The 57,671-nt window shown below is 33.9% G+C and carries 56 protein-coding genes (1 of these 56 running past the window's edge); 50 read left to right on the forward strand and 6 right to left on the reverse strand.

Annotated features, from left to right (window positions below):
• Nucleotides 1–376: 376 nt before the first annotated feature.
• Nucleotides 377–889, forward strand: a complete 513-nt coding sequence (locus ACU1LP_RS06255) for a hypothetical protein (protein ID WP_445735863.1) — start codon at nucleotides 377–379, stop codon at nucleotides 887–889.
• A gap of 284 nt (nucleotides 890–1,173) precedes the next feature.
• Nucleotides 1,174–1,572, forward strand: coding sequence for a hypothetical protein (locus tag ACU1LP_RS06260; protein ID WP_445735864.1), 399 nt, complete (start codon nucleotides 1,174–1,176; stop codon nucleotides 1,570–1,572).
• Between the two features lie 86 nt (nucleotides 1,573–1,658).
• Here ACU1LP_RS06260 and ACU1LP_RS06265 read toward each other — a convergent pair whose 3' ends face one another.
• Nucleotides 1,659–2,813 (reverse strand): DNA polymerase III subunit, encoded by a 1,155-nt coding sequence (locus ACU1LP_RS06265; RefSeq protein WP_445735865.1) that lies wholly within the window; start codon nucleotides 2,811–2,813, stop codon nucleotides 1,659–1,661.
• A 1,122-nt stretch (nucleotides 2,814–3,935) separates the two neighbouring features.
• Here ACU1LP_RS06265 and ACU1LP_RS06270 point away from each other — a divergent pair.
• The 3 genes from ACU1LP_RS06270 (at nucleotide 3,936) to ACU1LP_RS06280 (ending at nucleotide 7,920) form a co-directional block, all read left to right on the forward strand.
• Nucleotides 3,936–5,123: a phosphoglycerate kinase gene (locus tag ACU1LP_RS06270; RefSeq protein WP_445730702.1), complete on the forward strand. Its 1,188-nt coding sequence runs from the start codon at nucleotides 3,936–3,938 to the stop codon at nucleotides 5,121–5,123.
• Between the two features lie 238 nt (nucleotides 5,124–5,361).
• Nucleotides 5,362–6,888 carry a LysM peptidoglycan-binding domain-containing protein gene (locus ACU1LP_RS06275; protein ID WP_445733555.1) on the forward strand — a complete coding sequence of 509 codons (1,527 nt, stop codon included), beginning with the start codon at nucleotides 5,362–5,364 and terminating at the stop codon, nucleotides 6,886–6,888.
• Between the two features lie 102 nt (nucleotides 6,889–6,990).
• Complete coding sequence (locus tag ACU1LP_RS06280; protein WP_445733556.1) at nucleotides 6,991–7,920, forward strand: DUF4837 family protein; 930 nt, start codon at nucleotides 6,991–6,993, stop codon at nucleotides 7,918–7,920.
• A gap of 68 nt (nucleotides 7,921–7,988) precedes the next feature.
• On the opposite strand, the gene tatA is transcribed toward ACU1LP_RS06280, so the two are convergent.
• Entirely contained in the window at nucleotides 7,989–8,168 is a 180-nt protein-coding gene (gene tatA / locus ACU1LP_RS06285) for a twin-arginine translocase TatA/TatE family subunit (RefSeq protein WP_445730705.1), read from the reverse strand.
• Between the two features lie 117 nt (nucleotides 8,169–8,285).
• Here tatA and ACU1LP_RS06290 point away from each other — a divergent pair, with 117 nt between their 5' ends.
• From ACU1LP_RS06290 to ACU1LP_RS06425, 28 genes are all read left to right on the forward strand, one after another.
• The gene (locus ACU1LP_RS06290; protein ID WP_445730706.1) at nucleotides 8,286–9,155 is read left to right on the forward strand and encodes a M23 family metallopeptidase; all 870 of its coding nucleotides are present in this window, start codon (nucleotides 8,286–8,288) and stop codon (nucleotides 9,153–9,155) included.
• A 73-nt stretch (nucleotides 9,156–9,228) separates the two neighbouring features.
• Nucleotides 9,229–10,722, forward strand: coding sequence for a GH3 auxin-responsive promoter family protein (locus tag ACU1LP_RS06295; protein WP_445733557.1), 1,494 nt, complete (start codon nucleotides 9,229–9,231; stop codon nucleotides 10,720–10,722).
• 36 nt (nucleotides 10,723–10,758) lie between these two features.
• Complete coding sequence (locus ACU1LP_RS06300) at nucleotides 10,759–12,450, forward strand: DUF6909 family protein (RefSeq protein WP_445733558.1); 1,692 nt, start codon at nucleotides 10,759–10,761, stop codon at nucleotides 12,448–12,450.
• A 10-nt stretch (nucleotides 12,451–12,460) separates the two neighbouring features.
• Nucleotides 12,461–13,528, forward strand: coding sequence for a hypothetical protein (locus ACU1LP_RS06305; protein WP_445730709.1), 1,068 nt, complete (start codon nucleotides 12,461–12,463; stop codon nucleotides 13,526–13,528).
• Nucleotides 13,529–13,535: 7 nt separating this feature from the next.
• Nucleotides 13,536–14,579 (forward strand): dTDP-glucose 4,6-dehydratase, encoded by a 1,044-nt coding sequence (gene rfbB, locus ACU1LP_RS06310; RefSeq protein WP_445733559.1) that lies wholly within the window; start codon nucleotides 13,536–13,538, stop codon nucleotides 14,577–14,579.
• A gap of 93 nt (nucleotides 14,580–14,672) precedes the next feature.
• Nucleotides 14,673–15,527 (forward strand): glucose-1-phosphate thymidylyltransferase RfbA, encoded by an 855-nt coding sequence (gene rfbA, locus ACU1LP_RS06315; RefSeq protein ID WP_445730711.1) that lies wholly within the window; start codon nucleotides 14,673–14,675, stop codon nucleotides 15,525–15,527.
• Nucleotides 15,528–15,531: 4 nt separating this feature from the next.
• The gene (gene rfbC, locus ACU1LP_RS06320) at nucleotides 15,532–16,077 is read left to right on the forward strand and encodes a dTDP-4-dehydrorhamnose 3,5-epimerase (RefSeq protein WP_445733562.1); all 546 of its coding nucleotides are present in this window, start codon (nucleotides 15,532–15,534) and stop codon (nucleotides 16,075–16,077) included.
• Nucleotides 16,074–16,934 carry a dTDP-4-dehydrorhamnose reductase gene (gene rfbD, locus ACU1LP_RS06325; RefSeq protein WP_445730712.1) on the forward strand — a complete coding sequence of 287 codons (861 nt, stop codon included), beginning with the start codon at nucleotides 16,074–16,076 and terminating at the stop codon, nucleotides 16,932–16,934. The genes rfbC and rfbD overlap by 4 nt, the downstream gene beginning before the upstream one ends.
• Nucleotides 16,935–17,175: 241 nt before the next feature.
• Nucleotides 17,176–18,192, forward strand: coding sequence for a UDP-N-acetylglucosamine 4,6-dehydratase (inverting) (gene pseB, locus ACU1LP_RS06330; RefSeq protein ID WP_445730713.1), 1,017 nt, complete (start codon nucleotides 17,176–17,178; stop codon nucleotides 18,190–18,192).
• Nucleotides 18,192–19,337, forward strand: a complete 1,146-nt coding sequence (pseC, locus tag ACU1LP_RS06335) for a UDP-4-amino-4,6-dideoxy-N-acetyl-beta-L-altrosamine transaminase (protein WP_445730714.1) — start codon at nucleotides 18,192–18,194, stop codon at nucleotides 19,335–19,337. Before pseB ends, pseC begins: the two co-directional genes overlap by 1 nt.
• Nucleotides 19,338–19,386: 49 nt before the next feature.
• Nucleotides 19,387–20,262 carry an aldo/keto reductase gene (locus ACU1LP_RS06340; RefSeq protein WP_445730715.1) on the forward strand — a complete coding sequence of 292 codons (876 nt, stop codon included), beginning with the start codon at nucleotides 19,387–19,389 and terminating at the stop codon, nucleotides 20,260–20,262.
• Nucleotide 20,263: 1 nt separating this feature from the next.
• The gene (locus ACU1LP_RS06345; protein ID WP_445730716.1) at nucleotides 20,264–21,022 is read left to right on the forward strand and encodes a cytidylyltransferase domain-containing protein; all 759 of its coding nucleotides are present in this window, start codon (nucleotides 20,264–20,266) and stop codon (nucleotides 21,020–21,022) included.
• On the forward strand, nucleotides 21,019–21,696 hold the full coding sequence (locus ACU1LP_RS06350) for a methyltransferase domain-containing protein (protein ID WP_445735866.1): 678 nt from the start codon (nucleotides 21,019–21,021) through the stop codon (nucleotides 21,694–21,696). The genes ACU1LP_RS06345 and ACU1LP_RS06350 overlap by 4 nt, the downstream gene beginning before the upstream one ends.
• A 7-nt stretch (nucleotides 21,697–21,703) precedes the next feature.
• Nucleotides 21,704–23,014: an aminotransferase class III-fold pyridoxal phosphate-dependent enzyme gene (locus tag ACU1LP_RS06355; RefSeq protein WP_445735867.1), complete on the forward strand. Its 1,311-nt coding sequence runs from the start codon at nucleotides 21,704–21,706 to the stop codon at nucleotides 23,012–23,014.
• A complete protein-coding gene (gene pseG, locus ACU1LP_RS06360) occupies nucleotides 23,014–24,477 on the forward strand; it encodes a UDP-2,4-diacetamido-2,4,6-trideoxy-beta-L-altropyranose hydrolase (RefSeq protein WP_445735868.1) in 1,464 nt (487 codons plus the stop codon). Before ACU1LP_RS06355 ends, pseG begins: the two co-directional genes overlap by 1 nt.
• Complete coding sequence (pseI, locus tag ACU1LP_RS06365) at nucleotides 24,474–25,493, forward strand: pseudaminic acid synthase (protein ID WP_445735869.1); 1,020 nt, start codon at nucleotides 24,474–24,476, stop codon at nucleotides 25,491–25,493. Before pseG ends, pseI begins: the two co-directional genes overlap by 4 nt.
• On the forward strand, nucleotides 25,490–26,710 hold the full coding sequence (locus tag ACU1LP_RS06370) for a hypothetical protein (protein WP_445735870.1): 1,221 nt from the start codon (nucleotides 25,490–25,492) through the stop codon (nucleotides 26,708–26,710). Before pseI ends, ACU1LP_RS06370 begins: the two co-directional genes overlap by 4 nt.
• 3 nt (nucleotides 26,711–26,713) lie before the next feature.
• A complete protein-coding gene (locus tag ACU1LP_RS06375) occupies nucleotides 26,714–28,129 on the forward strand; it encodes a capsular polysaccharide export protein, LipB/KpsS family (protein WP_445735871.1) in 1,416 nt (471 codons plus the stop codon).
• 507 nt (nucleotides 28,130–28,636) lie between these two features.
• On the forward strand, nucleotides 28,637–29,368 hold the full coding sequence (locus tag ACU1LP_RS06380; protein WP_445735872.1) for an O-antigen ligase family protein: 732 nt from the start codon (nucleotides 28,637–28,639) through the stop codon (nucleotides 29,366–29,368).
• Nucleotides 29,369–29,622: 254 nt separating this feature from the next.
• Nucleotides 29,623–30,618 (forward strand): O-antigen ligase family protein, encoded by a 996-nt coding sequence (locus ACU1LP_RS06385; RefSeq protein WP_445735873.1) that lies wholly within the window; start codon nucleotides 29,623–29,625, stop codon nucleotides 30,616–30,618.
• A 58-nt stretch (nucleotides 30,619–30,676) separates the two neighbouring features.
• Nucleotides 30,677–31,450 (forward strand): LamG domain-containing protein, encoded by a 774-nt coding sequence (locus ACU1LP_RS06390; RefSeq protein WP_445735874.1) that lies wholly within the window; start codon nucleotides 30,677–30,679, stop codon nucleotides 31,448–31,450.
• 16 nt (nucleotides 31,451–31,466) lie between these two features.
• Nucleotides 31,467–32,726 (forward strand): O-antigen polymerase, encoded by a 1,260-nt coding sequence (locus tag ACU1LP_RS06395; RefSeq protein WP_445735875.1) that lies wholly within the window; start codon nucleotides 31,467–31,469, stop codon nucleotides 32,724–32,726.
• Nucleotides 32,727–32,811: 85 nt separating this feature from the next.
• Complete coding sequence (locus ACU1LP_RS06400; RefSeq protein ID WP_445735876.1) at nucleotides 32,812–33,810, forward strand: NAD-dependent epimerase/dehydratase family protein; 999 nt, start codon at nucleotides 32,812–32,814, stop codon at nucleotides 33,808–33,810.
• Complete coding sequence (locus tag ACU1LP_RS06405) at nucleotides 33,810–34,928, forward strand: glycosyltransferase (RefSeq protein ID WP_445734621.1); 1,119 nt, start codon at nucleotides 33,810–33,812, stop codon at nucleotides 34,926–34,928. Before ACU1LP_RS06400 ends, ACU1LP_RS06405 begins: the two co-directional genes overlap by 1 nt.
• Nucleotides 34,925–36,238: a UDP-glucose dehydrogenase family protein gene (locus tag ACU1LP_RS06410; RefSeq protein ID WP_445734622.1), complete on the forward strand. Its 1,314-nt coding sequence runs from the start codon at nucleotides 34,925–34,927 to the stop codon at nucleotides 36,236–36,238. Before ACU1LP_RS06405 ends, ACU1LP_RS06410 begins: the two co-directional genes overlap by 4 nt.
• Nucleotides 36,235–37,221, forward strand: coding sequence for a UDP-glucuronic acid decarboxylase family protein (locus ACU1LP_RS06415; protein WP_445734623.1), 987 nt, complete (start codon nucleotides 36,235–36,237; stop codon nucleotides 37,219–37,221). The genes ACU1LP_RS06410 and ACU1LP_RS06415 overlap by 4 nt, the downstream gene beginning before the upstream one ends.
• A 1-nt stretch (nucleotide 37,222) precedes the next feature.
• Nucleotides 37,223–38,575: an undecaprenyl-phosphate glucose phosphotransferase gene (locus ACU1LP_RS06420; RefSeq protein WP_445735877.1), complete on the forward strand. Its 1,353-nt coding sequence runs from the start codon at nucleotides 37,223–37,225 to the stop codon at nucleotides 38,573–38,575.
• 9 nt (nucleotides 38,576–38,584) lie between these two features.
• Nucleotides 38,585–39,370 (forward strand): glycosyltransferase family 2 protein, encoded by a 786-nt coding sequence (locus ACU1LP_RS06425; RefSeq protein WP_445732031.1) that lies wholly within the window; start codon nucleotides 38,585–38,587, stop codon nucleotides 39,368–39,370.
• Between the two features lie 90 nt (nucleotides 39,371–39,460).
• Here the strand turns inward: ACU1LP_RS06425 and ACU1LP_RS06430 are convergent, their stop codons facing one another.
• Complete coding sequence (locus ACU1LP_RS06430; RefSeq protein WP_445735878.1) at nucleotides 39,461–40,816, reverse strand: phenylacetate--CoA ligase family protein; 1,356 nt, start codon at nucleotides 40,814–40,816, stop codon at nucleotides 39,461–39,463.
• Between the two features lie 37 nt (nucleotides 40,817–40,853).
• Here ACU1LP_RS06430 and purD point away from each other — a divergent pair, with 37 nt between their 5' ends.
• Entirely contained in the window at nucleotides 40,854–42,125 is a 1,272-nt protein-coding gene (purD, locus tag ACU1LP_RS06435; RefSeq protein WP_445734324.1) for a phosphoribosylamine--glycine ligase, read from the forward strand.
• On the opposite strand, the gene ACU1LP_RS06440 is transcribed toward purD, so the two are convergent.
• Nucleotides 42,120–42,347, reverse strand: a complete 228-nt coding sequence (locus ACU1LP_RS06440) for a DUF6341 family protein (RefSeq protein WP_445732034.1) — start codon at nucleotides 42,345–42,347, stop codon at nucleotides 42,120–42,122. The genes purD and ACU1LP_RS06440 overlap by 6 nt on opposite strands.
• 129 nt (nucleotides 42,348–42,476) lie before the next feature.
• On the opposite strand from ACU1LP_RS06440, the gene ACU1LP_RS06445 reads away from it, so the two are divergent.
• Nucleotides 42,477–43,400, forward strand: coding sequence for a DUF6427 family protein (locus ACU1LP_RS06445; RefSeq protein ID WP_445732035.1), 924 nt, complete (start codon nucleotides 42,477–42,479; stop codon nucleotides 43,398–43,400).
• Here ACU1LP_RS06445 and upp read toward each other — a convergent pair.
• Nucleotides 43,389–44,048 (reverse strand): uracil phosphoribosyltransferase, encoded by a 660-nt coding sequence (upp, locus tag ACU1LP_RS06450; RefSeq protein ID WP_445732036.1) that lies wholly within the window; start codon nucleotides 44,046–44,048, stop codon nucleotides 43,389–43,391. The two genes, ACU1LP_RS06445 and upp, sit on opposite strands and share 12 nt — an antisense overlap.
• Before the next feature lie 162 nt (nucleotides 44,049–44,210).
• Between upp and ACU1LP_RS06455 the strand changes: the two genes are divergently transcribed.
• The 4 genes from ACU1LP_RS06455 to ACU1LP_RS06470 all read left to right on the forward strand — a co-directional run bounded on the left by ACU1LP_RS06455 (nucleotide 44,211) and on the right by ACU1LP_RS06470 (nucleotide 46,942).
• Nucleotides 44,211–44,816: a DUF4254 domain-containing protein gene (locus ACU1LP_RS06455; RefSeq protein ID WP_445732037.1), complete on the forward strand. Its 606-nt coding sequence runs from the start codon at nucleotides 44,211–44,213 to the stop codon at nucleotides 44,814–44,816.
• A 412-nt stretch (nucleotides 44,817–45,228) separates the two neighbouring features.
• Complete coding sequence (locus ACU1LP_RS06460; protein ID WP_445732038.1) at nucleotides 45,229–45,396, forward strand: hypothetical protein; 168 nt, start codon at nucleotides 45,229–45,231, stop codon at nucleotides 45,394–45,396.
• Nucleotides 45,383–45,757: a type II toxin-antitoxin system VapC family toxin gene (locus ACU1LP_RS06465; protein ID WP_445732039.1), complete on the forward strand. Its 375-nt coding sequence runs from the start codon at nucleotides 45,383–45,385 to the stop codon at nucleotides 45,755–45,757. Before ACU1LP_RS06460 ends, ACU1LP_RS06465 begins: the two co-directional genes overlap by 14 nt.
• A gap of 210 nt (nucleotides 45,758–45,967) precedes the next feature.
• Nucleotides 45,968–46,942, forward strand: a complete 975-nt coding sequence (locus ACU1LP_RS06470; RefSeq protein ID WP_445734327.1) for a glycosyltransferase family 9 protein — start codon at nucleotides 45,968–45,970, stop codon at nucleotides 46,940–46,942.
• A gap of 40 nt (nucleotides 46,943–46,982) precedes the next feature.
• Here the strand turns inward: ACU1LP_RS06470 and ACU1LP_RS06475 are convergent, their stop codons facing one another.
• Nucleotides 46,983–48,038, reverse strand: coding sequence for a 2Fe-2S iron-sulfur cluster-binding protein (locus ACU1LP_RS06475; RefSeq protein ID WP_445732040.1), 1,056 nt, complete (start codon nucleotides 48,036–48,038; stop codon nucleotides 46,983–46,985).
• Nucleotides 48,039–48,162: 124 nt separating this feature from the next.
• On the opposite strand from ACU1LP_RS06475, the gene ACU1LP_RS06480 reads away from it, so the two are divergent.
• From ACU1LP_RS06480 to atpH, 11 genes are all read left to right on the forward strand, one after another.
• On the forward strand, nucleotides 48,163–48,570 hold the full coding sequence (locus ACU1LP_RS06480; protein ID WP_445732041.1) for a DUF2059 domain-containing protein: 408 nt from the start codon (nucleotides 48,163–48,165) through the stop codon (nucleotides 48,568–48,570).
• A 9-nt stretch (nucleotides 48,571–48,579) separates the two neighbouring features.
• On the forward strand, nucleotides 48,580–50,058 hold the full coding sequence (locus ACU1LP_RS06485; RefSeq protein ID WP_445735879.1) for a DUF5687 family protein: 1,479 nt from the start codon (nucleotides 48,580–48,582) through the stop codon (nucleotides 50,056–50,058).
• A gap of 387 nt (nucleotides 50,059–50,445) precedes the next feature.
• Nucleotides 50,446–51,153 carry an ABC transporter ATP-binding protein gene (locus ACU1LP_RS06490; protein WP_445735880.1) on the forward strand — a complete coding sequence of 236 codons (708 nt, stop codon included), beginning with the start codon at nucleotides 50,446–50,448 and terminating at the stop codon, nucleotides 51,151–51,153.
• Between the two features lie 316 nt (nucleotides 51,154–51,469).
• A complete protein-coding gene (porW, locus tag ACU1LP_RS06495) occupies nucleotides 51,470–54,049 on the forward strand; it encodes a type IX secretion system periplasmic lipoprotein PorW/SprE (protein WP_445735904.1) in 2,580 nt (859 codons plus the stop codon).
• Between the two features lie 8 nt (nucleotides 54,050–54,057).
• Nucleotides 54,058–54,477 carry a bactofilin family protein gene (locus ACU1LP_RS06500; protein WP_445735881.1) on the forward strand — a complete coding sequence of 140 codons (420 nt, stop codon included), beginning with the start codon at nucleotides 54,058–54,060 and terminating at the stop codon, nucleotides 54,475–54,477.
• A 16-nt stretch (nucleotides 54,478–54,493) separates the two neighbouring features.
• Nucleotides 54,494–54,667 carry an AtpZ/AtpI family protein gene (locus ACU1LP_RS06505; protein ID WP_445735882.1) on the forward strand — a complete coding sequence of 58 codons (174 nt, stop codon included), beginning with the start codon at nucleotides 54,494–54,496 and terminating at the stop codon, nucleotides 54,665–54,667.
• A complete protein-coding gene (locus ACU1LP_RS06510; protein ID WP_445735883.1) occupies nucleotides 54,667–55,053 on the forward strand; it encodes a DUF6168 family protein in 387 nt (128 codons plus the stop codon). Before ACU1LP_RS06505 ends, ACU1LP_RS06510 begins: the two co-directional genes overlap by 1 nt.
• 351 nt (nucleotides 55,054–55,404) lie before the next feature.
• Nucleotides 55,405–56,550 (forward strand): F0F1 ATP synthase subunit A, encoded by a 1,146-nt coding sequence (gene atpB, locus ACU1LP_RS06515; RefSeq protein WP_445735884.1) that lies wholly within the window; start codon nucleotides 55,405–55,407, stop codon nucleotides 56,548–56,550.
• 68 nt (nucleotides 56,551–56,618) lie between these two features.
• Entirely contained in the window at nucleotides 56,619–56,810 is a 192-nt protein-coding gene (gene atpE, locus ACU1LP_RS06520; protein WP_089889166.1) for an ATP synthase F0 subunit C, read from the forward strand.
• A gap of 105 nt (nucleotides 56,811–56,915) precedes the next feature.
• Complete coding sequence (locus tag ACU1LP_RS06525; protein ID WP_445734635.1) at nucleotides 56,916–57,416, forward strand: F0F1 ATP synthase subunit B; 501 nt, start codon at nucleotides 56,916–56,918, stop codon at nucleotides 57,414–57,416.
• 59 nt (nucleotides 57,417–57,475) lie between these two features.
• Nucleotides 57,476–57,671, forward strand: the 5' portion of a protein-coding gene (atpH, locus tag ACU1LP_RS06530) for an ATP synthase F1 subunit delta (RefSeq protein ID WP_445735885.1). It continues 341 nt past the right edge of the window; 196 of the gene's 537 nt are visible here — the first part of the coding sequence; its start codon is at nucleotides 57,476–57,478; its stop codon lies beyond the right edge, outside the window.

Genomic DNA, 57,671 nt, shown 5'->3' on the forward strand with positions numbered 1-57,671 from the left:
AATTATCCGAAAAGATTACTTTTACCACATAAAATAAATGTTTAAAATAGCAAATTAATCGCTTGCGGATTTAAGGTGATGTAAGATTATTTTTGTCATGTACTAAAGTTAAATTTAGTATTTTTATTATCAAGTTAAAGGTTAAAACCCTGCTCCCGGATAGCTATCGGGAACACAAATAATTATGTGTTTTTCCCCTATACTTTTATACTTTATCGGCTATTTCACGAAGCAGACTTTAAGTCTGCCAATATAAAACTATGGATTCCCAATCCATGGTGGTCTATTATTAAAAATAATCAGGAAGTTTTTTTGTAAAGAGATTCAAATTGTATTAAATTCGTGTTTTGCGAATCGCGAAACAAAAATTAGGTTTATGAAGAAACATAATGGAATGCGCCCTCACGATATTGTTATTTTATTAAAAATAGTAGCAAAAGGTGATCAGGATTGGTTGATGAAAGATATTGCCAACGAGCTTTTTATTAGTAATAGCGAAGTGAGCGAATCTTTAAATCGCAGTGCACTAGCAGGTCTTATTGCTAATGATAAAAAGCGCATCATGAAGCAAGCTTTGGTGGAGTTTATAACTTCAGGGTTAAAATATGTATATCCACAACAACCAAGCGGATTGGTAAGGGGAATTGCAACAGCACATAGCGCATCACCACTTTCTGAAATGATACAAAGCGATGAATTATATGTATGGCCTTATGCAGAAGGAAACAAAAGAGGGTTTTCTATAGAACCTTTGCATCCAAATGTTCCTAAAGCAGCATTAAAAGATCCTGTTTTGCATGAATTATTGGCTTTAGCCGATGCTATACGTTTAGGAAATGCTAGAGAGCAAAAATTAGCGACAGTAGAACTTGAAAAACATTTCAATTGAAAAACACAATTATAAATAGAATAATCATACAGCGAGTAGCTAAAGTCTTGGGTAAGTTAAACAATGAGGTAATCTGTGTTGGAGGAGCAACGGTAAGCTTGTATATTAATGACCCCTGCTGCCCGATGGTGTAAAACCTACAAAAGAATTGATATTAGTATCAAGATCGTATCTATAACACATTTAGAAGAAATTAGGGAAAAGTTAGTCTCTAAAGGTTTTAAACTATCGGCTGATTTAGGTGTGATTTGCAGATTTAAACTAGAATATTTTTGATAGACGTTATGGGAACTACACCAGTAGGATGGGCACCTGCAAATCCTTGGTTTGAGTTAGGTTTTGAATATAGAGAACAAATTCAAATAGATGAATACACTATTAGCATCATGCCACTACCCTATTTTTTGGCAAGTAAATTTGTTGCTCATTCGGAGAGAGGTGGCAATGATCCTAGAATGAGTCATGATTTTGAGGATATTATTTATATTTTAGATAATCGTACAGATTGGCATGAATTAGTTAGCAGTGCCGATAATAAAGTTAAAAATTATTTGCTTGAGCAATTTCAAATTATTTTGGACTCAAACAGGATGCAGGAAGCTATTATAGGAAGTCTTTATTATGAAACTCAAGATATGGGATATAAAATGATAATTGAAAAAGTTCAATCACTATTTAAATAATAGGGCTGCCCATTGAAGTCTCAAGGCATTGAGGTTATAAATATGGCATAGAACGAGACTTTTTAGAACAGACCCCTTTTTAATTTTCACTCCGCTTTCCTATGCAGCAACCGCGTCAACTTAATGGACAAATCTGTAAGGATGATTTTAGAATTTCCGTTGCGTTCAATATGATATACCGCATCTTGCAGCTCGTCGCTAATTTCCATAATGTTATTATTATGTACAAAAGGCGCAAATTTTTCGAGCTTAAAGCCCTCGGTTTTTGGTTCTAAGTAAACCAAATCGGTAGCGTTATAATTTAGTAACATGGCCTGTCTAAAAAAGTCTAAACAAAACAATAAAAACTGCTTTTGGGTTTCCCTGCCCGTTTTAGCAATATCCTCGCTCCAAGAAATTAGATCGTGAATGGCCGCTTTGTTTCCTTTGGCTTTAAAAGCACTCCGAATCCAGAAAACAAACCATTCCTCAAACTGCAAATCCTCAGAATCATGGTACATCAAATCGCAGGCTTTGTTATAATTACCATTCGCCTGATGCGCTATTTTTGAAGCCACCGAAAGCTCTAAACCGTAATTTTTAATCAAAGCGTTTTTAATAACATCTTCTGCCAACGGTGGAAAATGCAACACTTGGCACCGCGACCTAATCGTATTGATTATTTGCTCCTCATCTTCAGCAATTAAAATAAAAACGGTCTTATTGGGCGGCTCTTCAATAAGCTTTAAAAGTTTGTTGGCACAGGCGGTATTCATTTTTTCCGCCATCCAAACCAGCATCACCTTATAACCGCCTTCATAAGCTTTTAATGCCAAAGCTTTTACAATATCTTGCGCTTCATCAACACCAATCTGTCCCTGCTTATTGTCCACACCCAACAGTTTGTACCAATCAAATAAATTGCCGTAGGGCTGTTCCTTTAAAAGTTTTCGCCATTCTTCAAGGTAATGACTGGAAACGGGATGGCTTTTAGCTTTATCGCTGGTAGTAACCGGAAAGGCAAAATGCAAATCGGGGTGCGAAATGTTATTAAATTTTAGGTTACAGGCCTCATTGCCCGTATTGTTTTCTCCATTAGTGTTGCTGCACAGCACATATTGCGCATAAGCAATGGCCATGGGCAACGTGCCACAACCCTCAGCACCCACAAACAATTGCGCATGCGGAACCCTACCATTTTCAACACTTTGCGTTAAATGGTTTTTAATGTGTTCTTGCCCTAAAATTTCCGAAAATAGCATCGAACAAACCTACACAATTTTTGTTAGATGTTAAAACACTAATTTGTATTTGGGCGTTACCACAAGGGTCAGGCTTTCGGCTAAAAATCTCTTTAAACGTCATGGCGAGGCAACAGATAAAAAAATTATCACGCGATATTGTTGACAATTAAATTGAATTTGAAACTGAAAATTTGAAAATATGGATTGTCCCCTTGAGGGGACTTTAGGGGTGTTTTTAAAATTTGAGTGATATTTAAATACTTTAAAATCAAATATTTAAAATACTTGTCAATGGTAGGACGAAAGACGGAGTCATCTGCCAATTTTTAGTCCAAAACAAAGTTTGGTTGCGTTTTAGTTTAAAAAGGATATCGCCTCAAATGCGAAGTATTCACGATTTCAAAATATAACAATAAAATATGTGAGTAATCCCTAACGCGAATTCCGTACACAGATCAAATTCTCGATGTATTTAGTTTTGTCATTCCTTCGCAGGCAGGAATCCACTAGCGACTCTAGAATTTTATGAATAATGCGAATCAAGTGTTGAAAAGATTAAAATCCATTACGATTTATAAGACAATATTAGGGGCGTTAGCCCTAAAATCGTAGTAGATACATACAAACGTTAATTAAATAAAAAGGGGCGTAGCCCTGTTATCTTCATAAATTAACACGATAATGAACAAAAAACAGATAATCCTGAAATTCAATAAACATGGCAAACACGTACATAATTATTTTATTAAAGATGTCAGGGCCAAAGCCCCTAATTCATCATCATGGCTCATTTTGCTACTACTAAGCCTACAAGGCTAACGCCCCTAAGATAAGTGCGCATTCCAATTTTCACTCGGCTGAATAATTATATTATTTTAACTCTTGATTCGCATGAATAATGTTTTTTTAACAATCAACAAATGTTCTATGCTGTTTATCGATTAGTTAGAATCAAGTCTATATTCTTTTCCCGATAGCTATCGGGACTATTAGCGAAGCGGTCTTTTTTCTTTAGTCGATTAATACCGAATCAAATTTATTTAACAGCTATATCGTTTTCGTTCAACAACAGGTTTTTACAACACTATTTATTTAGTTACATTTGTGAATCAAATATTTAAAAAATTATTAAACTTATATATGAAAACCATTAACGATTTTAATTTCAAAAACAAAAAAGCATTGATCCGTGTCGATTTTAATGTGCCTTTAAATGAAAACTTCGAGGTTACCGATGCTACCCGAATTGTATCAGCAAAACCAACCATTGTTAAAATATTGGAAGATGGCGGAAGCTGTATTTTAATGTCCCACTTAGGGCGCCCAAAAGGCGTTCAAGATCAATTTTCCCTAAAACATATCGTAGATAAGGTTGAAGATATTTTAGGCGTGGAAGTTACCTTTGTACCAGATTGTATTGGAGAAAAAGCCGAAACTGCCGCAGCAAATTTAAAACCAGGACAAATTTTATTGCTTGAAAACCTGCGTTTTTATAAAGAAGAGGAAGCTGGCGATAAAGACTTTGCCGAAAAACTAGCAAAATTAGGAGATATCTATGTAAATGATGCCTTTGGTACAGCGCATAGAGCACACGCTTCAACCACTATTATTGCAGAATTCTTCCCAAATAAAAAATGTTTTGGTTATTTAATGGCCCAGGAAATTGAAAGCATCGACAAAGTTTTAAAAACAGGGGAGAAACCTGTTCTAGCAGTACTTGGCGGGGCCAAAGTATCATCAAAAATAACCATTATCGAAAATATTTTGGATGCGGTAGACCATTTGATTATTGGTGGCGGTATGTCCTTCACATTCATTAAAGCACAAGGAGGAAACATAGGAAACTCCATTCGTGAAGACGATAAACAAGAATTGGCGTTGGAAATTTTAAAGAAAGCCAAAGCTAAAAATGTTCAAGTGCACATTCCTGTTGATGTCGTTGCTGCCGATGCTTTTAGCAACGATGCCAACACACAAATTGTTGACATAGACAAAATACCTGATGGATGGGAAGGCGTTGATGCAGGGCCAAAATCCATAAAAATGTTCCATGACGTGGTGATGAAATCCAAAACCATTCTTTGGAACGGCCCTTTAGGTGTTTTCGAAATGGAAAGTTTTGCAAAAGGCACCATAGAGTTAGGAAATTCCATTGCCGAAGCGACCAAAAACGGTGCGTTTTCTTTAGTTGGCGGTGGCGATTCGGTTGCTGCCGTTAAGCAATTTGGCTTTGAGGATAAAGTGAGTTATGTAAGTACTGGAGGTGGCGCCATGTTAGAAAGTTTGGAAGGCATTACATTACCGGGAATTGCTGCAATTTTAGAATAAAATAAGGTATCCATTTAAAATTCAAGGCATTACATTTGGCCACCAATGCACGAATATATTTTAAAATTCGTGCATTGGCGGCTTTTTTTTGAAATAAATAAAGAAAACCGACAAAAGAATCGTTTTTCGCAATTAATCGATAGATTAAAGGATATAAACTAAATTAAGTTTTTATTTTAACTTAAAAAATACGATTTTAGCCATAATATCGTTCAATACAACCAACCAAATTGATTTTATGGCCTTTAGATTTTATATAATATTACTCATTTTTAGCTTTGGAACGTGTTTTTCGCAATCCCAAAAATCCAATCAGGGTTTAGATGGAATTAAAACCAATCCCAACGTCATCCAAACCCAAAAGGACAGTCTTTTAATACAGAAAGTAGAAGACGATATCATTGCGGCCGATTTCGACCAAAAATGGCTAGAAGAACTTTACAGTAATACGCTATACGATACTATTTATAATTCAGTAAGCGATCTTTCTTTTGAAGAGGTGGAATATCCCGAACTATCCACAGAACTTCTTAAAACCAGACTGGCCGATTTAAGTTCTAAAACGCCTTTTAACGTTGAATATAATCCGGGTTTGGAAAGTGTTATAAAATCCTATCTAAAAAACAGGAGGGAGACTTTACAAAAACTGATTAATTTAAGTGCTTTTTATTTCCCCATGTTCGAGCGCGCATTGGATAAAAACGATTTGCCTCTAGAAATAAAATATTTGGCCATTGTGGAATCGGCATTAAAACCCAGGGCCAAATCCAGGGTTGGTGCTACCGGCTTGTGGCAATTTATGTACAGCACGGGTAAAATGTACGGTTTGGATGTAAGTAGTTACGTAGATGAACGTAGCGACCCCATAAAATCTACCGAAGCCGCCGCCCAATATCTATCCAAACTTTACGAAATTTTTGGCGATTGGGATTTGGCCTTGGCTGCCTACAATTCCGGCCCAGGGAATGTTACAAAAGCCATACGTCGCTCGGGCGGATACCAAAATTATTGGAACATCAGGCATAATTTGCCACGTGAAACCGCTGGGTATTTACCGGCATTTTTAGCCACCATGTATATTTTTGAATATGCTGAAGAACACGGGTTTACAAAACCAAGACCGGAAGTGGCATTGTTTGAAACCGATACCATTCGAGTGAAACAAATGATTACGCTCGACCAAATTTCTGAAGCAACAGGTGTTGAAATGGAAGAACTTCAGTTTTTAAACCCTTCTTATAAATTAGACATCATTCCTTTTGTAAAAGGCGAAAATTATGCGCTTCGATTGCCTAAAACCGTTATGGGCGATTTTGTAACAAACGAAGATCACATATACGACTTTGCTAAAGCGGAGTTTGCTAAACGCGAAAAACCCATGCCCCAATTTTTTGAATCGGACACAAAAACAACACATAGGGTCAGGTCTGGTGAGTTTTTAGGGATCATTGCAAGAAAGTATGGCGTTAGGGTAAGCGATATTAAAAAGTGGAACGGTTTACGGAGCAATAATTTAAAAATTGGTCAGCGCTTAACCATTTATCCCCGAAATTCAGGCGCGCCATCATCATCTTCAATTGGCAAAACCGCAGCAACAAAATCGGTTTCCGGTAGCTCAACAACGTATACGGTAAGAAGCGGTGACTCACTTTGGAGCATCTCGCAAAAATTTCCTGGAGTTTCTGTTCAAAATATTAAAGATTGGAACGGTATTAGTGGTAGTAATTTAAAACCGGGAATGAAACTTAAAGTATCCAAAAGCTAAATTCCCTTAAATCTAGTATAAATGATGCGACATTATCTTTTTTCTTTTTTAGTATTCATCTTGATAGTATCCTGTGGCGATAAAAAAAAGTCCGATCAAAAAATGCTTGCAAATTCCTCGGGCAGTATCAATAACGTATCGGTGGTTGTAGATAATGAATTATGGGATGGTAGTATTGGCGATGCCATTAGAAATGTGCTTACCGAACCTATTTACGGGTTGCCCCAAGATGAGCCCATTTTTACAATCAGTCAAATCCCGCCCTCTGTGTTCTCCGGTTTTGTTACAAAAAACAGAACCGTTTTAAAGATTGAAATAAAGAAAGATCCAGGCATAGAAATTTTAAACAATGTGTATGCACAACCCCAAAAGGTTATTGTAATATGGGGCAAAACAAGACAAGAAATTATTCAGGTTATTAATGAAAATGCTGCAAAAATAGTAGAGACCTTTAAAAACGAAGAAATTGCCGAAAGACGCCGCCAAATGGCTAAATCACCTCATAAATTTACCTCCATACAAAAAAAACTAGGATTGACCATTCAATTCCCATCTGTTTATAGAATAGCGAAAGAAAGTGATGATTTCTTTTGGATCAGAAAAGAGATTACCACAGGAACCACCAATCTGATGATTTTTGAGGTGCCCTACAATGCCATTAAGCGAAATGACAGTTTGGTAAACCAAATAGTGAAGCTAAGGGACTCCGTTGCAAAAATTTATATTAAAGGAAGACAGGATGGTGAAGTAAATGCCGATGGAGAAAAAATTGAATCTTATATGACTACCGAAGATGCCTATGCGCCTTTTATCCAGGAAACCATCGTTGACAATAAACCTACCATAGAAACAAAAGGGATTTGGGATTTGAAGGCAGATTTTATGGGAGGCCCTTTTATAAACTACGCCATTGAGGATAAAATCAATAAACGATGGGTAATTATTGAAGGTTTTGCTTTTGCGCCATCGGTTGAGAAGCGCGATTATATGTTGGAGTTGGAGGCTATTATCAAATCGGTAAAAATAGATTAGAAAGTTCATAAACAAAAAGTCCAACACCATAATGGTGTTGGACTTTTTGTTTTCGTACAAAAGAGGATTTAATTTTTATCGTCTTTTTTGTCGTCTTCTCTACTGGCATCTTTAAATTCTTTAATACCACTACCAAGACCTCTCATTAATTCAGGGATTTTTTTTCCGCCAAACAACAATAAAACAACCACCACAATCAGTACAATCTGCATGGGGCCAATAGCTAAAAATATACCTAGTGAAATCATAAGTTAACAATTTTATTATGCAAAGTTAATAATTATACTTTAATAAAACCGTTTTGAGTATAACTTTAGCATAAAGCAAACAACTCTTGCGATAATTTTATTTAATTTTGTTTCAATATGAACGATAAAAAAGGGAAGCCAAAAAAAATAAAGAGAAAGCTACTCGATAAATACCGATTGGTCATACTTAACGAAGATACGTTCGAAGAGCGCATTTCCATTAGGTTAAACAGATTAAATGTATTTGTTTTAGCATCTTTATCCGTAATTTTTTTAATTGCAGGAACTACCTTTTTAATTGCTTTTACACCATTAAGGGAATATATTCCCGGATACTCATCGGCGGCTTTAAAAAAGAAGGCCACTGAGTTAAATTATAAGACGGACTCACTGCAACAGGTCATATCCATGAACGACCGCTATTATGCTTCCATAAAAAAGGTATTGCAAGGTGATGTTAATACGATGGATTTTGTTAAAGACTCCATTATTAGAGCGGTAAAATTGGAAGCTGGTGAAGTAGATTTAAAACCCACCGCAGCAGATTCAGTGTTACGGCAAAAAGTAGATAAAGAAGATAAATACAATCTGTTTGAATCGGCAAAAACAGCTTCAAACTTTGTATTGTTTCCACCAGTAAACGGCACCATTAGTGAACCGTACAATATAAAAAAGAAACATTTCGCCGTAGATGTGGTGGTGGCAAAAGACACCCCGATTAAAGCAACTGCCGATGGCACCGTTATTTTTGCAGAATGGACTGCCAGTACGGGTTACGTTGTTATTGTAGAACATAGTTACGGTCTCATTTCGGTGTATAAGCATAACTCAGCCCTAATAAAATCGCAAGGCGATTTGGTCAAGGCGGGTGAGGTTATTGCCACTGCGGGAAATACGGGTGAACTGTCAACAGGTCCCCATTTACATTTCGAGCTTTGGAATGACGGTTACCCCACCAACCCCACCAACTTTATAGATTTTAAATAATGGAACGGATAAGCAACTGTCTTCTTTCATCAGTCTTCGGTCATCCGCCTTCCGTCCCTTCAAATACATCCGTATGCTATCAATAAAAGCCGCTTTAGCGAAACCTTTTGCAAAACGAGTACACTATAAAATAAATAAGTGGGCAAGCAAACCAGTTGAAACACAGGAAAAGGTGTTTAAAAAATTAATTGCCCACGCCGCTGACACCCAATTTGGAAAAGACCACGATTTTAAAAGTATCCAATCACATGACGATTTTATAAAGCGCGTTCCTGTAAGGGATTATGAAGATTTAAAACCTTATGTGGAGCGTGTGGTTGCAGGAGAAGAAGATGTGCTGTGGAAAGGAAAACCACTTTATTTTGCCAAAACTTCGGGTACTACATCAGGATCTAAATATATTCCCATATCCAAAGAAAGTATGCCGTATCATGTAAAATCGGCAAGAAACGCCATTTTGATGTATGTATATGAAACGGGGAACACCAGTTTTGTCGACGGAAAAATGATTTTTCTTCAAGGAAGCCCCATTCTTAAAGAACAGAACGGTGTTCAATTAGGAAGGCTTTCTGGTATTGTAGCGCATTATATTCCTAAATATCTTCAAAAAAACAGATTGCCTTCTTGGGAAACCAATTGTATTGAAGATTGGGAAACCAAAGTAGATGCCATAGTGGAGGAAACGCTACCTGAAAATATGACCATTATATCGGGAATCCCTTCGTGGGTACAGATGTATTTTGAAAAACTTCAGCAAAAAACAGGCAAAAAAGTAGGCGAAATTTTTAAAAATTTCAACCTTTTTATTTTTGGAGGTGTTAATTACGAACCTTACCGGGCAAAATTTGAAAATCTTATAGGGAGAAAAGTAGATAGCATCGAATTGTATCCGGCAAGTGAGGGTTTTTTTGCATTTCAAGACAAACAAAATGAAAAAGGGATGCTGCTTCAGCTTAAATCGGGCATTTTTTATGAGTTTATTAAAGCCGATGCCTTTTTTGATGAAAATCCAAAACGAATCACCATTAAAGATGTGGAGGTTGGGGTAAACTATGTGATGATTATTTCAACAAATGCTGGTTTATGGGCCTATAATATTGGCGATACGGTGGAGTTTACTTCCACAAAACCCTATCGCGTTATTGTTTCAGGGCGTATTAAACATTTTATTTCTGCGTTTGGTGAGCATGTTATTGGGAAGGAAGTGGAGCAAGCTTTGCAGGAAGCCACTTTAAATTCCAACATTAGGGTTACAGAATTTACCGTGGCGCCCCAAATTAATCCGAAAGAAGGCTTGCCCTACCACGAATGGTTTATAGAATTTGAAAACGAACCGGAAAATCTTTCAGCATTGGCTAAAAAAATTGACCAATCCCTTCAAAAACAAAACAGTTATTATTTCGACTTGATTTCAGGCCATGTCTTACAGCCTCTAAAAATCACGAAAGTGACAAAAGGAGGGTTTCAAGAGTATATGAAATCCATTGGAAAATTAGGCGGTCAAAACAAGCTTCCAAGATTATCCAACGACCGAAAAATTGTTGAGGGTTTTCCGCACATAAATTAAACCAAATAATGTTATATTTGCACGTCAAATTGAAGTATGGGTAATAAAAAACATCATGAACGAACACGGGCCCAAGAAAGCACGAATGCCATTGAAAGGATGTATATTACTATGCGCCATTTGTTTAACCGTGGTTTTTATAAGCCAATGGGCATTTCGGGAGAGACCCTTAGGCAATCATTACTACTATTACGCCCCGAAATTTATGGCTCTATAGGCGAAGAAAAAGCCGAATTGGAAGGTTTACTCTATGTTATAGATCGACTTCCTATAGGCATTGAAGAATGTACATTTATTAATTTAACGAGCGATGAAGGGTATTCAAACTCACATTTTAAGGCTATAATTCCTGAAAAAAGAAGACGGAATTGCTACAGAATAGATGCCGAGCAAATGAACATCGAGATTACCCGAGGGCGTTCTGAAATCTATGACATCTTAACGCATCTTACTTTTTTGTTTGTAGAATCGCATAAAATCAGTAATCGTGTCATCATTGATGAAAGTGGAGCAACCACAAGAGATTGGACCAAACTTGAAAATGCCGTTCTATCAAAAAACAAACTGACCCAAAGCGAGCGAGAAATTGCCATAACACATACTGCCAATATTTTAGGTCGCACATTTAATGAGCTGAGAGCTGCTTACGCCGATTTTGCAACCCCATCCCAACCAGAGCGTTTGTTGCATATTGTGTACTGGTTAGGTAAATTGGCCATTGAAGAGTTGATAAACAATAACAAACGCACCGTTACCTTTAGTCCTGTTTTAAGAGAGCGCTTAGGGCACCATATACATGGTGAAATTTGGGCAGACACCATAAAGGACGCTCTTTATAAAAATGATCTATTGGAACGCCCCATCCATATCATCAGTGCGAACATGCACAGTGTTATGAATACGCTTTTTGCACCATCAGCATTAAAAACAGGAGCTTCAAAAAAAGATGTTTACAGTGTTTACCAATCGTTAAGTGTTAGGGGAAATAACGACCTTCGAAATAAAGTCACCAAAGAAGCGTTACAAAATGGCATGATTTATATTGAGGATGCCTCAGGCACCAAAATAGATGTTCAAATTTTTGATGCGTGTAAAATAGATGTTTCAAAACTGGACATTCAAGTTAACGAAAGCCTTATACAATCTGAAAAACCCGTTATAGTGGTAATGGATTATGCTTTTGGGGAACAGGCGTATGAAACCATTGACGAGCTATTAAAACCCTATAAAATAAAGGGAAAGAAAATCCATTTGAACGTGGAATCTATTTCCATTATGGGAAAAGCAGGGATTTTGGAAGGAGGAAAAGGCGACATCATGATTCCTTCTGCCCATATTTTTGAAGGAACTGCGGACAATTATCCATTTAACAACGAATTGTCCAAAAAAGACATGGAAGGCCATGGTATCAATGTGTATGAAGGGGCGATGATTACCGTTTTGGGCACCTCATTACAGAACAAGGACATTTTAAAATTCTTTTACAACTCCACCTGGAGCGTTATTGGATTGGAAATGGAAGGCGCACATTACCAAAAAGCCATTCAAGCAGCCTCAAAAGTGAGAGGCAGCATCAGCCCCAATGTAAAAGTAAGATATGCTTATTACGCCAGTGACAACCCTTTGGAAACAGGAGCAACATTAGCTTCTGGAGGTTTAGGAACTACGGGCGTAAAGCCAACCTATTTAATAACAAGAAAAATAATAGAACAAATATTTAATCAATAATACCAAGGTTATGAATAATGAATTGCCCAAACCGCAACAATCTGAAGAAGTAGATTTAGGACAGCTATTTAGACTTATTGGAAATGCTTTCGACCGATTTTTTCGATTTATAGGCAGCATTTTCAAAGGCATATTTTTAGCATTTGTTTGGTTGGTGTTTTTTATAAAAAAACATATCTTAAAACTTGTAATTGCTGGGGTTGTTGGGATAGCTTTAGGTATTTTATTAGATAAGACTTCTGAACCAGTGTATAAATCGTATGCAACCATTAAACAAAATTATCCAACGGGGGAAAACTTATACAGTTCTATTAGTTATTATAAAGATTTGGTAAAACAAAAAGACGTTAACACTTTACAAAAAACCTTGAATATTCAAAAAAGTGAAGCTGAAACTATTTTAGATTTTGAAGTAGCACCTGTTATTAGTGAAAATGAAAAGCTACAAAAATTTGACGAATACATTAAAACATTAGATTCGGCAGTAGCTTCTAAAGTTGAATATGAAACCTACATTAAAAACGTTGAAAACTATACCTACGAATATCAGCAAATAGCCATTAAAGCAAAAGCAAGGAATAGTTTTAAGAAAGTATTTGATAATATTATTGAAAACATAGATAAAAACGAATTCTTTGAAAGAGAACAGGAAAAAGATTTAACAGAATTAAAAAACGAAGAAACGGCATTAATGCAGGCTTTAAACCAATCCGATTCTTTACAAAGCACCTATAAGCGGGTATTGGAAAAAGTATTGGAGAAAGATAAAGGAGCACAAACCAGTATCACCATTGAAGGCTCTACACAAATTGATAAAACCAAAGAGTTTGATTTGTATAAAAGTGATTTAGAACTAAGGCAAAAGTTAGTTGATAATAGAAGAAAACAAGCAGACAAACAATTTGTAGTTGAAGTAGTGTCTAGCAAACAAGAAAGTGGTATAGCAGATAAATCAAAAATGGTTTTTGGAAAATCAATTAGTATTAAGAAATATTATGCCATTGGATTGGTGTTGTTAACTTTCATTATTTTACTGGCCTTAGAGTCTATCAAATATTTAGAAAAATATAATAAATAAAAGACCAATGAAAATCTTAATAACAGGTGGTGCAGGTTTTATAGGCTCTCATGTTGTAAGACTATTTGTTGAAAAATATCCTAATTACCATATTTTTAATTTAGACTTGCTTACCTATGCGGGCAACTTGGAGAATTTAAAGGACATTGAAAATAAACCCAATTATACGTTTGTAAAAGGGGATATAACGGATGAGGTTTTTATAAACCAATTATTTGAAAAGCACCAATTTGAAAGTGTTATCCATTTAGCGGCAGAATCGCATGTAGATCGTTCGATTAAAGATCCTTTAGCCTTTGTTAAAACGAATGTTATAGGCACCATCATTCTTTTAAATGCATTTAAGAACACTTGGAAAAACAATTTCAGCAATAAATTGTTTTACCATGTAAGTACCGATGAGGTTTATGGCACATTGGGCCAAACAGGGTTGTTTACCGAAACCACCCCGTATGACCCAAATTCACCATATTCCGCATCAAAAGCAAGTTCCGATCATTTTGTAAGGGCTTATGGAGAAACCTACGGCATGCCTTATTTAATAACCAATTGCTCCAATAATTATGGGCAAAATCAATTCCCGGAAAAGTTGATCCCTCTTTTTATAAATAACATAATCAACAATAAAGCATTGCCGGTGTATGGCGATGGCAATTATACCAGGGATTGGCTATATGTAAAAGATCATGCCGTTGCCATCGACTTGGTTTTCCATAAAGGAAAAAGCCAACAAACCTATAATATTGGCGGTTTTAATGAATGGAAAAATATTGATTTGGTAAAGTTGTTATGCCAGCAGATGGATGAAAAACTACATAGAGAAAAAGGTATTTCCGAAAAACTGATAACGTATGTAAAAGATCGCCCTGGGCATGATTTACGATACGCTATAGATGCATCAAAAATAAACAACGAATTGGGCTGGAAACCATCTGTAACCTTTGAAGAAGGACTTGATAAAACCATCGATTGGTATTTGAACAATGAAGATTGGTTGCTTAACGTTACTAGCGGAGATTATCAATTGTACTATCAAAAACAATATAATTGAAATTAACAAAATAAAGACCTCACAGGTTTTCAAAACCTGTGAGGTAAGAAAACATATCTTGAAATACCTTAATTAAAAAACAAATAAAAACAGATGAAAGGCATCATATTGGCAGGAGGTTCGGGAACGCGTTTACACCCACTAACTAAAGTGGTAAGCAAACAGCTTATGCCTATTTATGATAAACCCATGATTTACTATCCATTAACTACATTAATGTCGGCAGGGATTAAAGAGATACTAATTATTTCAACCTCAAAGGACACACCAATGTTTAAAGAACTTTTAGGTACTGGTAAAGATTACGGATGCACTTTTGGATACGCTATACAAGAACAGCCTAACGGGTTGGCGGAAGCATTTTTAATTGGTGAAACATTTATTGGAAACGATAATGTAGCCCTTATTTTGGGGGATAATATATTTTACGGTTCGGGATTGAACGAAACTTTGCAAGCAACCATCAACCCCAAAGGAGGCGTGATTTTTGCTTACCATGTTCAAGACCCAAATCGTTATGGTGTGGTAGAATTTGATGAGCAGAATAAGGTAATATCAATTGAAGAAAAACCAGAAGCCCCAAAATCAAACTATGCAGTTCCCGGTATTTATTTTTATGATAATTCTGTAATTTCTATAGCCAAAAACATAAAACCTAGTAAACGGGGTGAGTTGGAAATTACTGATGTAAATAAAGCCTATTTAAAGTTGGGGAATCTAAAAGTTCAAATATTGGATAAAGGGACGGCTTGGTTAGATACGGGCACCTTCACATCACTCATGCAAGCATCCCAATTTGTACAGGTAATTGAAGAAAGACAAGGGCAAAAAATAGGCTGTATAGAAGAAGTAGCTTATAAAATGGGTTATATAGATAAATCGCAATTGCATAAACTGGCCGAACCATTACTGAAAAGTGGTTATGGTAAATATCTTCAACAATTATAGCAGCATGACTATTGAAGAAACATATTTAAAAGGGTGTTTTGTAATAACACCAAAAGTATTTGAGGACGAAAGAGGCTGTTTTTTTGAGAGTTTCAACAAAAAGATATTTGAGCAAAAAATAGGAGTTGATGCTGTTTTTGTTCAAGACAATCAATCAAAATCTTCTATTGGGGTTTTAAGAGGGCTACATTTTCAGACCGGAAAATTTGCCCAATCAAAATTAGTTAGTGTACCAAAAGGAAAAGTATTGGATGTTTGTGTAGATATTAGAAAAGAATCCAAAACATTTGGACAACATTTTTCAATAATATTAGACGATATAAAACACCAGCAATTATACATACCAAGAGGTTTTGCTCATGGTTTTTTAGTGTTGGAAAACAACACCATTTTTACTTATAAATGCGATAATTTTTACAATAAAGAATCAGAAGGCGGGATTATTTACAATGATAAAGATTTGAATATTGATTGGGTTTTTGGCGAAAAGGAATTTATAATTTCCGAAAAAGACCAAAAACTACCTAATTTAAAAAGCGCAAAATTATGACAACCATTTTGGTTACAGGAAGCAATGGGCAATTAGGAATTTGTTTGAAAGATATTGCAGAAAATGATTTAAATATATTATATACAGATTATCAAGAACTTGATATTTGTGACTTAAATAAAGTTACCCAGTTTTTTCAATCCCACAGTAAAATTGATTATTGTATTAATTGTGCAGCTTACACAGCGGTAGATAAAGCTGAAGAAGATTATGATAAAGCTTACCAAATAAATGCCATGGGCGCTAAAAATTTAGCCTTGGCCTGTAAATCCAAACATACTACATTAATTCATGTTTCTACCGATTTTGTTTTTGATGGATTAAAAACAGAGGCATATAGTGAGACCGATGAAACAAAACCAGTAAATGTTTATGGAAAAACTAAACTAAAAGGCGAAATAGAAATAAAACAAATATTAAAAACACACTTTATTTTAAGAACATCTTGGTTATATTCAGAACACGGTAATAATTTTATGAAAACCATGTTAAGGCTTTCAAAGGATAGAAATAAAATAAGCGTTGTAAGTGATCAAATAGGAACCCCAACTTATGCAGGTGATTTGGCTAAAGTAATATTTCACATAATTAATATAGAATCTCAAAATTATGGGTTGTACCATTACAGTAATTTAGGGGAGATAAGCTGGTTTGATTTTGCAAAGGCTATTTTCAAGGAAAGTAAGATTGATGTTGAATTATTACCAATAAAAACAAAAGACTACCCAACATTGGCAAAACGACCCGTGTATAGTGTTTTAGATAAGTCTAAAATAATAAAAACGTTTAATGTTGAAATCCCTTATTGGAAGAATAGTTTAAAGAAAAGCCTATTTAGATTACATGAAGCTCAATAAAGAGAACCTTTTTTAGTTAAAATTATTTTACAGAACAAAATGATTAAATAGAACACATAATAGCGTTTAATCCTGTACTATTTTATTAAAGCAATTTTTGATTTAACAAATGTTAACGTAATTTTGCAACCAAAAGTAAGTGTTAGTTTTTCAATACTATTACAGAGTATTAAATAAGAATACAATAGAGTTTACAAATTCCTTATTTAAGGATAGTTTATAAAAGATTTAAAACAAACCTATGTTAGATTTAAACGGAAAGTCAATTTTAATTACAGGAGGAACAGGGTCTCTTGGTAAAGCATTAACCAGTTATATACTTTCTAAATATCCTGAAACAAGAAGACTGATAATCTATTCTAGGGATGAGCAGAAGCAATTTCAAATGGCCCAAGAGTATCCTGAAGACAAATTTCCACAAATAAGATATTTCATTGGAGATGTTAGAGACCGTGAGCGTTTAACACGAGCTTTCCAGGGTGTAAATTATGTAATTCATGCCGCGGCAATGAAACATGTGCACATTGCTGAGTATAACCCTGATGAATGTATTAAAACAAATATAGGAGGCGCTGAAAATGTTGTAGATGCATGTTTAAAAACTAAGGTTGAACGTGTGGTTGCACTTTCTACCGATAAAGCTTGCGCTCCAATTAACTTGTACGGTGCTACAAAATTAACGTCGGACAAATTGTTTATTGCAGCCAATAACATTAAAGGAGAAAACCCAATTATATTTTCGGTTGTAAGGTACGGAAACGTAATGGGTTCCAATGGTTCGGTCATTCCGTTTTTTATAAACAAAAAAAAGGAGGGGATTCTACCTATTACAGACCCTAATATGACCCGTTTCAATATATCGTTGCAAGGCGGGGTAGATATGGTTATGCACGCCTTAGAACACGCATGGGGTGGCGAGTTGTTTGTTCCAAAAATCCCATCGTATCGAATTACAGACGTCGCAGAAGCCATAGGACCTGAATGCAAAAAACCTATTGTGGGAATCAGACCCGGGGAAAAAGTACATGAAGAAATGATTACGGCTTCCGATTCTTTTTACACTTATGATCTAGGTAAATATTACATTATACTTCCAGCTACACATAATTGGGATTTAAACGAGTATAAAAGTAAGTTTAATGCTGTTAGGGTAAAGGAAGGATTCAATTATAATTCCGGCGATAATGAAGATTGGGAAACGGTTGAAGGACTAAGGATTTTAATTAAAGAACACGTTGACTCTAATTTCAAATTATAATGCAATCTATACCATACGGAAGACAGCACATAGAACAAGATGATATTGACGCTGTAGTTAAAACCTTAACAGGTGATTTTTTAACCCAAGGGCCAAAAGTTAAAGAGTTTGAAGATCGATTTGCTGAATATATTGGCGTAAAGTATGCTGTGGCCGTAAATAATGCCACTGCTGGTTTACATTTGGCCGTTTTAGCTTTGGGGCTAAAAGAAGGGGAAAGGGTAATAACAACGCCCATTACTTTTGCAGCATCAGCTAATTGTATTAGATATGCAGGTGGTGAAGTTTGGTTTTCAGATATAGATCCAGACACGTATCTTTTATCTTTAGAAAGCACAAAAAAACTAATCGAAAGCAAGCCTAAAGGGTTTTTTAAAGGGATAATACCCGTAGATTTTGCTGGATTACCAGTTGATTTAGAGTATTTTAGAGAATTGGCAAATGAACATGGTTTATGGATCATTGAAGATGCTTGCCATGCACCAGGAGGCTTTTTTACCGATTCCAAAGGAAACAAACAGATGTGTGGTAACGGGAATTATGCCGATATTGGTATTTTTTCGTTTCATCCTGTAAAACATATAGCTTGTGGAGAAGGCGGTATGGTAACGACGAATTCTGAAAAATTATACAAAAAACTTTCTTTGTTAAGAACCCATGGTATTACCAAAGATAATATGGAAGAAAATCATGGTGGCTGGTATTACGAAATGCAAGAACTTGGTTTTAATTACAGATTAACAGATATTCAATCTGCTTTGGGCATAACTCAACTTGCCAAGAATGAGGCAGGTGTAAAAAGAAGAAATGAGATTGCAGATGCCTATAAAAAAGCATTTCAAAATAAAATAAAATACCAAAGACTGCCCGAAGGCACTTATAATGCGCATCATTTATTTGTTATAGAAGTGGACGATAGAAAAGGTTTGTACGATTTTTTAAGAACCCATAATATTTTTGCCCAGATACATTATATACCAGTACAGACCTTGCCGTATTACAAAACCATTGGATATGGAAATGCTAACTTGGATCATTCAGAAAATTATTATTCTAAATGTATTAGTTTGCCCATGTACCCGAGTTTGTCACATGATGAACAAGCATTTGTTATAGAAAAAGTGCTAAGCTATTTTAAAGCATAATTTAAATTTTCATAATTGTAAATCTAAGCTTAATAACAATTAATCTTAAATGAAAAATAAGTTGATATTAGGAACCGTTCAATTGGGTTTGGATTACGGGATTAATAATAAATCGGGTAAGCCTTCATTGCAAAAAGCTTTTGATATTTTGCATCTGGCTTATGACAAAGAAATAAGAATTTTAGACACAGCCGAGGCTTACGGAGATTCTCAAGAGGTTATTGGAAAATTTCAGAAAGAAAATCCGAACAAAGTTTTTAAAATTATAACAAAATTAGCCGCTAATCACTCCTTGCAAAAAGGAGATCTTTCTAAACAAATACAAAGAGATTGTAAAATTTTAGGGGTTAATCAGCTTTATGGCTATATGTTTCATAATTTTGAAAGTTTTAAAAACAATGCGTATTTTTATAATGAATTGTTATTGGCAAGAGAAAGCGGGATCATAAAAAAAGCGGGCATTTCTTTGTATTCAAATGAGGAAATAAAGGATGTGTTGGATAATTATCCAGATTTTGATTTTATTCAAATTCCATTCAATGCTCTTGATAATGCGTCAAAAAGAAAAACCCTTCTAATAAGAGCAAAGAACATGAATATGGAAGTACATACCAGATCGGTGTTTTTGCAAGGATTGTTTTTTAAAAACGGCAACAACCTGCCAGAAGTTCTAAACCCATTAAAAACATATATTGAAGAATTTGAATCCATAAAATTAAAAAGCGGCATAAATACTGAAACCTTGGCATTACAATATGTGCTTGAAAAAGAGTATATTGATTTTGTGTTAGTTGGAGTTGAAAACACCGAGCAACTAATGAATAACCTTATTATTTGTGACCAAAAAGTTAATATTCCTCATGACAGCATTGATGCGATAGATGTTAAAGAAATAAATTTGTTGAACCCATCCAATTGGAATTAAAATGAACATTGTTGTTATTACTCAAGCAAGAAGTGGGTCTACAAGGCTCCCAAATAAAATTCTAAAAGAAATACAAGGTAAAACCCTATTGCAAATACATGTTGATAGAATTAAAAAAGCCAAATTGGTTTCCCAAATTATTATTGCAACAACCACAAATAAAGAGGATGATAAAGTTGAGTTACTGGTAAAAGAGTTTAATTTAAAATGCTTTAGAGGAAGCGAAACAGATGTTCTAGATCGTTTTTACCAAGCTGTTAAAGAAATTAAGCCAGATTTTATAGTTCGATTAACTTCCGATTGCCCTTTAATAGACCCCGTCTTAATAGACCAAGTTATAGAGCAAGCGGTAGAGCGAAAATTGGATTACTATTCCAACGGAATGGAGGAATTGTACCCCGATGGCCAGGATATTGAAGTTTTTACTTTTAAGGCTTTGGAAAAAGCATGGAAAGAAGCTAAATTACTATCGGAGCGTGAGCATGTAACGCCTTATATAAGAAATAATTCCTCCTTTAAAGGCGGTTTTTTATTCAAATCGGATAATCATGGTTTAAAAGAGAATTATAACCAAGTAAGGTTAACGGTTGATGAACCCCAAGATTTTAAAGTGATAAAACGTATTGTGGAGCAATTAGGATTGGATAAAGATTGGAAAACCTATGCAGATTACTATTTGGTAAACAAAGAAATAAGCCAACTGAATAATAAGATAGTTAGAAATGAAGGTCTTTTAAAATCAATTAAAAACGATAAATGATGAAAAAACAAGGGGAAATTTATGTAAAAAATGATGCCGATAAATGGTTTGAGAGAAACATGTACAGTAATCACAACTGTTTTACAGAGCATCTAACAGATATTTTTCCGAAATCTTTTTTAAGAAATAAAAACATCGCAGAATTTGGTGTAGGCAGAGGCAACAACATCCTTTTTTTAAGTAATTATTCAAAACAAATTGACGGATATGATGGATCTTCAAAAGCCATTGCTCATTTAGAAAAATTAAAAGAAAGCAGACCAAATATCGATGGAATGAAAGTTAATTTGGGAGAAGAATTTGGGGGTTTAAGAACTTATGACGTAATCATCTTTGGTTTCTTCACTTATATGTTAAGCAATGAAGAGTTTAAAGTTTTGGTGGAAAACAGCAAAAAACTTCTAAATAAAAATGGATATATCTATATATATGATTTTTTATCTGAGACAATGATTGAAAAAATGGATTCCCATAACGATAAATTAAAAGTCTTTAAAAGAAACATGGATTTTTATTTAGACGAGATGAAAGATTTTTATTTGCAACATTTTAAACTTTGGGACAACAGTAAATTAAACGAATATATGAACAAAGACAATCAACATACGTTAGATGTGTTTATTGAAAGTGATGATTATAATTGGACCTTTTCTTCACTATTTAAATTAAAGTAAACTGATTATGGGTAAAACAGGGCAAGAATTGTATAAAAAGGCAAAAACTTTAATTCCAGGCGGCACCATGTTATTGTCAAAACGGCCAGAAATGTTCTTACCAGACCATTGGCCCTCTTATTTTTCTAAAGCCAAAGGCTGTAAGGTTTGGGATTTAGACGGAAAAGAATATATTGACATGACCATTATGGGCATTGGCACCAATACCTTGGGCTACGGAAATGATGAAGTAGATGCGGCCGTTTTGGAAACCGTAAAAAAAGGAAACATGAGTACCTTTAGTTGTCCTGAAGAGGTGTATTTGGCCGAAAAACTGATTGAGTTAAACCCATGGGCAGATATGGTAAGGTTTGCAAGGAGTGGTGGTGAGGCAAATGCCATTGCCATAAGGATAGGAAGGGCAGCTGCTGGTCGAGATAAAGTGGCAATTTGCGGGTATCATGGTTGGCACGATTGGTACCTTTCGGCAAACCATAATGAAGGTGATGAACTGTCAAACCATTTATTGGCTGGTTTAAGCCCTATAGGTGTGCCTAAAAATTTAAAAAACACGGTATATCCTTTTCATTATAACAATTTTGAAGAGCTATTGTCCATTGTAGATAATAATGATATTGGGGTTATTAAAATGGAAGTGATGCGAAATTTCGGACCCGAAGATAACTTTTTGCAGAAGGTTAGAGATTTGGCAACAAAACGAAACATTGTCCTAATTTTTGATGAATGTACGTCTGGCTTTAGAGAAACCTATGGAGGCATTTACAAAAAATTTGGCGTGGAACCAGATCTTGCCATGTACGGAAAAACAATAGGAAATGGGTATGCCTTAACAGCTGTTGTAGGTAGAAAATCCGTTATGGAAGCAGCTCAAAAAACATTTATAAGCAGCACGTTTTGGACTGAAAGAATTGGGCCAACTGCGGCTTTAAAAACCTTAGAAGTAATGAACAATATTAAATCTTGGGACATTATTACCGAAAAAGGCAAAAAAATACAAGCAGGATGGAAAACCTTGGCTAATACACACGATTTATCGATAGCGGTATCCGGAATTCCGTCATTAAGCACCTATAGTTTTAAAAGCACAAATGCATTAGAATATAAAACATTTATTACTCAAGAAATGCTTAAAAAAGGGTTTTTAGCAAGCACAAATTTTTATGCATGTACAGAACACAAAGACCAATATATAGAAAGTTATTTTAATGCTCTGGATTCGGTTTATAAAGTTATTTCCGATTGTGAAAAAGAAAATCAAAACATTCATGATTTGTTAGAGGGTCCAGTTTGTCATGCAGGTTTTCAACGATTAAACTAATGGGTAAAAAAATAGTATTTAGAGCAGATGGTAATAGTGATACGGGTTTAGGACATTTATATAGACTGTTTGCCCTCGTTGAAATTTACAAAAAACAGTTTCAATTTGTTTTTGTAACCAAGGCAGCTTCAACCAAAACTATTTTTCCTAAAGATTACCCCATTTCTTTTATTCCTGAAGACATAACTGTTGCCGATGAGCCAATATGGCTTCATCAACATTTCAATCCTTCGGAATATTTAATTATTGCCGATGGCTATCAATTTAAAAGCAACTATCAAAAGCAATTAAAGGACGAGGGATATTATTTAATGTATATTGATGATTTGGTTGAAGGCAAATTGTATGCAGATGTGATAGTCAATCATGCTGCAAATGTAGATGCATCAAACTATCAAGTACAACCATATACAAGTTTGGCACTAGGTACAGAATATGCTATTTTAAGACCATTATTTGTTAAAGCAGCTCAAACCGAGAGGCGCATTAATGTTACAACCAATGCTTTTGTGTGTTTTGGTGGCGCCGATGCCCTAGATTTAAGTTATAAAGCTACAAAAGCATTACTTCAAACAGATAAAATAAAAAGCATACACGTAGTTTTGGGAGCTGCTTATAAACATTCAGAAATCGAAACCTTAGCGAGTCAGAACGCTCAGGTTAAATTATATAGAAACTTAGATGAACTTGCACTTTATAATTTAATGAAGTCTTGCCATTTGGCAATTGCACCTTCTAGTACCATAGTTTACGAACTGTGTTCTGTAAAAATGCCCATATTGTCAGGTTATTTTATTGATAACCAAATAAGTATGTATAATGCCCTATTGCAAAAAGGAGCAATTGAAGGCGCAGGAGATTTAACAACCTTTACAGTTGAAGATTTTAAAGCCAAACTCAATATAATCATCAATCAAAAGCAGGTTGACCATTATTTAAAAGCGCAGGAAAAATTGTTTGACGGACAGAGTTCAAACCGATTTATAAAACTGCTAAACGACTTTATGGTTTCTTTTAGAAAAGCCACTAAAGAAGATATGATGTTGGTATACAATTGGTCTAACGATCCTTTGGTAAGACAAAATTCATACAACACCGATGAAATTGATTTGGGTAATCATAAAAAATGGTTTAACCAGAAAATAATTGATGATAAAACACTGTTTTTAATAGCTTTATTTGATAATCAACCAGCAGGCGTGGTTCGCTATGAGATAAAAGAAGGCCATACTGTAGTTGGTATTCTGGTTGCGGAAAATTTTAGAGGAAAAAAATTGTCACCTTCATTTTTAAGTGAATCGGCTAAATATTACTTTAAACAAAATCATCTTCCTATTTTTGCGTACATTAAAGAAGAAAACAAAGCGTCAATAAAGGCATTTGAAAGTGCAGGTTATAGCTTTTATAAAAAAGAAAGCGTAAAGGAAATAGCAAGTTTTGTTTACAAATTAGAAAAGAAATGACATTAAAAGATTCATGTTTTATCATTGCAGAATTATCGGCTAATCATGGAGGAAGTTTAGGCATAGCAAAAGAAACCGTTCGTGCTGCCAAAAGGGCTGGAGCCGATGCTATAAAGCTTCAAACTTATACTGCCGACACCATCACTTTAAATGTAAAAAAAGATGACTTTAAAATAAGTCAAGGCACCGCTTGGGATGGCCAATATTTATATGATCTATATAAAGGCGCCTCCCTACCGTGGGAATGGCATAAAGACTTGTTCGATTTAGCAAAAGAAGAAGGCTTAATTTGTTTTTCATCGCCGTTTGATAAAACGGCAGTGGATTTTTTAGAAGCATTAAACACACCCATTTACAAAGTGGCTTCCTTTGAAATTACAGACATCCCTTTAATAACTTATATGGCCTCCAAACAAAAGCCCATGATCATTTCCACAGGAATTGCGACTATTGAAGACATTGAACTGGCCATTGAAGCGTGTAAAGCTGTTGGAAATAATGATATTACCATTTTAAAATGCACATCGGCATATCCTGCAGCTCCGGAAGATGCTAATTTAAGGACTATTGAAGATATTGCTAAAAGATTTGGAGTAAACTCCGGTTTATCAGATCACACCATGGGTATTGAAGCCCCCATGATTGCAGTTGCATTAGGAGCAAAAATGATTGAGAAACATTTTATTTTAGATAAAAGCATAGGGGGCGCAGATGCCCATTTTTCGTTGGATGAAAAGGAATTTAAGCAAATGGTGGATGCAGTTAGATTGACTGAAAAGCTCATGGGAAAAGTTGATTATGAAATGACCGATAAAAAGAAAAAAAGCAGAGAGTTTTCAAGGTCGTTATACGTAACCCAAAACGTGAAACAAGGTACTGTGGTTTCAGAAAAAAACATAAGATCAGTTAGACCAGGGTTTGGAATGCATCCAAAACATTACAATGAAATATTAGGAAAGAAATTTTCAAAAAACATCCCATTAGGCAGCCCTCTTTTATTTACAGATATAGAATGAAAACAGGTATTTATAATATCTTTTTTAGAGGCACTACGTTGCTTTCAAAATTCTTATTTGTAATTTTTTTAGGAAAATACTCAGTTGATGAATCAAATCTGGGAATATTTGGAATGATAACAACAGCTATAGGGTTGTTGATTTATGTTATTGGATTTGATTTTTATGTTTTCAATACTAGGGAAATACTAAAAGCTAAAATTAGTTTAATTGAAAAAATACGGAATCAATTATTTTTTCATGCTTTAGCCTATTTAATTGTAGTCCCTATTTCCTTTGTTTTCATCTTTGGATTTAATTTCATTTCCATTAAATTTTTGTGGATTTTTCTAGTTCTTTTAATATCTGAACATCTGGGCCAAGAGTTGTATAGGCTTTTTACAACTTTAGAAAGATCTGTTATTGCCAATGTGATGAGCTTTTTAAGATCGGGGCTATGGGTGTGGTATGCATTTTTTGATTATTTTATTCTTGGCAATCCAGTTAATATTGAAAAATATATACTATTATGGGCCATATCTTCTTGGCTGTCTTTCTTTATTTTAACTTTTATTTTATTAAAACCTATTAACTTACAATCAATTAAATATATAAAACCTGATTGGAGATGGATTGGTCTTGGAGTGAAAACATCAGGTGTTTTTTTTATTGGATCGTTGTCTTTTCAGATAATACAATTTTCAGATCGATTCATGATCGATTATTTTTATGACAAGAAATTGGTTGGGATATATACGGCGTATGCACAATTTACAAATGCAATAGATGTTTTTACTTTTAGTGCGGTCACCATGATTGCTTTTCCGAAATTGATCAAAGCATATTCTGATCCAGAAAAATACAAATCAATAAAATCCCAGTTTTCAAAACACCTCATTCTATTATCTATTGTATTGATTTTGATAGTCATTATAACAGGTCCATTCATTTTTAAGATTTTGGAAAAAGATTCTTTCCTGAATGAGATAAATTCATTCTATGTATTATTAGGAGGTACTTTTTTATTGATTGTTTCTAATATTTATCATTATGATCTATACGTAAAGAGGAAAGATTCAATCATAACAATAACAGCACTCATAGCTGTGCTGGTTAATGTCTTTTTAAATATAGTTTTAATTCCTAAATATGGTATATTTGGAGCTTCGTTGGCAACATTCATCACCTTTTTTTTTATAGTCGCCCTGAAGTTTTATTACAGCAAAAACACACAATAAAATATGATAGTATTTGATTTGATAAATGATGAAGCACCATTATTTATAGAAGGCATAAAGCATTTGAATTCTAATGAAAAATCACTTTCACTGGATAATGTATTAGGGGTTACAGAGGGTAATAGATGGAAGAGCGAATCAAAAGGTATAAATTGTATAAATCGACTTCATTTTTTTGATGATTTAGATACTAAAAATGTTGATATAGAAAAAGAACTTGAAAGGATTTCTGAAACATATGATAATTTCAACATTTATGCATGTGACCGCTATTTGATTCAAAAAGATAAAGCATTTCAACAAAAAATGTTGGTTTATACCTATCTTTTTTATGAAGATTTATTTAATAAAGAGGTTTCTTATTATTTCACAACTGGCATCGCTTATACATATAATCTAGTGTCCTACCAAGTAAGTAAGCGATTTGGTGTCAAGCATATTTCTTTTTATGCCATAAGGATAAAAAACAAAACCGCTGTTTCTTATGATTTATTAAATACATTTGATGAAGTTACAAGTTTATTCGAAGTATTTGATAAGTTAAAAATGACTGAGGAAATGTATGCGTATGTAAATGAGTTTGTTAAAAGACCACAACAGCCTTATTATATGAAGAATGCTATAAATTCTTCGGGCATTAAAGGTGTTTTTATAACAGAGTTTTTCAAAAGATTTGATAAGTATTATTTCAAAAGAAGGCATAAATACGATCTTTTTACAAGAAACCCTTTTGAACTGGGGGCTTATAAATTAAAAAAAATAGCCAAAGCCAAAACGATAAATTTACTTCATAATTCTATATTTGAAAAACCAAATCTTTCAGAAAAATATGTAATCTTTCCGCTGCATATGCAACCGGAAGCGAGTACTTTGGTGCTTTCTCCTTTTCAAGTGAACCAAAAGGCAGCAATAATTAATATAAGTAAATTATTACCACTAAACATAACGCTTTATGTGAAAGAACATAAAAGCGCATTGGGGCAGCATAACCTAGAGTTTTACAAAGAATTAAAACAATACCCAAACATCAAGTTAATTTCATGTAATGAGAACATGTTTGAGTTGATTAAGCACTCCTTAGGATCTATTAATTTGTCAAGCACCGTGGGTTTAGAATCGTTACTTTTAAAAAAACCATCCATTGTTTTAGGTAGTGTGTTTTATAATGATTCAGGCCTGACTTATAAAGTTGATTCGTATAATGAATTAGAGCAAATAATTAAAAAAATCAACAAAACGAATTTTAATCTAGAAGACGATTTTGAAGATTATGATGATAAATTGGCCTATTATATTTATTGTCTAAATAAAGAATCCTATCCCTTTGAATTTGATGTCGCTAAAAATGATACTAAAAAGAGGATATTGGCAAGAGAAAATGTAATGGAATTCGCTAATTGTGTTAAAAAAATTTTATAGCATATTTTGAAAATAGGTTTTGCAAAATTATCTTTTTTTGGTTTAGTCTATTTGATTAACGCCTTGTTATATGGTTTGGTCTATTTCTATCCTTACACTAATATTGGAGAGCCTCAAATACCCACTTATTTTAAACTTACATTTGATTTTTTATTAATCACAATGTTCATTATATATGGATTTAAAAATAAGTTAGACGAGCCCAGGGTTTATTTTTTATACTTTCTGATAAGCGTTGTTATAATTGGAATAACCCATATATACCACACAAGCATTGATGATTATATCCATTATACCATAAGGAATGTTGTTTTGTTCAGTTTAACTTTTTTTGTTAACATATTTGAGAAGGTCTCTCTAAACAAGTTTCATGGTTTCCATTTCAAGGTTTTTAAATTTGTTTTGTTTTTCGGTGTTTTGTTGTTTATCCTAAAGCAGTTAGGAATAAATAACCCCTATGGATTCCACTCTTGGTTTTGGGAAAAAAACAGATTGATATCAACGTGGTTGAACCCAAATACATTGGGGTTTTATCTTTTGTTTTATCTTATATTAGAGTATTACAAGGAACAAAAGCTTAGTTTTATATTTTTAATTACAGCAGCCAGTATTGCAATAACAGGGTCCCTAACAGCAATGATAGGATTAGCTTTAGTGTTTGCTTACGTTTTAATAAATATCTTAAGCAAGAAAAAAATTAAGTTTGTTTTCATTGTTTCTTTACTTGCCGCACTGCCAATAGGATTCTATTTTGCAATTCGTTCAGGAGTTTTTGATTATTTTTTATTTAAAATAGATATTTTGTTTTTCCAGAACACGGTGGTGCATACATCTGTATCCGCAAGGGTTAAAAACATCTATGATTTATATAATTATATTCGTTTTGATAATTTGCCGTCCATTTTTTTTGGAAACTATTATGTTGATGAATACGTAAGATTGGATAGTCAATATTTGAATTTATTTTACAACTATGGTTTAATAGGTCTATTTTTGTATGGAATATCACAAATCTCAATTTTAATAAAGCTTTACAATGGCAAAACCTATTATTCAAAAGCTATGTTTTTCTTTTGCATTTGGCTATTTTTAATTGCTTTTAATTTAACAGCGTATTTATATAGAAGCAACGTAACCATTTTTTTCTGGATAATGTTAATGTATATTTTTAGCCTAGAAAAGAAAGAGTTGCGTAATAAAGAGAACGTTTCGGCAAGCATAGTGATTAAAGAAAAATAATGATAGGGAAATTATTTCATAAAATTAACCATGAAGAATTTTTTCTCGGAATTATTTTATTTACGTTGCCGTTTCCTAATAGTTTCAATTCTAAGGCAATCGTTGTTTCCTTGATTTTTTTTGTTTATAAAATCATTAAAAACCGTTCTTTAAGCAACCTGAAATTTTATGCGTTTTCGTTTCTTTTTTTTATATCCCAGCTCATTTCATTTAGTCTAAGTTCAAATTTTTCCGAAGCCATAAAGAAATTAATCTTGTTTTTACCTTTTTTAATTCTCCCGTTATTCTTTGTTGGTATAAAGAAAGAAAAGATTGATGTTTATAGGTTGTTCAACTACTTGAATTATGGTGTTTTGACCATCATTTTATATGGTTGGATACGGTTTTTGTTCGATATATTATACTTGGAAGAGAGATATGATTATGGCAGAACCATTGCATTATTATCAAAATACATCCCTCATCATGTATATTTGTCTATCTTTATTTTAATTGGTATTTATGCTACAGTGAAGGGTTTTGTCAGCAAAAGCCTTAAGGCATATAATCTTTGGTTTCTACCTTTTTTATATGTAATGATATTTGTATTAGGTTCGAGGACGGCCATGGTTATCGCCATTTTTGTGTTGCCTTTATTAATATTTAATACGTTGAAAGGAAATTTCAAAATCAAGAATATCATAACCATCCTTTCTTTTTCTTTCTTGATTTTAGTGATTATTGGTTTTTCGAATGAGTTTTCTAGAGACAAGATTATTTTCACATACTACGATTTGGCTAATATAGCCACAAAAAGAAAACCCTTTGATGGAATCTCTGATAGAAAAATGATATGGAAATCAACAGTGGATGCCATAAAAGATTCCCCATATATTGGCTATGGTTTAGGAGATGCGCAGTACGCCTTAAACACCAAATATAGTACTAATGGCTACTATAGTGTAATGGGAATGAATACCCATAACCAGTACCTTCAATTTCTTTTAACATATGGTTTTATTATTACAGCGCTTCTTCTTATTGTTATTATAAGTTTGGTATATAAATGTGTTTATAACAAGGATTATTTTTTAACTTATTTATGGTTAGTTTTATTAACGTTCTGTTTAACGGAAAGTATTTTGAACAGGCATTGGGGGGTTTTATTATTTGCTTATATTCTAAACCTTTCAATATATAAATTAAATGAAGCGAGCATGTTAAAAATATTATCACCCAAGGGAATGATTAATAGCGAACAGTCCCGATAGCTATCGGGATAAAAAACAATAATATAAACACATGAAAATCAAAAACATATTTTGCATAATGCTCTTTCTTGGTCTAAGCTCATGTAACTTTAAAAAAAGCAATGTGGTTTATGATTCTTATAAAAATGATAAAACATTAGCGCTGTATTTAGCTTTTAATGGAGATGCAGATGATAGATCTAATTCTAATTTTCAAAATAAATTGGGAAACGTATCCTATAAGATGGATAGGTTTGGAAATAATAAAAGTGCCGCAGTTTTTTTAAAAAATGATTATTTATCTTATGGAGATATTCTTGACAATGTTTTTTCGGGAGAACAAAAAAGATTCACAGTTTCTTTTTGGGTAAAACCCTTAAAAAACAAAGGCAATGTCATTATAATATGTAAAAATAGCGATCCCAATTGTGAAGAAAATGAAAGACAGTTTAGTATAAATTCCTCTAAGGACAATAGAATTCAATTTCTATGGAATTATAATAATTCACAGTATAAAGGCTATAGAACATTTGAAAGCGAGGACAAGCTCATTGAAAATGTATGGCAAAATGTAATCATTACTTTTGATGGTGTTTCTTATGGAGACGATGGTGCATCTAGGCTTAGCTTTTATTTGAATGGCACAAAAACAAAAACGCGTTTTGTTGAAAAGATGGGCCTATTGGGTTTTATTGAAGATAAGAAAGCGCACTTTGCTATTGGCACAATGGTTAGCAGTGTTGGAGACACGTGTATTGATAGTTTTTTTAACGGAAGTTTAGACGATTTAATGATCTTTCAAAGGATTTTAACCAAAAATGAAATAGAACAGATTAGTTCATTAAAGAATTAGTATTTTGAAACCAATCATGAAAAAAAAGAATTTACTATTTTTTGGATCTGTTTTTTTGGGGCCTTTAATTTGGTTTTTATTCTATATGATCACGCCTATTGAAATAAAAAACAGTCTATCATGTTATACGGCATCTTTCATTTCATTCTCATATATAGCATTAGCATCAGGCTTTTATTTTTCATCGAATTTATCTCATCAAAAATTTATTAAACATGAAATACCTAAAATATTTTTAAATAATAAATATTTGATTTTAAGGTTATTGGCAACAGTAATATTAATCTCATTTGTATTTAGGCATTTTGATTTATTTTATTATAGAGATGTAAAATTTAGTAATTCAACAGAAGTTAATAAATATAATGCTGCACAACCTCAAAATTTCTCAGTACTTTTTGCATGCTTAACTATATTTAGACACCTATATTTTGTGCCATTAGTATACTATTTTGCAAATAAAATGAAGTCTAAAAAACTGCTTTTTATCTGTATCTTACTTTTTTTATTGCCTATTCTAGAATCATATTTAAGAGGATCAAGAAGAATTATTTTTGAGTCCTTAGGGCTTTTGGCAATCATATTATTTGTTTATGGTAAAATTAAACTAAGGTCCTTAAAAACATTAATCGTTGTTGTAGTCATTATTTTTTTATCGTTAATTTTTTCCTTCTCTGTGGTTAAAGATAGAGGAGATGGACAGGAGAACCATTTTTATACCAATATATTTAATGCGCAGTATAACGAGTTTGTTCCCGCAAATGAGAAAGTTATTAAATTTATTGAAGAAAACAACAACCTATTGTCGCATATCTGTTTCACAGAAATACATATGGGCCAATATATTATACATGGTGTTTTTGAAATGGATTATATGATTTCTACCAAACCGAAACACACTTATGGAATGTATAATTTTTATTCCTTTGTTAAAGTTTTTAATAAACTTGGGATTGTAGATATTCCATTAGAGGAATTGGATAATCCTACTAAAAGAATAACCTACATTACTTTTTTTGGCGGTTTGTTTTTGGACTTTGGTTGGTTTACAATCCCATTAATGTTTTTATTCGGGGTTTTTCAAAATAAAATATTTACAATGGAAAGCAATAATTATATTTTTGCACCAATAGTTATCATTCTACTGTTTTCAAATGTTTTTATGCTAACATTTAATTTCATGAGAGCACAGTTTATTTTTAGTCTTATAATTTATTTTATATTTATAATAGTTGTTTATTTATTATTAAATAGCTTTAAAAAACAAGTTCAATAAACGCTTGAATTTAGTTTTTAGAAATGTAATACTCTTTGTTTAAAATAATAGAGTAAATTTGAATTCTATAAAGTAAACATAATTAATGGGTAAAAAAGCTATAATTTTTGGGGGTTCCGGATATATTGGAACAAACTTGCTTTCTTTTTTCATAAACAATAAAATTTTTGATAGTTATTACATCTTCGATATTAAACCATTAATTGGATTTGATGCTATTATTTATAAAGACATTGTTAATTATAAAAATGTTGATGTTAGGGAAAAACTTAATATCGAAATTGAAGATATAGATATTGAAAATAGTTGGATATTTAATTTTGCCGCTATTCACAGAGAACCAGGACACGAGTATAAAGAGTATTTTGACACGAACATAGCCGGTGCAGAAAACATTAACAGCTTTGCGTCAAGATTAGGAATCAAGAACATTTTTTTCACTAGCAGTATTGCCCCTTATGGGAGATCGCTAGAAGAACGAACAGAAACATCCCCATTATATCCAGAAACAGCATACGGAATATCTAAAGGATTTGCGGAAAAAATACACAAAGAATGGTTAGCGGAAAACAAGTTGCGAAGACTTATAATTGTGCGCCCCAGCGTTGTTTTTGGACCCAAAGATCCAGGTAACGTTTACAGGATGATAAAAGCTTTAAAAAAAGGCACCTTTATACTTCCAAATGACGGAAAAGTTATAAAAGCCTATGGCTATGTTTACGGATTGGTAGAAAGTATATTATTTACAATGAAAAAAGAGGATAGGTTAATAATTTATAATTATGCTGAAAATCCTTTAGTTCCTTTAAACAGTATGGTTGCAATTACTAAGGACTATTTGCAAATAAAAAAACCTACACTAGAATTACCCGTAAGTGTGTTGGTATCCATTGCTTTTTTTGTTCAAATACTATTCAAAATTACAGAAAAAAAAACAGATATTCACCCTGTAAGGGTAAAAAAAGCAGGGTTTCCTACCAATATAAAACCACAATACCTTATTGATAATGGATTTGAGTTTAAATATGATTTTAAAAGTGCATTAAGCCATTGGAAGTCAGTAACCCCAGAAGATTTTGAATAATGAAAGTTGCCATAATACATTATTGGTTTATAACAAGAAGAGGTGGAGAGAAAGTGGTAGAAACAATTTTAAGCCAATTTCCAGATGCAGATATATATACGTTATTTTATGATAAAGAACAATATGGAGATTATTTAAAAAACCATACTGTATATACCTCAATTTTAAACAAACCCTTTTTAACAAAGAGGTACCAGAAAATGTTCCCTTTATACCCAATTGGGATTAAATCTTTAAAATTAAGGAAAAAATACGACCTAATAATATCATCGGAATCTGGACCTGCCAAGGGTATAGAAAACCCAAAGAATATCCCTCATATTTGCTATATCCATTCTCCAATGAGATATTGTTGGGGCTTTACAAATGATTATCTAAAATCAGTAAACAGTCTTTTAAGACCTGTTTTAAAGTTTTTTTTTGAAAGACTTAGAAAATGGGACGAAACAACCATTAATAATGTAGATTTATATATTTCCAACTCATATAATGTAGCAAACAGAGTCAAAAATTTCTACAATAGAGAGGCTGAAGTTATATATCCACCAATACAGAACAGCTTTTTTACCCAAGACACGTTCTCTCTATTAAAAAAAGAAATCTATTTGAGTTTTGGGGCCATTACGCCCTACAAAAGAATAGATCTTTTAGTAGATGCTTTTAATAGCAACGGAAAAACACTGGTAGTAATTGGTGATGGTTCAGAAAAAGAATCATTGGAGAAGAAAGCGAATAGCAATATTGAATTTGTAGGCAATTTAACCTGGAGTAAAATAGAGTCCTATTTCGCCATAACTAAAGCACTTGTTTTCCCAGGTGAAGAAGATTTTGGAATGGTTCCACTTGAAGTAATGGCCTACGGAATTCCTGTTTTGGCATACAAAAAGGGTGGTGCATTGGAAACCGTTGTTGAAAATATTGGAAACATGAAAGAATCAACCGGAATCTTTTTTGAACAACAAACCGTTGCGTCATTAAATAAAGCTATTAATAAGTTTGAAAAAAGTGAAAATTTATTTGATAAAGTATGGATTAAAAATCATGCAGGAAAATTTAAAGAAGATGTCTTTATAGAAAAATTTAATCGATTAATTGGATTATATTTAAAAAACAGATGAAAATTTCAGTAATAGGAACAGGCTACGTAGGATTAGTAACAGGCACGTGTTTGGCAGAAACAGGGAATGATGTATTGTGCATTGATATTGACGAGAAAAAAGTCAATAAAATGATGAAAGGTGAAGTGCCAATCTATGAACCCCATTTAGATGTCTTGTTCCATAGAAATATTAAGGCAAATAGATTGAATTTTTCCACCTCGCTAGAAGAGGGTTTAGAGCATGGCGATATTATTTTTCTAGCACTTCCTACCCCTGAAGATGAAGATGGATCTGCAGATTTATCCTATGTGTTAGGATGCGCTTCCCATATTGGAAAGCTATTAAAAAACTACAAGGTAATAGTGGATAAAAGTACGGTGCCCGTTGGAACCTCCAAAAAAGTGGCACAGGCAATAGCAAACCAGACCGATGTAGAGTTCGATGTAGTTTCAAACCCTGAATTTTTGAGGGAAGGCTTTGCCGTTGACGATTTCCTAAAACCAGAACGTATCGTCATTGGCTCAAGCTCTGAAAAGGCGATTGAGTTAATGGAAAAATTATATAAGCCTTTTGTTAGGTCTGGCAACCCCGTAATTATTATGGATGAGAAATCGGCTGAACTTACCAAATATGCAGCAAATTCATTTTTGGCAACAAAGATCACGTTCATGAACGAAATAGCCAATTTTTGTGAAAAAGTTGGCGCCGATGTAGATAAGGTTAGAGCAGGTATGGGCACAGACTCCAGAATAGGTAAACGATTTTTATTCCCGGGTATAGGCTACGGAGGCTCCTGTTTTCCAAAAGATGTAAAAGCATTATACAAATCGGGAAAAGATTCTGGGTATGAATTCGATATATTAAATGCTGTTATAAAAGTAAATGATATTCAAAAGAAAATATTAATTCCAAGAATTGAAGCTTATTTCAATAATAATTTAAAAGGCAAAACTTTTGCCATTTGGGGTTTGGCATTTAAACCAGAAACGGATGATATTAGAGAAGCGCCAGCACTTTATATTATTGATGAATTATTAAAAAAAGAAGCTAATATTAAAGTTTTCGACCCAGAAGCAATGGAGAATGTAAAACATAAATATAAAAACCAACTTATATATACTAAAAATATGTACGAAGCTTCTAAAAATGCTGATGCTTTAATTATTTGTACAGAATGGAGTTTGTTTAGAACCCCAGATTTTGAAAAGTTGAGATCTAATTTAAATAAACCTATAATTTTTGATGGTCGGAACCTTTATGATTTAGAAGATATTCAAAAAGAAGGATTTTATTATAGTTCTATAGGAAGAAAAACCATCGAACCATGAAAAATATTTTAATAACCGGTGCAGCTGGGTTCTTAGGCTCCCATTTATGCGATCGCTTTTTAAAAGAAGGGTACCATGTAATTGGAATGGATAACTTTATTACTGGCGACAAAAAAAACCTTCATCATTTAGAAAACAACCCAAGCTTTGATTTCATTGAACACGATGTTACCGAATTTATAAAAATTGAGGGGGAATTAGACTATATTTTACATTTCGCATCTCCAGCAAGCCCAATCGATTACCTCAAAATCCCCATTCAAACCTTAAAGGTAGGCTCTTTGGGCACCCATAATTTATTGGGTTTAGCGAAAGCTAAGAAAGCCAGAATTCTTATAGCTTCAACCTCTGAGGTGTATGGTGATCCACTAGTGCATCCACAAACCGAGGCTTATTATGGAAATGTAAATACCATTGGGCCAAGAGGCGTTTACGATGAAGCTAAACGTTTCCAAGAAGCAATAACCATGGCATACCATAGGTTCCATGGTTTAGAAACGCGCATTGTGCGAATATTTAACACCTATGGCCCAAGAATGCGGCTTAATGATGGGCGTGTAATCCCTGCTTTTATGGGGCAAGCGCTTAGAGGTGAAGATTTAACGATATTTGGAGATGGTTCTCAAACACGTTCCTTTTGTTATGTTGATGATGAAGTTGAAGGGATTTACAGATTATTATTAAGCGATTATGCTTATCCTGTGAACATTGGAAACCCTCATGAAATCTCTATTAAAGATTTTGCTGAGGAAATTATAAAGTTAACAGGGACATCTCAAAAAATAGTTTATAAAGAATTGCCAATCGACGACCCATTACAACGACAACCAGATATCTCATTAGCAAAAAAACTGCTAAATTGGGAGCCAAAAGTTGAAAGAGCAGAAGGAATGAAAATTACCTTTGATTATTTTAAGGGTTTAACATCTGATGAGCTTTATAAAAGCGAACATAAAGATTTTAAAAAACACATAAAAAAATAAGTTGAATTACAAACAAGGAAGATATTCAGGTTTTATAAAACCATTATTTGCATTTATAGATCTAGTCATTATAAATGTAAGTATTTATTTATTCGAAATACATTTGAATAGCATTTATACTTTTTGTTTGTACATATCGCTTGTTTGGATCATTATCTCTGTTAAAAATCATTTTTATGAAGTGCAAAGGCATACACGGATAATCCAGATTATTCCATTGTTATTTAGACAAATGGTATTTTTTACTATTATATTGTATGCCTATATAGGATTTTTTAAACAACACGATATCAGTAGGTTGGCCTTAGGCAACTACCTTGTATTTACTTTTGCGCTTGTAAGCATATTCAAATTCTTAACAACGTTTTTATTAAAGAAGTATCGAGCGGTTTTAAGAGGCAATACCAGAAATGTTATAGTTATAGGTAAGAACGAAAAAACAAGGCAATTAATAAAAACCTTTAATAAAAGATCAGATTTTGGATATAAGTTTAAGGCACAATTCAGTATCAATGATAATGGATTTTCTTTAGAAAAATGTTTTGCATATATTATTGAGAATGATATTGATGAGATATATTTTTCGGTTGCGGAACTATCCAATAGGCAGATTAATACTCTTATAGATTTTGCAGACAATAATTTAAGGGTGTTAAAGTTTATCCCCGATAATAAAGATATATTTTCCAAAAAGTTGAAATATGAGTATTATGATTATATTCCTATTTTGTCTATAAGAACGATACCGCTACAAGAGCCTGCAAACAAGTTTTTCAAACGATTGTTTGATATCTTTTTTGCCTCCTTTATAATTGTTTTTGTTTTGTCGTGGTTAACACCCATTCTGGCAATTTTGATAAAACTAGAATCAAAAGGACCTGTATTCTTCAAACAATCAAGAAACGGGTTTAACTACCAAGAATTTGATTGCTATAAGTTTAGGTCGATGACCCCTAATGAAGAAGCCCATTTGCACCAGGCAACTAAAGGTGATTTGCGTATCACCAAAGTAGGTGCGTTTATAAGAAAAACCAGTATAGATGAATTACCGCAGTTTTTCAATGTGCTTTTCGGTGATATGTCTGTAGTTGGTCCACGGCCACACATGGTTAGTCATACTAATATGTACGCCCAAAGAGTAGACAAATTTATGGTACGCCATTTTGTGAAACCAGGCATTACAGGATTAGCTCAAACCAGTGGTTTTAGAGGTGAAGTAGAATCAGACAAAGACATCATCAATAGAGTTAAATACGATATTTTTTATGTGGAAAACTGGTCTCTATTGTTAGATTTAAAAATTACAATTCAAACTTTCATAAATGCATTAAGAGGCGAAGAAAAAGCATACTGACCTTATATTTTGAAACCACTAGTTTCTATAATAACCCCCATGTTCAATTCTGAAGCGTTTATTTCAGAAACCATAAACAGTGTTATAAATCAAACGTACCTTAATTGGGAACTACTTTTGGTTGACGATGGTTCGCATGATAAAACCATTGAAATAGCTAATCGATATATTGCTGAAAACAACAAAATAAAGCTTTTTAAGAACGCAACAAACCAAGGAGCTGCCATATCAAGAAACAAAGGCATAAAAGCCTCAAAAGGCGATTATATCGCTTTTTTGGATGCGGACGATTTATGGAAACCCAATAAGCTTGAAACCCAAATAACTTTTATGCAAACTGAAAATTGTGATATATGTTTTAGTAGCTACGAGCAAATGGATGAAGCAGGAAAGCCACTTAATAAATTAGTTAAAGCCTTACCCGAATTAACCTATAAAAAATATTTAAAAAGCAATTATATAGGCAACCTTACGGGAATATATAATGCAAAAGTTTTAGGAAAAATAACCGCTCCAAATTTACGGAAACGACAAGATTGGTTGCTTTGGCTGGCAGCTATTAAGAAATCCGGGAAACCTGCAAAGGGTATTCAACAATCATTAGCATATTATCGGGTTAGGAAAGACTCGATGTCTTCAAATAAAATGGAGCTTTTAAAACACAATTACTGGGTATATAAAAAAGGTTTGGGCTTTTCAACCATCAAATCGATTTTCTATATGCTCCTGTTTTTAAAAGAACATTTCTTCATAAAATCGAAACAAATAATTTCTACAAATGTGAGTTCGAAATAATTATTAGATGAGGTAAATTCCCTCCTTGAGGAGGGCTAGGGAGGTGTTATTTTTTAAGGTAACTAATTCTAACCTCATATCTAAATCATGTTACAAATACGATTTAAACTGTTTTAACTTTCCCCTGTTTGAGCGTTCTAAATGGGTTTTTCTTTCAAACAAAACGTTTAAATTAGGCTCTAAATATGTAGTAATAGCATCTTTAATTTTAGTTAGTTTTTCTTCTTTAAGTTCAGATTGGCTCACATAACTTATTTTAAAGGTATCCGGTTTTAGTTGCTCGATAATAAATTCCTTTACGTTTACGTCGTCTTCAATAACGGTTTTGGTAACGTAGTAAAAGGTTAAGCCCGCAGCTTTTTTTCCGCTAGGTAAACTAACAATATCATTGGTCCTTCCAATTAAAGTTTCAAGAATGGGTTTATTGGTAGTACTCGCTTTTGAAAGTTTACCAATATCGCCCAAATCGTAACGAATGAAAGGGTGTGCTTTGTTGTAAAGTGCCGTTATAATAACCCGACCTTCTTCACCATAAGGCAACACTCTATTGTTTTCATCTAAAATTTCAACATATAAATCCTCGGTATTTACAATCCATTCATTTTTAGTGTTTTGAAATGCAATCAAACCCAATTCGGCAGCACCATATTCGTTAATAACAGGAATACCGAGTTGGTTTTCTAACAGATTCCTATCAGTATCAAAAAGCATTTCAGAAGTTACGATACAGGCTTTAAGTGAAGTACAAATCGTTTTTAAAACAACATTTTTCTGTTTCAAATATTTGGCAAATTGGACAATGGCGCTTGTATAACCATTGATATAGTCAAACTTAGTGGATTTAAACTTGACACCATTTTTTTCTAGTTGTGCATCACTTAAATCAAATATTGAAAATCGATAACGCTTACTTAAAAAATCCTTGAAACGCTCTTTGTAATACCCTATTTTATTTAAAGGAATACCATAAAATCGCGCTTGTTTTGAGGTGTTAAAATCTAAATGAAACCAGCTATATCTATCCGTAAAACCTGCCCAAGTAAGGGCGTGACAAAATTTATCCTTTGCAAAAATAAACGGCTCGCCCGAAGATCCAGAGGTTTTGTTTATATACACATTTTTTGGTGTAAAACCTTCAGAAAGACGTTCGTGTAAAGGTTGCTGTAAATGGCGTTTCGTCATTATGGGAATACGATCCCAATCCATCGGGGAAGCACCCTTTGCAAAAACGCTATAAAACGGATTGTGTTTTAAATGATATAAAACAATATCTTGCTTTTTTGTTTCTTGATAGGCATTAAAATCGTCTTCATTTTGAATGGTCTTCAAAACATTTTTAGCTTTTTCTATAGGAAAGCCATTAAATTTTAATGAAAGATGGAACAAATTCAAGTTAAAGTATAATTTTTGTAAAGTAAATAAAAAATAGTCGTGTATTAGAAGCATTAATTTTATTTTTGCGATTCATTTAAAAAAGATTACAATGAACATTTTGATTCTAGGTTCTGGTGGAAGGGAACACACATTCGCTTGGAAAATTGCCCAAAGTCCGTTCTGCAACAACTTATTTGTGGCTCCTGGAAATTCGGGAACTGCAAACTTGGCGACCAATGTGCATATAGGTGTAAACGATTTTGAAGCTATAAAAAACTTAGTTTTAGATAAAGAAATTGATATGGTTGTTGTGGGACCGGAAGACCCCTTGGTAAACGGCGTTCATGATTATTTTCTAAATGATGATGCCATTAAGCACGTAGCGGTCATTGGCCCACAAAAAGCCGCTGCACAACTTGAAGGCAGCAAGGAGTTTGCTAAACAATTTTTATATCGCCATAATATTCCAACCGCCGCTTACGAGAGTTTTACAAAGGAAACCGTTGAAAAGGGCTATGTATTTTTAGAAACCTTAAATCCGCCCTATGTTTTAAAGGCAGATGGATTAGCGGCAGGAAAAGGCGTGGTTATTTTAAACGATTTAAGTGAAGCTAAAGCGGAATTAAAAAGCATGTTGGTGGATGCGAAATTTGGACTGGCAAGTACCAAAGTGGTTATTGAAGAGTTTTTGGATGGTATCGAATTAAGTTGTTTTGTGCTTACCGATGGGAAAAATTATAAAATTTTACCTACCGCAAAAGATTATAAACGTATTGGCGAAGGCGATACTGGTTTAAATACGGGTGGTATGGGAGCGGTGTCGCCAGTGCCTTTTGCAACCGATGAATTTCTGAATAAAATTGAAGAAAGTATTGTAAAACCAACCATAAGCGGCTTCAAAAAGGATAAGTTGCCGTATGTTGGCTTTGTGTTTATCGGATTGATAAAAGTGGGTAACGACCCCAAAGTGATAGAATATAATGTACGGATGGGCGACCCCGAAACCGAGGTTGTTTTACCAAGATTGAAAAACGATTTTGTTGAAATTCTGCAAGCCATGGCGAACGGCAGCTTAGATAAAATAGATATTGAAATAGACGAACGTGCCGCTACAACCATCATGTTGGTATCGGGCGGTTACCCTGAAGCTTATGAAAAAGGCAAAGAGATTTCAGGTATTGAATCCATAAAGGATTCTATTCCGTTTCATGCGGGCGCCCAATTAAAAGATGGGAAAGTAGTGACTTTTGGGGGACGCGTTATGGCGATTACTTCTTATGGGAATACTTATAAAGAGGCCATAAAAAAATCCTACCAAAGCATAGAAAAACTACATTTTGATAAGATGTATTATCGTAAGGATATTGGTTTCGATCTATAAATAAGAGTGTGCTGAAACGCTTTTATCTTCCTCGTTATTATCGTTATAGCCTTTTAATTGGATCATCCAATATACAAAAGCAGCAAATCCAATAATAAAGAAAAGCCAAGAAACAGCATTTGCAAAGAACCAATTTTTAAGCTCTAAAACCCTTAAAGCATCAAAAGGAGCAAAAAGAAAATTTACAAATAAATCCTGTATAGCGTAGAAGAAATCTTTCATAAAATATGTCTATTATTTTTTAATGATAAATCCATAACTTTCAATGATAATCTATGTGTCCAATTAAATAATATATCAGATCAGTTTCATTGTTAGTATATTTACGGAGCAAAAATACAAAATCAGTTAATGATAACAAGCATTTTTAATAAATCTAAGCCAATAAATTTTATCATTGTTTTTTTTATTACGGTTTTAGCCTTTTTAACCGCAAGGGCAGATACCGTAATGGACGCCGTTACAGTTGCTTATGTTTTTAAACAAGTTGCTGTGTTTCTTATTTGTGTTGTAACCATCTTGGTCTTTAATTTTATCATCACTAAAAACAGTTTTACTAAGGATAACCACTACGAAATCTTAATATTCAGCTTGTTTTTACTCACATTTGTTCAAACCACAAGCAATGCGAGCATTCTTGTTTCTAACTTTTTTGTCTTGTTGGGGGTTAGGAGAATTATAAGTTTACGTTCTCAAAGCAGCGTTAAAAAGAAACTTTTTGATGCCGCTTTGTGGATTGGCGTTGCTTCTTTGTTTTATTTTTGGGCCATTCTGTTTTTTGCGGTCGTAATTCTGAGTTTAATTTTATATACCGATAATCATCTAAGGCATTGGATCCTTCCTTTTATAGGCATAGCGACTGTTTTTGTAATTGCCATAAGTATTTCGGTAGTTCTTTATAACGATTTTTATAAAATATTTAATTCCTCGCACAGTGTTAGTTACGATTTTAGCATTTACAATTCAACCCGTTACTTGGTAGCCATTACCATGGTATTGTCCTTCGGTATATGGTCTTCCATATTTTATCTGCAAAACATCAAAAAAAAGAAAAAGGCCTCAAGAGCCTCATTCAAAATCATTATCATCGCCGCCATTATCGCGTTCGTCATTGTTTTACAGGCACCTAATAAAACGGGGAGTGAATTTTTGTTTCTGTTTGCACCTTTGGCAATAATTATTACCAATTATTTAGAAACCATCGAGGAAAAATGGTTTAAGGAAGTGTTTTTTACGGTCTTGCTGATTATTCCGTTTCTATTATTATTGTTGTAGTTTTTGCCCAAAAGCCAAATCGCCGGCATCCCCCAAACCAGGAACTATATATCCTTTATCATTAAGTTTATCATCTATGGTTGCAATCCATAAATGGGTAGATGCATTAAAGTGGTTTTCAACAAAATTAATGCCTTCATGTGCTCCTATCACACTTACCAAATGGATGTCTTTGGGAATTCCGAAAGGTTTCAAAGCTTCAAAAGTAGCCACCATCGATTGTCCTGTTGCCAACATGGGGTCTGCCAAAATAAGGGTTTTGTTCTCTAAGCTGGGGCAGGCTAAATATTCAACAATAATTTCAAAACTTTCAGAATGGTCATTATGGTGTCTGTAGGCAGAAATAAATGCATTTTCAGCCGTGTCAAAAACATTCAGCAACCCATAGTGCAAAGGGATGCCCGCTCTTAAAATAGAACACAGAACAATGTCATTTTCCAATACATCAATGGAAGAAGTTCCAAGAGGTGTTTTAATTGATGTTGACTTATAATCTAAAACTTTGCTCATTTCATAACCTAAAACCTCGCCAATACGCTCAATATTTCTGCGGAAACGCATCCTATCTGTTTGAATGGAAACAGATCTAATTTCTGAAACAAAAGTGTTCAGTACTGAATTTTGTTGTGATAAGTTATGAATGTGCATAAACGTCCATCTTTCATTTTGAATGATAAAGTTAATTAATTAGACTTATATTTACGGGTATCATATCAATTTTAATAAAAAGGAAACTGCGAACCACAGAAAACGAATGACCCATATTTATGTTTAAATTTTGTAGTTTTGTACTCTTAAAAATATCATACCATGTTTACAAGTAAAGCCAACGCCATTTTTCAAGACGTTATCAAACAATACCACATCATCAACACCGTTGATCAGCCATTTAAAAACAAATATGCCGAAAGCGATCTATTAGAGCATCTATTGTACAGAAAATGTTGGATTGATACCGTACAATGGCATTATGAGGATATTATTCGCGACCCACACATAGACCCCGTTGCGGCATTGGCTTTAAAACGTAAGATAGATGCTTCAAACCAAGACAGAACGGATATGGTGGAGTATATTGATAGCTATTTTTTAGAAAAATACAAGCATGTTATCCCCCAAGATAACGCGACCCTTAATACTGAAAGTCCTGCGTGGGGCATAGATAGATTATCCATTTTGGCTTTGAAAATTTATCACATGAATGAAGAAGCAACCCGTACGGATGCTACCGATGTACATCGTGCAACTTGCCAAAAAAAGCTGGATATTTTATTGGAACAGCGCGTGGATTTGAGTACGGCCATTGATACCCTTCTCAACGATATTGAAAAAGGCGACAAGTATATGAAGGTTTACAAGCAAATGAAAATGTACAATGATGATGAGCTAAATCCTGTTTTGAGAGGACAGAAATAAATTCCTTTGAATAAAGGAATCCCATTAATAAGTGTTCAAAATCGGAAAGTAACTAATGAGTCTCAATATAATCACAAAACCGGAGAATGGTTCTATTTAGTAGAACATCCTATATAAGGATGACTTGAAAGCCTTCATTTATTAAGGAATAAGCTCTATAGATTAAAATTGAACATATAAAGAATAAAAAACTTTAGTACATGACAAAAAATTATATTAACATTTATTAAACTCTATTAAGCCTACTGAAATCAAGACCTGTCAGGTTTTAAAAACCTGACAGGTCTGAAACGCCAAATATTATAGAGCTATTGACAATCAGTCATTTAAAATGTGTGTTTCAATTTTTGTCATGTACTTATATAAAAAACATAAATTTACTTTTGTAATATAAAAACGGGAAGCTATGGTTATGACAATAAAACATGGAGCCACAAAGAAGAGCATCAGCAGCATATTGGAAAGTTTAGCAAAAAAGCAAAAGCCTAAAGGTGTTGATGCCTATAAATACGTTGGAAAAATAAGCTTAAGAAAAGATGCGCTGAACATACAAAGACAGCTTCGTAATGAATGGGAATAAACTGTTTTTAGATACCAATATCATTCTCTATTTACTAAATGGAGACGAAACATTGGCCGAATTATTAAACGAAAAGCAGTTGTATATCTCTATCATTACAGAATTGGAATTATTAGCTTACAAAGGTATTACGGCAAAAGAAGAAAAGGTTATCAAAGAGTTTATATCACAATGTAAAACCATAACTATAAATAGCTCAGTAAAACAGGAAACCATACGAATCCGGAAAACATATAATACAAAACTTCCAGATAGTATTATTATTGCAACGGCATTGTACTTAGATTTACCTTTAGTTACTTCGGATATTGAGTTTAAAAAAGTAGAGGAGCTCACACTGATACATTACGAAAACATGTAATCAAGAGAACAACATTTAAGAATTAGAAAAGAAAAAAATCTAATTCCCAAGAAGCGTCGAATAATTTGTTAATAAACCACTTTCAAGCCCCCTTACTTATATAGTTATTTTTAATTTTGGAACATCCAAGAAAGTGTTATAAAAACAATGATTTCATCAAAAATCGAATTTCAAACACCCAAACACATCCTCGTTATCCGTCTCTCAGCCATGGGCGATGTTGCTATGACAGTGCCCGTTTTACGCGCCTTTACAAAACAATATCCCAAGGTTAAACTTACCGTTTTAACCCGCTCTTTTTTCAAACCATTTTTTAGGGATTTACAAAACATTTCGGTGTATTCTGCTGAGGTAAAGGACAAGCACAAAGGTGTTTCCGGACTATACAAACTTTCAAAGGAATTAAAGAATTTAGGAATTGATGCCGTTGCCGATTTACATAATGTGTTGCGAAGTAAGGTTTTAAAATCATTTTTATTCGGAATAAAAACGGCTCAAATTGATAAAGGTAGGGCCGAAAAAAAAGCATTGATTTCCAGCGGAAAATTTCAGCAATTAAAAACAACATTTGAACGCTATACGGATGTTTTTGATGCTTTGGGTTATAACATAGATTTAAGCAATCCGTCGTTTCCTGAAGCTAAAACAATAAACTCAAAAACCATTGAAATTTTAGGACTTAAAAAGTCTAAATGGATTGGAATAGCTCCTTTTGCTGCCCATGAAGGCAAAATGTATCCGTTGGATTTAATGGGTGATGTTATTGAATCACTTTCTAAAGACTATAAAGTGGTTTTATTTGGTGGTGGACAAAATGAAATGGATATTTTAAATGGTTTCGAGAAAACTTTTGAAAACGTAGTGAATGTTGCTGGAAAACTTTCCCTGGATGAAGAATTGGATGTTATTTCAAATTTAGAGGTGATGCTCTCCATGGATTCTGGAAACGCCCACATGGCAGCTATGTTAGGAATAAAAACAGTTACTATTTGGGGCGTAACGCACCCTTTTACGGGTTTTGCACCGTTTAACCAACCCAACGATTACGCACTTTTATCAGACAGAAATCAGTTTCCAAAAATACCAACCTCTGTTTACGGAAACAAGTGCCCAGAAAACTACAAAGAAGCCTCTAGAAGCATTCTTCCTGAAACTATTATTGAAAAGATTAAGTCTTTAGTCTAAAAGCGAAGCGGTCTAGCTTCTAATGTCTAGCGTCTATTTTTTAAACATCATCATAATCCACCACAATGCTCGGCGTTGTTGGCTGTGCCTGACAGGTTAAAATCAATCCGTCAGCTACTTCTTTTTCGGTTAATATATTGTTCTGTCTCATGGTTACTTCGCCTTCTTTTAAGCGCGCCAAACAACTACTGCAAATACCACCTTGGCATGAATAAGGCGCATCTATATCTTCATCTAATGCTGCTTCAAGAACCGTTTGTTTTTGCGACATTTCAAAAGTGGTGGTCTCATCATCAACCGTTATGGTTACTTGCGTTTTACCCGAAACACTTGTTTTTTCTTCTACTTCAACAGGTTTTGCTGCTTTAAAAAGCTCGAAGTGAATACGGTCTTTGTCAATGCCATTATCGGTCAAAACATCTTTTACCACATGGATCATGGCTTCAGGTCCGCACAGATAAAAAGCGTCCACTTCAACATGTTTGTGTTTGTTCAGCATCACATAATTAACCGTGCTTTTTTCAATCCTACCAAAAATAGAATCATCTTTATCTTGTTTACTAAACACAAATTGAATGGAAAACCGGTCTTTATATTGGTGCTGAAGCTCTAACAGTTCGTTTAAAAACATGGTATCTTGGGTAGATTTGTTTCCATACACCAAAATCACATGACTATGAACTTCTTCTTCCAAAGCACATTTTATAATGCTTAAAATGGGCGTAATACCACTACCAGCAGCAAAAGCCGCTATGTTTTTGGTTTTTTTGTCGTTGGGTTCAAAAATAAAACGCCCTTTTGGTGGTGCTATCTCTAAAACATCGCCCGCTCTTAATTTATAGTTTGCATACGATGAGAATGTACCGTCTTGTACCGCTTTAACTGCCACTTTCAGCTCGCCACTTTTAGGGGATGAGCATAAGGAATAATCCCGTCGCACCTCATTTCCATTAAGGTTCACTTTTAAAGTAATGTACTGTCCTGCCTTAAAAGAAAAAGTGCCTTTTAAATTTTCTGGCACATTAAAAGCAATACTTATGGCGTTATTGGCTTCTTTTTTTATATTTTTAATCGATAGTTTGTGGAATGATGACATCTGTTAATTTTTGACAAAAATACTAAAGTTGATTTGTAAATTTTAACTTTACCTGTAACAATTAATATAAAAAGCTTACTAACCATTAAAAATTATTAAATAATCAGTAAATAAAAACCATCAAATGAAAAAAATCTTATTAGTATCTATGTTTATTGTGGCAGTTGCTACCCAAGTCCAAGCACAGGAAAACACCGAGTTTAAAGCCAACACTGTAGAATTTTTACAGTTAACGGGCGCTGGGAAAGCGTTTGAAAGTGCCATTGACCAAATTGGATATAATGTTTCCGCAGCCAATAAGGAAGCCTATACTAAGGAAGCTACTGCCACATTGGATGGCTTATACGAAAAGATGGCTGAATTATATATGGCTGAATTCACACCATCCGAAATCAAAGAATTAGTGGCATTTTACCATACCGATTTAGGAAAAAAACTTGCCGAGAAACAATTGGGCTTAATGCAAAAAGCCATGGCTTTTGGTCAAACCTGGGGCATGGAAGTGAGCCAAATAGCCCAGAAATACAACTAAAACACCAGCATGATTAAACACTTTTTAAGTTTAGAGTGGAAATCTTTTAAACGTTCGGCCAGTTTTGGAAAAAGCTTAGGGATTAAAATACTTATGGGCTTTTTGGCACTGTATTTTGCCGGTATCTTTTTGGTTATGGGCTTTTTTATGTTTAAAATACTTAAAGAAGTTTATCCTGGCAGCGACCCATTTATAGTATTCAACGGATTATTGTTTTTTTGGATATTGGGCGATTTGTTGATTAGGTTTTTTTTTCAAAAACTCCCAGCAATGAGTGTAAAGCCTTTATTGACCATCCCCGTAAAACGAAAAACGATTGTCCATTTTGTATTGGGCAAATCGCTTACGGCATTCATTAATTTTTTGCCATTGTTCGCTATCATTCCATTTGGCATCACACTTATTGGTAATGGCTACCATAGCGCAACCATTTTAGTATGGATGCTTGCTTTAATATTAATTATTGCAATTAATAACTTTCTTAATTTTATTATTGAAAGCTTATCAGCTGAAACCGAACTGTCTTTTTTACCCATTATTGCTTTTGCCGGAACCCTGTTCGGGCTAAACCATTTCAATATTATAAATATTTCCGAAGCCTTGTCAAAAGGGCTTGTTGCAGTATCGGAAAACCCTGTTTTGTTGGTCGTTCTTATAGCAATATTAGCAGCATTGTATCTCTATAATTTTAAGATTTTACATAAGAAATTGTTTTTGGATAGCGGGTTAAAAACAAAAGTTGAAGAGGTAAACACTTCCAATTTAGAATGGACCAAAAACTTTGGGGACATGGCACCTTTTATGCAACTCGATTTAAAATTGCTATGGCGCAACAAACGCACGAAATCATCTGTTTGGATGCTAGTGATAGGCCTACTTTATGGGTTGTTTTTCTATCCACAGCCAATGTATCAAAACATGCCCTGGTTTTATGCCTTTATAGGCATTTTTGTCACGGGTATTTTTTTAATAAATTTTGGACAATTTATTCCAGCGTGGGACAGTGGCTATTACAAACTGCTTATGAGCCAAAATATTAAATACGAACAGTATTTAAAATCCAAGTTTACTTTAATGGCCTTAAGTGTCATTATTTTGTTTGTGTTAAGCATCCCCTATGTTTATTTTGGCTGGAAAATACTGTTGGCACATTTTGCAGCGGCTATTTATAATTTGGGGGTTAACACACATGTTATTTTGTATGGAGGTTCTTTCAACCGAAAAAAAATAGATTTAAGTCAAAAGGCGGCATTTAATTACCAAGGCACGGGTGCAGTGCAGTGGCTCATTGGTATTCCATTAATGCTGGTGCCACTTGCTATTTTCGGAATCACTTATTTTTTGGCAGGTTTTGAAATAGGTTGTTTGGTTTTAGGAATTCTCGGTGTTGTCGGAATTGTTTTCCATGAAAAATTAATGAAACTGATTACCGCCAAATATGTAGATTCAAAGTATAAAATGATTGCTGCTTTTGATCAAAATAATTAAATAATTACGGGTTGATAATTTTTGAATAATGAATAAAAAAATAATCTTATTTTTTTCAATATAAAATCAAAAATTTATTAGAATCAAAAAAATGAATTTATTAAGTTTTAAAAAACGCATTTTTTTGATAAACAATTCAAAATTAAAAAATAGCTTAAGTACTGATTTAATTGATATTTAAACATTTTTTAAATCATTAGAAAAATAAAAAAAAACTTTTTTTTAAAATGTTTTTTTACATGATAAATTCATTAAAAAGTAAAGACAAAATATTAGTTTTTTTTAAAATTTAAAAAACGTTTTTTTAGTTTTTAAAATAAGATATATACTCGAATAAAAATTTGATTTTTTGATTTTTAAAAACTGAATAATTTTATAAAATATATTATGATAATAACATCAAACTTATCAAAAAAGTACAGTGGAAATCTTGTTTTAAATATCGAATCTTTAGAGATTCCGAAAGGGCAGAGTTTTGGATTGGTTGGCAATAATGGGGCTGGAAAAACCACGTACTTTAGTTTGCTATTGGATTTAATACAGCCAACAACGGGATTTATTAAAACAAACAACATTCAAGTTAATGAAAGTGAAGATTGGAAACCATTTACAGCTGCTTTTATTGATGAAAGTTTTTTGATTGGCTATTTAACTGCAGAAGAATATTTTTATTTTATTGGCGAATTACGAAACCAAAACAAGGCGGACGTTGACAAACTTTTAGCTGGTTTTGAAGATTTTTTCCATGACGAAATACTAAAACAGAAAAAGTATTTACGCGATTTAAGTAAAGGAAACCAAAAGAAAGTAGGTATTGTTGCTGCTTTAATAGGAAACCCTGAAGTCATCATTCTTGATGAACCTTTTGCAAATTTAGACCCAACTACTCAAATTCGTTTAAAAGGTATTATTAAGGATTTAGCTCAAAAACAAGGAATTACCGTGCTTATATCAAGTCATGATTTAATGCACGTTACCGATGTTTGCGAACGTATTGTGGTGCTAGAAAAAGGCGAAGTGGTTAAAGATTTAGCAACCAATGCAGCTACTTTAAAAGAATTGGAAGCGCATTTTTCTGGGGCGGAAGTGGCTTAAGCTATAACACAGAGTTGCACAGAGGATACACAAAGATTCACAGAGAAAAAGAAGCTTTCTTACCGACATCTGTCCTTATATAACTTTGCGCCTCTGCACCTTTGCGAGCCAATTTACACGTCAATCTCCGTGCAACTCCGAGTTCCCTCCGCTTATCTCAGTGAAATAATTTTTACGCCTTAGCTCCTTTGCGAGCCACATTTCACCCAAAAAACCTGTCGTTTTATCGATAAATCAAAAAAGATGCTTATTTTTACCTGCTTACATACTAAAAGCACGAGTTTATTGTTATTTATTTAGATTAAAAATGCCAGTATTGAAAATACCTTTTAAAGCAACCTTAATTATTGCGTGTTCCACTTTGGTGTTAATAAGTTGTTCCAGAAAAAAGGATAAATTTATTAACCGCAATTTTCATGCTGTTACGGCAGAATTCAATGCGCTTTACAATGGATATAACGCTTTAGAAGACGGAAAAAATAGCTTAAACACTAGTTATTTTGATAATTATTGGGCCATTTTACCAATTGAACGGATGCAAATCTCCGAAGAAATTGTACTTCCCGGTCAATCTAAAAATGAAAATTTCACCAGGGCGGAAGAAAAGGCTGTAAAAGCGATTCAAAAGCACAGCATTTCTATTGAAGGCAAAGAAAAAAACCCACAAATGGATGAGGCGTATTTGCTTTTGGGAAAATCCAGGTATTTCGATCAGCGTTTTGTGCCCGCTTTAGAGGCTTTCAATTACATCCTTTACAAATATCCCGCTAGCGATAAGATTAACCAAGCCAAGATTTGGCGCGAAAAAACAAACATCCGGTTGGATAATGATGAGCTTGCCATTAAAAACCTAAAGCGCTTATTAAAACAAGAAAAATTAGAAGATCAAGATTTGGCAGATGCCACTTCCATGTTAGCTCAAGCGTATTTAAACACAAAATCTGTTGACAGTGCCATCACGCAGCTTGAAATAGCTTCAAATGCCACCAAGAATGATGATGAGCGCGGGCGTTACCGGTTTATTCAAGGGCAGTTATATAATGAATTAGGCAAGAAAGACAGCGCTAATTTTGCTTTTGATAAAGTCATTGAACTCAACCGCAAAACCCCTCGAATTTATATGATAGGTGCATATATCGAAAAAATCAAGAATTTCGATTACGAAAAAGGCAATAAATTTGAGATGTTGGAATTGATCAACGAGCTTGAAGAAAATAGGGAAAACCGTCCGTTTTTAGATAAAATCTATCATCAAAAAGCAGCGTATTTTTTAAATAACAAATCCGATTCTTTGGCGATTACTTATTTTAATAAATCGTTACGAACCAATTCACAGGACAAAGTTTTAAGAGCCAAAAATTATGAGATTCTTGGTGATATGAATTTTGATAAATCCCTCTACCAAGATGCAGGAAATTATTACGATAGTACCATGACCAACTTGGTGCTAAACTCAAAACCTTACCGTATTATAAAACGTAAACGTGATAATTTGGACGATGTTATTTATTATGAAGCCATTGCCAAAGTAAATGACAGTGTTTTACACCTTGTAAATTTACCGGAACCCGAAAGAGTTGCCTATTTTGAAACCTTCATCGAAAAATTAAAAATAAAAGCAAAAGAAGAAAAGGAAAAAGCCGAGGCCGCCGAACGTAACAATACTGGTCTGGCTACCGTTAACAGCACAATTGCAGGAAATAGAGGAAATGTGCCAACACGGGGCGGATCGCCTATCCAAGCGGCAACATTTTATTTCTACAACCCTACTACGGTGGCGTATGGCAAAAATGAATTCATAAAAATTTGGGGAGATAGAGCTTTGGAAGATAACTGGAGGTGGTCCAACAAATCGAAATCATCCTCTGGAAATGCCATTTTAGATACTAATATATTGGCTACGGCATCAGAAGATGAACTGTTCGACCCGCAATTCTATATTTCAAAAATTCCTTCCGAAACAAAAGAAATCGATAGTATTTCCAAAGAAAGGAATTATGCCTATTATCAATTGGGACTCATTTATAAAGAAAAATTTAAAGAATACGGATTGGCAAAAAATAAATTTCAAAATTTGCTTAAAAGCAATCCGGAAGAGCGATTGATGCTTCCTTCAAAATATAATCTATATAAAATCTACGAACTTTTAGGCCATAATGATGAGGCTTCCATTGCTAAAACCGATATCATTTCCAATTATCCAGATTCTCGATACGCAACGATTCTTAACAATCCGGATTCGGCTTCGGCAAAAGATGAAAACAGTCCTGAAAGTTTGTACGAAGCACTATATCAAAAATTTCAAAACCAAGAATATGCTCAGGTAATTTCAGAAAGTGAGGCATACATCAACACCTTTGATGGCGAGCCCATAGTACCAAAATTAGAACTTTTAAAAGCCACCGCCACAGGGCGTTTATATGGTTTTGAAGCTTATGGTAAAGCCATAAATTTTATAGCCATTACCTATGCAAATACCGAGGAAGGGAAACGAGCGCAAGATATGGAGGCCCATGTGCTGCCAAGATTGACGAATACCGATTTTGTCAAGGAAAACGATAGTACAACCAATAATTACAAGGTGGTTTTTAAGTTTGAAAACCCTAAACCAGAGCAAGTGGCCAATTTTAAACAGACTTTGGATGAGGCATTAAAAAACTTAAGATATTATTCGTTAAAATCTTCGGTTGATGTGTATAACCCAACTACCATGTTTGTAATGGTACATGGTTTAAAAAATGCCCAAGTTGCCAACACATTCGATCAATTATTGAATAAGGAGGATAAGAAAAAAATCAGGGAATCCTATTTTGTAATAACCTCCGATAATTATCAAATCATTCAAATCCATAAAAATTTAGATGCGTATTTAAACACAATCATTAACCCCAAATAACTAACATTATGTTCTCTGAAAACAAAAAAGAAAAACAAGCTATTGAAGGCAGCTCTAACCAAAATAACGTTGCCCAAGGCACCAAAATAGTGGGCGATTTTAATAGTGAAAGCGATTTTAGAATAGATGGCACCATTGAAGGAAATATTAAGACCACAGGAAAAATTGTAGTCGGTAAATCAGGTTTTGTAAAAGGAAATTTGCAAGGTACAGACGCCTATTTTGAAGGTAAGTTTTCAGGCAAATTGTCTTTATCTGGCACTTTAACTTTAAAAAAGGACGCGCATATAGAAGGCGAAGTGGTAGTTGGAAAACTATCGGTAGAGCCTGGAGCAAATTTTAATGTAAAGTGCATTATGAAAGGTACGGTTAAAGAAATGAATAAAGGTGGAGAGCAGCAACAACAAGAAACCGGGAAAACAGCTTAAAAATGCCGCTGTGCTTATGGGAATTGCTATTCAAATGGGTATAACCATCTATTTGTTTGTACTTCTTGGTAAATTTTTAGACACAAAATATAACCATGGCGATAAACTTTATATCATAATTATGACGCTTTTGGGTGTGGGAATTTCACTGTATGCGGTTATAAAACAAGCCAATAGAATCAAGTATTAATGAGTAATCCTTTTTTAAGCTTTGCCATAAAAGCCATTGTTTTTTTGGCCATTGTTTTTTTTGTGCATATTGCCGTTTTAAGCACTTTAAACCTTCCGCTGTTTGAAAACAGAATCCTACTGTCCTATACTGTAAACTTAATATTGGTAATATTGGTTTTTGGCGTATTGTATCATTTAAAGGAAAAATATAAAAGCCAACTGGGGTTTTTATTTTTGTTTGGGAGTTTTTTGAAATTCGCCGTTTTCTTCGCCGTTTTTTATCCTTTCTACAAGTTGGACAATACGATCAACAGATTAGAATTTGCCTCATTTTTTGTGCCTTATGTTTTTGGTTTGGCATTAGAGACATTCAGTTTGAGCAAATGGCTGAACAAATTGGAATAACGTGAATAATGGATAGCCCTATTGAGCCGAAAATGTCCCCTCCCCAGCCCTAAAGGGTAATACATTTTCTACATTTAAGGAATTTTTCCAACCTTTTGGGAGGGGAAAAATAAAAATTCAACCTTAATTTTATTACCCGTTATTCACGTTGGAATAAGTTCGCAAAAATTTAAATCAATAAAAGTTCAGATTGAATTATCATCTTGCTGAAAAACAATTTTTTACGTTTCGCATAACGGGTTTAAAATGGCGTTAAAATACTTGAATAAAATAAAATTAAAAATTGTTTTTGTTTTTGAGATAAAAACATAACTTTGCACCGATTTTAAGGACACCATTAATAGGTCTAAAATGCAAAGAAAAATACAGACTAGATTACTTTTACTTTTCTTTACGGCAACAACCTTCTTTGGTTTTGCTGGTGAACTGAAAAAAGATTCAGATCAAAACAACGATACCAAAACGTCCAGAAAACAAGAAGTGAAAGAAGAAGTTACACATCACTTGTTGGATTCCCATGACTTTGGGATTTATTCATATACGGATGACGAAACTGGAGAAGTGCATCATGTAGGTTTTCCTCTTCCAATCATTTTATGGGATGATGGCCTGAAAGTTTTTTCAAGCTCAAGGTTCCACCACGGTGAAAAGGTTGCCGAGGTTGAAGGCGACTACTACAAAATAGATCATGGCAAAATTTACAGAACAGATGCTTCTGGAACCATCAAATACAATGAAGAAGGGCATGCTACCAATGAGAAGCCTTTAGATGTTTCCATAACAAAAGGGGTGTTCATGATGTTGGTCACAGCTGTTTTAATGTTTTTTCTATTCAGGGGTTTGGCAAAAAGCTATGCTAAAACCAGAGGGATAGCTCGAGGGGTTGGAAGATTTTTTGAACCCATAGTTATCTATATAAGAGATGATATTGCCATTGCGAATATTGGTGAGAAAAAATACAAAAAGTACATGCCGTTTTTATTGACCATATTTTTCTTTATATGGTTTTTGAACATGTTCGGGCTAACACCTTTTGGAGTTAATGTTACTGGCAATATTGCCGTAACAACTGCTTTGGCAGCCATTGTGTTCTTTATTACCACGTTTACAGGAACAAAAGATTACTGGAAGCATATTTTTGATCCATTGGGTGATGGCATGCCCTGGATTGGGAAAATAATCATATACATTGTATTGGTGCCAATTGAGATTTTAGGGTTGTTCATCAAGCCATTCGCACTATTGATACGTTTGTACGCAAATATGACCGCGGGCCACGTAGTGCTTGGCAGTTTATTGGGCTTGATCTATATTTTCCAAAACTGGATAGGCGGCACCTTGTCATTTGGGTTGGCATTTGCAATTTCGTTGATTGAATTTTTTGTAGCACTTTTACAGGCCTATATATTTACGATTTTGGCAGCCCTTTATTTTGGATTTGCAAGTGAAACGCACGAACATGCCCAAGAGCACGAAGGGGAGGCACAACACTTATAAAGTTAATGCAGGCTCAAATTGTGGAGCTTTTTGGAACAGAATGTTTAATTTTTAATTATATATATATTATGGAAATTCCAAGTGTAATAGGCGCAGGACTAGCGGTTATCGGTGCCGGTATCGGTATCGGTATGATCGGGGGTAAAGCTATGGAGGCTATTGCTCGTCAGCCTGAGGCTTACGGTAAGATTCAAACGGCGATGTTGATTGCAGCAGCTCTTATTGAAGGTATTGGTTTCGCAGCTATTTTTGCTGGGTAATCAAAACAAAACACACACTATTGTAACGGTTGGTTGCAATAGTGTGTTGTATTATAATGTAAATTAAAAGTATAATATAAACAGCCCCTAAAAGGGTGCGATACTATGGATAAATTAATAAACGAGTTTTCAGTCGGGTTGTTCTTTTGGGATGTATTGATCTTCATCTTGTTACTGTTGGTACTTCGCAAGTTTGCATGGAAACCAATTTTAAATGCCGTTAATGACCGAGAAGAGGGCATTAAAAACGCATTGGATTCCGCTGAAAAAGCAAAACTGGAAATGCAAAACCTTCAGGCTGATAACCAAAAGTTATTAAAAGAAGCAAGAGCAGAGCGTGAAAGCATGTTGAAGGAAGCGCGCGATATCAAAAACAAAATGATTGAAGATGCCAAAGGCGAAGCGCAAGTACAAGCTAATAAAATGATTTCGCAAGCACAGGCTGCTATTGAAAGTGAAAAGAAAGCAGCTATTGCCGAATTAAAAACGCAAGTGGCAAATTTATCCATTGAAATTGCAGAAAAAGTGGTACGCGAAGAATTATCTAACAAAGACAAGCAAATTAAATTGGTGGAGTCTATGTTAGGCGAAGCAAAGTTAAACTAAAAATCAAAATTAGATTTGAACGTCTAGTATCTAGCGTCTAAAGTCTAAAGTCTAAAAATATGGCAGGATCAAGAGCAGCAATACGTTACGCAAAAGCAGTTTTAAGTTTGGCATCCGACAGAAAATCGGCAGATGCTGTTAATGCTGACATGAAATTAATAGCGAACACCATTGCACAAAGTAAAGACTTGAGCGAAGCGCTTCAAAGTCCTGTAATAAGTCCGGCAGTTAAAAAATCTGTTTTATTGGAAGTTT

This window comes from Mariniflexile sp. (assembly GCF_052728615.1).

Coding starts and splice junctions, on each gene's coding strand:
- ACU1LP_RS06460 (WP_445732038.1), top strand. CDS start 45,229: ATGACAATAAAACATGGAGCCACAAAGAAGAGCATCAGCAGCATATTG.
- ACU1LP_RS06390 (WP_445735874.1), top strand. CDS start 30,677: ATGCTCTTTCTTGGTCTAAGCTCATGTAACTTTAAAAAAAGCAATGTG.
- ACU1LP_RS06510 (WP_445735883.1), top strand. CDS start 54,667: ATGAGTAATCCTTTTTTAAGCTTTGCCATAAAAGCCATTGTTTTTTTG.
- atpB (WP_445735884.1), top strand. CDS start 55,405: ATGCAAAGAAAAATACAGACTAGATTACTTTTACTTTTCTTTACGGCA.
- ACU1LP_RS06280 (WP_445733556.1), top strand. CDS start 6,991: ATGCTTGCAAATTCCTCGGGCAGTATCAATAACGTATCGGTGGTTGTA.
- ACU1LP_RS06395 (WP_445735875.1), top strand. CDS start 31,467: ATGAAAAAAAAGAATTTACTATTTTTTGGATCTGTTTTTTTGGGGCCT.
- ACU1LP_RS06265 (WP_445735865.1), bottom strand. CDS start 2,813: ATGCTATTTTCGGAAATTTTAGGGCAAGAACACATTAAAAACCATTTA.
- ACU1LP_RS06400 (WP_445735876.1), top strand. CDS start 32,812: ATGGGTAAAAAAGCTATAATTTTTGGGGGTTCCGGATATATTGGAACA.
- ACU1LP_RS06270 (WP_445730702.1), top strand. CDS start 3,936: ATGAAAACCATTAACGATTTTAATTTCAAAAACAAAAAAGCATTGATC.
- rfbA (WP_445730711.1), top strand. CDS start 14,673: ATGAAAGGCATCATATTGGCAGGAGGTTCGGGAACGCGTTTACACCCA.
- ACU1LP_RS06445 (WP_445732035.1), top strand. CDS start 42,477: ATGATAACAAGCATTTTTAATAAATCTAAGCCAATAAATTTTATCATT.
- ACU1LP_RS06345 (WP_445730716.1), top strand. CDS start 20,264: ATGAACATTGTTGTTATTACTCAAGCAAGAAGTGGGTCTACAAGGCTC.
- upp (WP_445732036.1), bottom strand. CDS start 44,048: ATGCACATTCATAACTTATCACAACAAAATTCAGTACTGAACACTTTT.
- ACU1LP_RS06275 (WP_445733555.1), top strand. CDS start 5,362: ATGGCCTTTAGATTTTATATAATATTACTCATTTTTAGCTTTGGAACG.
- pseC (WP_445730714.1), top strand. CDS start 18,192: ATGCAATCTATACCATACGGAAGACAGCACATAGAACAAGATGATATT.
- ACU1LP_RS06490 (WP_445735880.1), top strand. CDS start 50,446: ATGATAATAACATCAAACTTATCAAAAAAGTACAGTGGAAATCTTGTT.
- rfbC (WP_445733562.1), top strand. CDS start 15,532: ATGACTATTGAAGAAACATATTTAAAAGGGTGTTTTGTAATAACACCA.
- ACU1LP_RS06300 (WP_445733558.1), top strand. CDS start 10,759: ATGGGTAATAAAAAACATCATGAACGAACACGGGCCCAAGAAAGCACG.
- ACU1LP_RS06415 (WP_445734623.1), top strand. CDS start 36,235: ATGAAAAATATTTTAATAACCGGTGCAGCTGGGTTCTTAGGCTCCCAT.
- ACU1LP_RS06485 (WP_445735879.1), top strand. CDS start 48,580: ATGATTAAACACTTTTTAAGTTTAGAGTGGAAATCTTTTAAACGTTCG.
- ACU1LP_RS06350 (WP_445735866.1), top strand. CDS start 21,019: ATGATGAAAAAACAAGGGGAAATTTATGTAAAAAATGATGCCGATAAA.
- ACU1LP_RS06475 (WP_445732040.1), bottom strand. CDS start 48,038: ATGTCATCATTCCACAAACTATCGATTAAAAATATAAAAAAAGAAGCC.
- ACU1LP_RS06290 (WP_445730706.1), top strand. CDS start 8,286: ATGAACGATAAAAAAGGGAAGCCAAAAAAAATAAAGAGAAAGCTACTC.
- ACU1LP_RS06440 (WP_445732034.1), bottom strand. CDS start 42,347: ATGAAAGATTTCTTCTACGCTATACAGGATTTATTTGTAAATTTTCTT.
- rfbB (WP_445733559.1), top strand. CDS start 13,536: ATGAAAATCTTAATAACAGGTGGTGCAGGTTTTATAGGCTCTCATGTT.
- tatA (WP_445730705.1), bottom strand. CDS start 8,168: ATGATTTCACTAGGTATATTTTTAGCTATTGGCCCCATGCAGATTGTA.
- ACU1LP_RS06505 (WP_445735882.1), top strand. CDS start 54,494: ATGGGAATTGCTATTCAAATGGGTATAACCATCTATTTGTTTGTACTT.
- ACU1LP_RS06405 (WP_445734621.1), top strand. CDS start 33,810: ATGAAAGTTGCCATAATACATTATTGGTTTATAACAAGAAGAGGTGGA.
- ACU1LP_RS06295 (WP_445733557.1), top strand. CDS start 9,229: ATGCTATCAATAAAAGCCGCTTTAGCGAAACCTTTTGCAAAACGAGTA.
- atpE (WP_089889166.1), top strand. CDS start 56,619: ATGGAAATTCCAAGTGTAATAGGCGCAGGACTAGCGGTTATCGGTGCC.
- rfbD (WP_445730712.1), top strand. CDS start 16,074: ATGACAACCATTTTGGTTACAGGAAGCAATGGGCAATTAGGAATTTGT.
- ACU1LP_RS06500 (WP_445735881.1), top strand. CDS start 54,058: ATGTTCTCTGAAAACAAAAAAGAAAAACAAGCTATTGAAGGCAGCTCT.
- ACU1LP_RS06305 (WP_445730709.1), top strand. CDS start 12,461: ATGAATAATGAATTGCCCAAACCGCAACAATCTGAAGAAGTAGATTTA.
- ACU1LP_RS06470 (WP_445734327.1), top strand. CDS start 45,968: ATGGGCGATGTTGCTATGACAGTGCCCGTTTTACGCGCCTTTACAAAA.
- ACU1LP_RS06260 (WP_445735864.1), top strand. CDS start 1,174: ATGGGAACTACACCAGTAGGATGGGCACCTGCAAATCCTTGGTTTGAG.
- purD (WP_445734324.1), top strand. CDS start 40,854: ATGAACATTTTGATTCTAGGTTCTGGTGGAAGGGAACACACATTCGCT.
- ACU1LP_RS06455 (WP_445732037.1), top strand. CDS start 44,211: ATGTTTACAAGTAAAGCCAACGCCATTTTTCAAGACGTTATCAAACAA.
- ACU1LP_RS06375 (WP_445735871.1), top strand. CDS start 26,714: ATGATAGTATTTGATTTGATAAATGATGAAGCACCATTATTTATAGAA.
- ACU1LP_RS06430 (WP_445735878.1), bottom strand. CDS start 40,816: ATGCTTCTAATACACGACTATTTTTTATTTACTTTACAAAAATTATAC.
- pseB (WP_445730713.1), top strand. CDS start 17,176: ATGTTAGATTTAAACGGAAAGTCAATTTTAATTACAGGAGGAACAGGG.
- ACU1LP_RS06355 (WP_445735867.1), top strand. CDS start 21,704: ATGGGTAAAACAGGGCAAGAATTGTATAAAAAGGCAAAAACTTTAATT.
- ACU1LP_RS06525 (WP_445734635.1), top strand. CDS start 56,916: ATGGATAAATTAATAAACGAGTTTTCAGTCGGGTTGTTCTTTTGGGAT.
- ACU1LP_RS06480 (WP_445732041.1), top strand. CDS start 48,163: ATGAAAAAAATCTTATTAGTATCTATGTTTATTGTGGCAGTTGCTACC.
- ACU1LP_RS06340 (WP_445730715.1), top strand. CDS start 19,387: ATGAAAAATAAGTTGATATTAGGAACCGTTCAATTGGGTTTGGATTAC.
- ACU1LP_RS06255 (WP_445735863.1), top strand. CDS start 377: ATGAAGAAACATAATGGAATGCGCCCTCACGATATTGTTATTTTATTA.
- ACU1LP_RS06410 (WP_445734622.1), top strand. CDS start 34,925: ATGAAAATTTCAGTAATAGGAACAGGCTACGTAGGATTAGTAACAGGC.
- ACU1LP_RS06370 (WP_445735870.1), top strand. CDS start 25,490: ATGAAAACAGGTATTTATAATATCTTTTTTAGAGGCACTACGTTGCTT.
- pseI (WP_445735869.1), top strand. CDS start 24,474: ATGACATTAAAAGATTCATGTTTTATCATTGCAGAATTATCGGCTAAT.
- pseG (WP_445735868.1), top strand. CDS start 23,014: ATGGGTAAAAAAATAGTATTTAGAGCAGATGGTAATAGTGATACGGGT.
- ACU1LP_RS06465 (WP_445732039.1), top strand. CDS start 45,383: ATGAATGGGAATAAACTGTTTTTAGATACCAATATCATTCTCTATTTA.